Origin of the sequence: Streptomyces sp. NPDC101181, from assembly GCF_044767975.1 — a bacterium.
In the GTDB taxonomy this organism is placed as follows: Bacteria; Actinomycetota; Actinomycetes; order Streptomycetales; family Streptomycetaceae; genus Streptomyces.
On record NZ_JBIWOX010000011.1, the window covers coordinates 112,629 to 169,477 of the forward strand.

At 72.4% G+C, this 56,849-nt stretch carries 49 protein-coding genes and 1 pseudogene (1 of these 50 only partly in view); 29 read left to right on the forward strand and 21 right to left on the reverse strand.

Annotated features, from left to right (window positions below):
• The 4 genes in view from ACIRRU_RS18155 to ACIRRU_RS18170 are tightly spaced (at most 55 nt apart) and all read right to left on the reverse strand, a layout consistent with a single transcriptional unit that may run on beyond the window.
• Positions 1–654, reverse strand: the start of a protein-coding gene (locus tag ACIRRU_RS18155; protein ID WP_363204489.1) for a cytochrome bc complex cytochrome b subunit. Its footprint begins 993 nt before the window's first position; the window shows 654 of its 1,647 coding nt (coding positions 1–654); its start codon is at positions 652–654; the stop codon falls past the left edge of the window.
• On the reverse strand, positions 651–1,703 hold the full coding sequence (locus ACIRRU_RS18160) for a Rieske 2Fe-2S domain-containing protein (RefSeq protein ID WP_403681462.1): 1,053 nt from the start codon (positions 1,701–1,703) through the stop codon (positions 651–653). The genes ACIRRU_RS18155 and ACIRRU_RS18160 overlap by 4 nt, the downstream gene beginning before the upstream one ends.
• Positions 1,700–2,509, reverse strand: a complete 810-nt coding sequence (locus tag ACIRRU_RS18165) for a c-type cytochrome (RefSeq protein WP_363204491.1) — start codon at positions 2,507–2,509, stop codon at positions 1,700–1,702. The genes ACIRRU_RS18160 and ACIRRU_RS18165 overlap by 4 nt, the downstream gene beginning before the upstream one ends.
• A gap of 55 nt (positions 2,510–2,564) precedes the next feature.
• Positions 2,565–3,185: a heme-copper oxidase subunit III gene (locus ACIRRU_RS18170; protein WP_363204492.1), complete on the reverse strand. Its 621-nt coding sequence runs from the start codon at positions 3,183–3,185 to the stop codon at positions 2,565–2,567.
• Between the two features lie 187 nt (positions 3,186–3,372).
• Between ACIRRU_RS18170 and ACIRRU_RS18175 the strand changes: the two genes are divergently transcribed.
• Positions 3,373–3,774 (forward strand): hypothetical protein, encoded by a 402-nt coding sequence (locus ACIRRU_RS18175; protein WP_363204493.1) that lies wholly within the window; start codon positions 3,373–3,375, stop codon positions 3,772–3,774.
• A gap of 59 nt (positions 3,775–3,833) precedes the next feature.
• Here ACIRRU_RS18175 and ACIRRU_RS18180 read toward each other — a convergent pair whose 3' ends face one another.
• The 4 genes from ACIRRU_RS18180 to coxB all read right to left on the reverse strand — a co-directional run bounded on the left by ACIRRU_RS18180 (position 3,834) and on the right by coxB (position 8,309).
• Positions 3,834–5,087, reverse strand: coding sequence for an Ig-like domain-containing protein (locus ACIRRU_RS18180; protein ID WP_403681465.1), 1,254 nt, complete (start codon positions 5,085–5,087; stop codon positions 3,834–3,836).
• Between the two features lie 125 nt (positions 5,088–5,212).
• Positions 5,213–5,611, reverse strand: coding sequence for a cytochrome c oxidase subunit 4 (locus ACIRRU_RS18185; protein WP_363204495.1), 399 nt, complete (start codon positions 5,609–5,611; stop codon positions 5,213–5,215).
• Entirely contained in the window at positions 5,608–7,344 is a 1,737-nt protein-coding gene (ctaD, locus tag ACIRRU_RS18190; RefSeq protein WP_403681468.1) for a cytochrome c oxidase subunit I, read from the reverse strand. Before ctaD ends, ACIRRU_RS18185 begins: the two co-directional genes overlap by 4 nt.
• Positions 7,341–8,309: a cytochrome c oxidase subunit II gene (coxB, locus tag ACIRRU_RS18195; protein WP_403681470.1), complete on the reverse strand. Its 969-nt coding sequence runs from the start codon at positions 8,307–8,309 to the stop codon at positions 7,341–7,343. Before coxB ends, ctaD begins: the two co-directional genes overlap by 4 nt.
• Positions 8,310–8,580: 271 nt before the next feature.
• Between coxB and ACIRRU_RS18200 the strand changes: the two genes are divergently transcribed.
• On the forward strand, positions 8,581–9,972 hold the full coding sequence (locus ACIRRU_RS18200) for a cysteine desulfurase/sulfurtransferase TusA family protein (RefSeq protein WP_403681472.1): 1,392 nt from the start codon (positions 8,581–8,583) through the stop codon (positions 9,970–9,972).
• Here the strand turns inward: ACIRRU_RS18200 and ACIRRU_RS18205 are convergent, their stop codons facing one another.
• Positions 9,973–10,947, reverse strand: coding sequence for a carbohydrate kinase family protein (locus ACIRRU_RS18205; RefSeq protein WP_403681474.1), 975 nt, complete (start codon positions 10,945–10,947; stop codon positions 9,973–9,975).
• 157 nt (positions 10,948–11,104) lie between these two features.
• Here ACIRRU_RS18205 and ACIRRU_RS18210 point away from each other — a divergent pair, with 157 nt between their 5' ends.
• Complete coding sequence (locus tag ACIRRU_RS18210; protein WP_403681476.1) at positions 11,105–11,302, forward strand: hypothetical protein; 198 nt, start codon at positions 11,105–11,107, stop codon at positions 11,300–11,302.
• Between the two features lie 174 nt (positions 11,303–11,476).
• Positions 11,477–12,898, forward strand: coding sequence for a hypothetical protein (locus ACIRRU_RS18215; RefSeq protein WP_403681479.1), 1,422 nt, complete (start codon positions 11,477–11,479; stop codon positions 12,896–12,898).
• A gap of 81 nt (positions 12,899–12,979) precedes the next feature.
• On the opposite strand, the gene ACIRRU_RS18220 is transcribed toward ACIRRU_RS18215, so the two are convergent.
• Positions 12,980–13,336 carry an iron-sulfur cluster assembly accessory protein gene (locus ACIRRU_RS18220; protein WP_003969624.1) on the reverse strand — a complete coding sequence of 119 codons (357 nt, stop codon included), beginning with the start codon at positions 13,334–13,336 and terminating at the stop codon, positions 12,980–12,982.
• 257 nt (positions 13,337–13,593) lie between these two features.
• Between ACIRRU_RS18220 and nadA the strand changes: the two genes are divergently transcribed.
• The gene (gene nadA / locus ACIRRU_RS18225; RefSeq protein ID WP_363202560.1) at positions 13,594–14,772 is read left to right on the forward strand and encodes a quinolinate synthase NadA; all 1,179 of its coding nucleotides are present in this window, start codon (positions 13,594–13,596) and stop codon (positions 14,770–14,772) included.
• 207 nt (positions 14,773–14,979) lie between these two features.
• On the forward strand, positions 14,980–17,367 hold the full coding sequence (locus ACIRRU_RS18230; protein ID WP_403681482.1) for a tetratricopeptide repeat protein: 2,388 nt from the start codon (positions 14,980–14,982) through the stop codon (positions 17,365–17,367).
• A gap of 86 nt (positions 17,368–17,453) precedes the next feature.
• On the opposite strand, the gene ACIRRU_RS18235 is transcribed toward ACIRRU_RS18230, so the two are convergent.
• The 5 genes from ACIRRU_RS18235 to ACIRRU_RS18255 form a co-directional block, all read right to left on the reverse strand.
• Entirely contained in the window at positions 17,454–20,600 is a 3,147-nt protein-coding gene (locus ACIRRU_RS18235; RefSeq protein ID WP_403681485.1) for an efflux RND transporter permease subunit, read from the reverse strand.
• Between the two features lie 180 nt (positions 20,601–20,780).
• The gene (locus ACIRRU_RS18240; RefSeq protein ID WP_403681487.1) at positions 20,781–21,491 is read right to left on the reverse strand and encodes a response regulator; all 711 of its coding nucleotides are present in this window, start codon (positions 21,489–21,491) and stop codon (positions 20,781–20,783) included.
• Positions 21,488–22,795 carry a sensor histidine kinase gene (locus ACIRRU_RS18245; RefSeq protein WP_403681489.1) on the reverse strand — a complete coding sequence of 436 codons (1,308 nt, stop codon included), beginning with the start codon at positions 22,793–22,795 and terminating at the stop codon, positions 21,488–21,490. Before ACIRRU_RS18245 ends, ACIRRU_RS18240 begins: the two co-directional genes overlap by 4 nt.
• 145 nt (positions 22,796–22,940) lie before the next feature.
• Complete coding sequence (locus ACIRRU_RS18250; RefSeq protein ID WP_363202565.1) at positions 22,941–23,219, reverse strand: hypothetical protein; 279 nt, start codon at positions 23,217–23,219, stop codon at positions 22,941–22,943.
• Positions 23,220–23,229: 10 nt separating this feature from the next.
• Entirely contained in the window at positions 23,230–24,012 is a 783-nt protein-coding gene (locus tag ACIRRU_RS18255; protein ID WP_363202566.1) for a PspA/IM30 family protein, read from the reverse strand.
• A gap of 329 nt (positions 24,013–24,341) precedes the next feature.
• Between ACIRRU_RS18255 and ACIRRU_RS18260 the strand changes: the two genes are divergently transcribed.
• The 3 genes from ACIRRU_RS18260 to ACIRRU_RS18270 all read left to right on the forward strand — a co-directional run bounded on the left by ACIRRU_RS18260 (position 24,342) and on the right by ACIRRU_RS18270 (position 26,965).
• Complete coding sequence (locus tag ACIRRU_RS18260; protein WP_403681492.1) at positions 24,342–24,941, forward strand: DUF3043 domain-containing protein; 600 nt, start codon at positions 24,342–24,344, stop codon at positions 24,939–24,941.
• A 59-nt stretch (positions 24,942–25,000) separates the two neighbouring features.
• Positions 25,001–25,732: a class I SAM-dependent methyltransferase gene (locus ACIRRU_RS18265; protein ID WP_403681494.1), complete on the forward strand. Its 732-nt coding sequence runs from the start codon at positions 25,001–25,003 to the stop codon at positions 25,730–25,732.
• 108 nt (positions 25,733–25,840) lie between these two features.
• A complete protein-coding gene (locus tag ACIRRU_RS18270; protein ID WP_403681496.1) occupies positions 25,841–26,965 on the forward strand; it encodes a S1C family serine protease in 1,125 nt (374 codons plus the stop codon).
• A gap of 71 nt (positions 26,966–27,036) precedes the next feature.
• Here ACIRRU_RS18270 and ACIRRU_RS18275 read toward each other — a convergent pair whose 3' ends face one another.
• Positions 27,037–27,246: a hypothetical protein gene (locus tag ACIRRU_RS18275; protein WP_363202754.1), complete on the reverse strand. Its 210-nt coding sequence runs from the start codon at positions 27,244–27,246 to the stop codon at positions 27,037–27,039.
• Between the two features lie 78 nt (positions 27,247–27,324).
• Here ACIRRU_RS18275 and ACIRRU_RS18280 point away from each other — a divergent pair, with 78 nt between their 5' ends.
• From ACIRRU_RS18280 to ACIRRU_RS18295, 4 genes are all read left to right on the forward strand, one after another.
• The gene (locus ACIRRU_RS18280; protein WP_403681498.1) at positions 27,325–28,527 is read left to right on the forward strand and encodes a bifunctional adenosylcobinamide kinase/adenosylcobinamide-phosphate guanylyltransferase; all 1,203 of its coding nucleotides are present in this window, start codon (positions 27,325–27,327) and stop codon (positions 28,525–28,527) included.
• A gap of 117 nt (positions 28,528–28,644) precedes the next feature.
• The gene (gene cobT, locus ACIRRU_RS18285) at positions 28,645–29,775 is read left to right on the forward strand and encodes a nicotinate-nucleotide--dimethylbenzimidazole phosphoribosyltransferase (protein ID WP_403681500.1); all 1,131 of its coding nucleotides are present in this window, start codon (positions 28,645–28,647) and stop codon (positions 29,773–29,775) included.
• 239 nt (positions 29,776–30,014) lie between these two features.
• Positions 30,015–31,796 carry a phosphatidylglycerol lysyltransferase domain-containing protein gene (locus ACIRRU_RS18290; protein ID WP_403681502.1) on the forward strand — a complete coding sequence of 594 codons (1,782 nt, stop codon included), beginning with the start codon at positions 30,015–30,017 and terminating at the stop codon, positions 31,794–31,796.
• Positions 31,793–32,518 (forward strand): hypothetical protein, encoded by a 726-nt coding sequence (locus tag ACIRRU_RS18295; protein ID WP_403681504.1) that lies wholly within the window; start codon positions 31,793–31,795, stop codon positions 32,516–32,518. The genes ACIRRU_RS18290 and ACIRRU_RS18295 overlap by 4 nt, the downstream gene beginning before the upstream one ends.
• Here the strand turns inward: ACIRRU_RS18295 and ACIRRU_RS18300 are convergent.
• Positions 32,458–33,222, reverse strand: coding sequence for a hypothetical protein (locus ACIRRU_RS18300; protein ID WP_403681507.1), 765 nt, complete (start codon positions 33,220–33,222; stop codon positions 32,458–32,460). The genes ACIRRU_RS18295 and ACIRRU_RS18300 overlap by 61 nt on opposite strands.
• A 97-nt stretch (positions 33,223–33,319) precedes the next feature.
• On the opposite strand from ACIRRU_RS18300, the gene ACIRRU_RS18305 reads away from it, so the two are divergent.
• The 8 genes from ACIRRU_RS18305 (at position 33,320) to ACIRRU_RS18340 (ending at position 44,748) form a co-directional block, all read left to right on the forward strand.
• Complete coding sequence (locus ACIRRU_RS18305; protein ID WP_403681509.1) at positions 33,320–34,102, forward strand: adenosylcobinamide-GDP ribazoletransferase; 783 nt, start codon at positions 33,320–33,322, stop codon at positions 34,100–34,102.
• 171 nt (positions 34,103–34,273) lie between these two features.
• Positions 34,274–35,821 carry a leucyl aminopeptidase gene (locus ACIRRU_RS18310; protein ID WP_363202576.1) on the forward strand — a complete coding sequence of 516 codons (1,548 nt, stop codon included), beginning with the start codon at positions 34,274–34,276 and terminating at the stop codon, positions 35,819–35,821.
• A 383-nt stretch (positions 35,822–36,204) separates the two neighbouring features.
• A complete protein-coding gene (gene lpdA / locus ACIRRU_RS18315; RefSeq protein WP_363202577.1) occupies positions 36,205–37,593 on the forward strand; it encodes a dihydrolipoyl dehydrogenase in 1,389 nt (462 codons plus the stop codon).
• Positions 37,594–37,654: 61 nt separating this feature from the next.
• Positions 37,655–39,439 carry a 2-oxoglutarate dehydrogenase, E2 component, dihydrolipoamide succinyltransferase gene (gene sucB, locus ACIRRU_RS18320; protein WP_403681513.1) on the forward strand — a complete coding sequence of 595 codons (1,785 nt, stop codon included), beginning with the start codon at positions 37,655–37,657 and terminating at the stop codon, positions 39,437–39,439.
• 149 nt (positions 39,440–39,588) lie between these two features.
• Complete coding sequence (locus ACIRRU_RS18325; RefSeq protein ID WP_363202579.1) at positions 39,589–40,212, forward strand: GntR family transcriptional regulator; 624 nt, start codon at positions 39,589–39,591, stop codon at positions 40,210–40,212.
• Between the two features lie 266 nt (positions 40,213–40,478).
• Entirely contained in the window at positions 40,479–43,151 is a 2,673-nt protein-coding gene (gene aceE, locus ACIRRU_RS18330) for a pyruvate dehydrogenase (acetyl-transferring), homodimeric type (protein WP_403681516.1), read from the forward strand.
• 32 nt (positions 43,152–43,183) lie between these two features.
• Entirely contained in the window at positions 43,184–44,161 is a 978-nt protein-coding gene (locus tag ACIRRU_RS18335) for a helix-turn-helix transcriptional regulator (RefSeq protein ID WP_403681519.1), read from the forward strand.
• A 62-nt stretch (positions 44,162–44,223) separates the two neighbouring features.
• Entirely contained in the window at positions 44,224–44,748 is a 525-nt protein-coding gene (locus ACIRRU_RS18340; protein WP_363202755.1) for a DUF4240 domain-containing protein, read from the forward strand.
• Positions 44,749–44,757: 9 nt separating this feature from the next.
• Here ACIRRU_RS18340 and ACIRRU_RS18345 read toward each other — a convergent pair whose 3' ends face one another.
• Positions 44,758–45,282 carry a GNAT family N-acetyltransferase gene (locus tag ACIRRU_RS18345; protein WP_403681522.1) on the reverse strand — a complete coding sequence of 175 codons (525 nt, stop codon included), beginning with the start codon at positions 45,280–45,282 and terminating at the stop codon, positions 44,758–44,760.
• Between the two features lie 62 nt (positions 45,283–45,344).
• Here ACIRRU_RS18345 and ACIRRU_RS18350 point away from each other — a divergent pair, with 62 nt between their 5' ends.
• The 3 genes from ACIRRU_RS18350 (at position 45,345) to ACIRRU_RS18360 (ending at position 48,731) form a co-directional block, all read left to right on the forward strand.
• Positions 45,345–46,244 (forward strand): TIGR01777 family oxidoreductase, encoded by a 900-nt coding sequence (locus tag ACIRRU_RS18350; RefSeq protein ID WP_403681524.1) that lies wholly within the window; start codon positions 45,345–45,347, stop codon positions 46,242–46,244.
• Positions 46,245–46,366: 122 nt separating this feature from the next.
• Positions 46,367–47,131 (forward strand): alpha/beta fold hydrolase, encoded by a 765-nt coding sequence (locus ACIRRU_RS18355; RefSeq protein WP_403681527.1) that lies wholly within the window; start codon positions 46,367–46,369, stop codon positions 47,129–47,131.
• A 220-nt stretch (positions 47,132–47,351) separates the two neighbouring features.
• The gene (locus ACIRRU_RS18360; protein WP_403681530.1) at positions 47,352–48,731 is read left to right on the forward strand and encodes an FAD-dependent oxidoreductase; all 1,380 of its coding nucleotides are present in this window, start codon (positions 47,352–47,354) and stop codon (positions 48,729–48,731) included.
• Between the two features lie 100 nt (positions 48,732–48,831).
• Here ACIRRU_RS18360 and ACIRRU_RS18365 read toward each other — a convergent pair whose 3' ends face one another.
• A complete protein-coding gene (locus tag ACIRRU_RS18365) occupies positions 48,832–50,439 on the reverse strand; it encodes a regulator (RefSeq protein ID WP_403681532.1) in 1,608 nt (535 codons plus the stop codon).
• A gap of 301 nt (positions 50,440–50,740) precedes the next feature.
• Here ACIRRU_RS18365 and lipB point away from each other — a divergent pair, with 301 nt between their 5' ends.
• The 4 genes from lipB to ACIRRU_RS18385 all read left to right on the forward strand — a co-directional run bounded on the left by lipB (position 50,741) and on the right by ACIRRU_RS18385 (position 53,988).
• Complete coding sequence (gene lipB / locus ACIRRU_RS18370; protein WP_403681535.1) at positions 50,741–51,586, forward strand: lipoyl(octanoyl) transferase LipB; 846 nt, start codon at positions 50,741–50,743, stop codon at positions 51,584–51,586.
• 141 nt (positions 51,587–51,727) lie between these two features.
• Complete coding sequence (gene lipA / locus ACIRRU_RS18375; protein ID WP_403681538.1) at positions 51,728–52,696, forward strand: lipoyl synthase; 969 nt, start codon at positions 51,728–51,730, stop codon at positions 52,694–52,696.
• 315 nt (positions 52,697–53,011) lie between these two features.
• Positions 53,012–53,212 carry a hypothetical protein gene (locus ACIRRU_RS18380; protein ID WP_363202589.1) on the forward strand — a complete coding sequence of 67 codons (201 nt, stop codon included), beginning with the start codon at positions 53,012–53,014 and terminating at the stop codon, positions 53,210–53,212.
• 68 nt (positions 53,213–53,280) lie between these two features.
• On the forward strand, positions 53,281–53,988 hold the full coding sequence (locus ACIRRU_RS18385; RefSeq protein WP_363202590.1) for a DUF4191 domain-containing protein: 708 nt from the start codon (positions 53,281–53,283) through the stop codon (positions 53,986–53,988).
• 225 nt (positions 53,989–54,213) lie between these two features.
• On the opposite strand, the gene ACIRRU_RS18390 is transcribed toward ACIRRU_RS18385, so the two are convergent.
• Positions 54,214–54,621: an RDD family protein gene (locus ACIRRU_RS18390; protein WP_363202756.1), complete on the reverse strand. Its 408-nt coding sequence runs from the start codon at positions 54,619–54,621 to the stop codon at positions 54,214–54,216.
• Positions 54,622–54,915: 294 nt separating this feature from the next.
• Between ACIRRU_RS18390 and glnA the strand changes: the two genes are divergently transcribed.
• The gene (gene glnA / locus ACIRRU_RS18395; RefSeq protein ID WP_403681541.1) at positions 54,916–56,325 is read left to right on the forward strand and encodes a type I glutamate--ammonia ligase; all 1,410 of its coding nucleotides are present in this window, start codon (positions 54,916–54,918) and stop codon (positions 56,323–56,325) included.
• Between the two features lie 195 nt (positions 56,326–56,520).
• Here the strand turns inward: glnA and ACIRRU_RS18400 are convergent.
• A pseudogene (locus tag ACIRRU_RS18400) lies at positions 56,521–56,671 on the reverse strand (tetratricopeptide repeat protein); the annotation flags it as partial.
• Positions 56,672–56,849 lie beyond the last annotated feature (178 nt).

Genomic DNA, 56,849 nt, shown 5'->3' on the forward strand with positions numbered 1-56,849 from the left:
GAACCGGGCCACGAAGTCGTGGCCGGGGAACTCGCCGCCGAACAGGAACATCGAGATGTACGTACCGACGATCGGCACGGACAGGATCGCGCCCTGGGTGAAGCGGACACCCGTACCGGAGAGCAGGTCGTCCGGGAGGGAGTAGCCGGTGAAGCCGGTGAACATGCCGAGGACGAACAGCAGGAAGCCGAACACCCAGTTGATCTCGCGCGGCTTGCGGAAGGCGCCCGTGAAGAAGACGCGCATCATGTGCACGAACATGCCGGCCAGGAAGATCAGCGCGGCCCAGTGGTGGATCTGCCGCACGAGCAGACCGCCGCGGACCTCGAAGCTGATCTTCAGCGTGGAGGCGTAGGCCTCCGACATCCGGATGCCCTGCATGGGCTCGTACGGGCCGTGGTAGACGACCTCGTTCATGCTCGGCTGGAAGAACAGCGTCAGGTACACACCCGTGAGGATGATGATGATGAAGCTGTAGAGCGCGACCTCGCCCAGCATGAAGGACCAGTGGTCCGGGAAGATCTTGCGCATGTTGGCCTTGGCCAGGCCGTAGATGCCCAGCCGGCCGTCGGCCCAGTCGGCGACCCGCTCACCGGCCGGTGCCTTGCGCTGCCCCGCCTGACCGGCGGGCGGGTTCGTTGTCGCAGTACTCATCCGCGCTCCCAGAAGGACGGGCCGACGGGCTCGTCGAAGTCGCCGAGCGCCTCAAGGTTGCCGTCGCTGTTCACGCCGATCCGCAGCTGCGGAAGGGGGTGACCGGCCGGACCGAAGATGACACGGGCGCCGTCGGAGAGGTCGAAGGTGGACTGGTGGCACGGGCAGAGCACGTGGTGTGTCTGCTGCTCGTACAGGCTGATCGGGCAGCCGACGTGGGTGCAGATCTTGGAGAACGCCACGATGCCCTCGTGGGCCCACTCGCGCTGGCGCTTGTCCTTGATGTCGTCCGGCTCGATGCGGACGATCATCAGGGCGGCCTTGGCGATCTGCGTCAGGAAGTCGTGCGCGTCCTCCTCCAGCCCTTCGGGCTTGGCGAAGGTCAGCGACCCCACGGGGACGTGCTCGGGACGGAGCGGCTCGCCGGTGTTGACGTTGACGAGCAGCTTGCCCTTGGCCCACATCGTGGTGCGGAGCTTCTTCTCCGGCAGCGGACCGAGGTCGCGCAGCAGCACCACACCGGAGAGCGGCACCAGGGCCAGCGCGCCGAACATGGTGTTGCGGATCAGCTTGCGCCGGCCGAACCCGGACTCCTCGGCGCCGGCCTTGAAGTCGGCCAGCACCTGGGCCTTGACCTCGGGCGTCGCCTCGATGGGGTGGCGCTCGGCGGGCATCTCCACGTCGGACATCAGGGTGCGCGCCCAGTGGACGGCGCCCGCGCCGATGAAGAAGAGCGCGAAGCCCAGGGTGAGGCCCAGGGAGAAGTTGAGCGAGCTCACGTGACCGAAGGGCCAGATGTAGACGATCTGGTCCACCGGGAAGATGACGTAGGAGGCGATGAAGCCCACCGTCGCCAGCATCGAGAGGACGAACATGAACGCGACGGCCCGCTCGGAGCGGCGAGCGGCGCCTTCGTCGAGGTCCTGGACGCGCGGCTGGTGAGCCGGGAGCCCCGGGTCGGCGAACGGGTCGGCCGTACCCTCCACCGCGCCGTGCGCGGTCTCCTGCGCTGCGGGCAGGTTGGCTTCTGGAATCTGTTGGCTACTCATGACTTCTTGGCCTTAGCGGTGTGGGCCGCGACCCAGATGGCAACTGCGATGAGCGCACCGAGTCCGAAGATCCAGGCGAACAGGCCTTCGCTGACCGGACCCAGGCCGCCGAGGGCGAGGCCGCCGGGGCTCTCCGACTCCGAACCGTTCACGGTCTGGATGTAGGCGATGATGTCCTTCTTCTCCTGCTCCGGCAGCGTGGTGTCCGGGAAGGAGGGCATGGACTGCGGGCCGGTCTGCATGGCCTCGTAGATGTGCTTCGGGCTCACGCCTTCGAGGTCCGGGGCGTACTTGCCGTGTGTCAGCGCGCCGCCCTTGCCCGTGAAGTTGTGGCACTGGGCGCAGTTGTTGCGGAACAGCTCGCCGCCCTTGGCGACGTCCGCTCCGGCCGGGTCGACCTGCTTGTCGGTCGGCGTGATCGGACCGGCGCCGAGCGAAGCGACGTACGCCGCGAGCTGGTCGATCTCCGCCTGGGTGTAGATGACCTTCTTCTTCGGTACCTGGGCGCCCGGCTGCTGCGCGGGCATGCGTCCCGTACCGACCTGGAAGTCCACGGCGGCGGAGCCGACGCCCACGAGGGACGGTCCGTCGGTGGTGCCCTGACCGCCGGTTCCGTGGCAGCTGGCGCAGCCTACGGCGTAGAGCTTCTTGCCCTCTTCGATGGCGAGGGACTGGGCGGTTTCATCGGCCTGCGCCTTGCCCGCAGGCGCAAACGCGGCGTACAGCCCCCCGGTGGCCGCCAGCGCGAGGAGTAGTACGACGACCGCCGCCAGCGGATGGCGTCGTCGTGCGGAGAGCTTTTTCACGGATTACCCCGGTGTCAGGATCTTCTGCGTCGATGGTGGGCGGGTGCGAACCCGGTTACTTGATCATGTAGATCGTGGCGAACAGGCCGATCCACACAACATCGACGAAGTGCCAGTAATAGGACACGACGATGGCTGAGGTGGCCTGTTCGTGGGTGAACCTCTTGGCCGCGTACGTCCTGCCGAGGACGAGCAGGAAGGCGATGAGCCCGCCTGCCACGTGCAGTCCGTGGAAGCCGGTGGTCAGGTAGAACACCGACCCGTACGGGCCCGAGGAGAGGGAGAGCCCCGCGTGCTTGACCAGCTCCACGTACTCCAGGACCTGACCGCCGACGAAGATCGAACCCATCACGAAGGTGATGATGAACCAGGTGCGGAGCTTCTTCACATCGCCCCGCTCGGCGGCGAAGACGCCGAGCTGGCAGGTGAGGGAGGAGAGCACCAGGATCGTGGTGTTCGTCGCCGAGAACGGGAAGTTCAGATGGCCGGCCATCTCCTTCCAGTACTCGGGTCCCGTCACCGATCGCAGGGTGAAGTACATCGCGAAGAGGGCCGCGAAGAACATCAGCTCGGAACTCAACCAGATGATGGTTCCGACGCTGGTGAGGTTCGGCCGATTGACCGACGGGTGCGCGTGCCCGGTTTCTACTGTCGTTGCTGTCGCCACGACCGACATTATGTCGGTCGCTTATCCCGCCCTCACTCCGGGGGGTGCCGTTCGGTGTGTCAGCCCCGTGTGTCCTGCCCGAACGGCCCATCGAATCGTCGCCATTACCGGTGCTGACGAGGGCTCCGGCGGAGTACGATCCGCGCATCGGTTCATGCCCCGAGAGCCCCGACGACGCCGATGTCACGGAGGAACAATGCAGGCGACCGCCACGGTCCTGGTGTACAGCGACGACGCCAACATCCGCGAGCAGGTGAGGCTGGCCGCCGGTCGCAGGCCTGCCGCGGACGTGCCACCGGTGGAGTTCCTGGAGTGCGCGACCCTTCCGGCCGTCCTGGCGGCCCTGGACGGGGGCGGCGTCGACGTCTGCGTGCTGGACGGCGAGACGGCTCCCGTCGGCGGCATGGGCGTCTGCCGGCAGATCAAGGACGAGATCTACGACTGCCCCCCGGTGCTGCTGCTGATGGGCCGCCCGCAGGACGCCTGGCTGGCCACCTGGAGCCGCGCGGAGTCCGCGGTGACGCTGCCGGTGGACCCGGTGGAGTTCACCGACGCGCTGGCGGCGCTGCTGCGCCGCCGGCTCGCCGTGGAGGCCTGAGCGGCCTCTGGGGCCCTGAGGGCCCTCCGCTTCGCCGGGGGCGTCCCCGGGGGCCCGGCTCAGACGTGGGGACGCAGCCGGGCGGTCTGGAGCGTCTGCGGGCTGTCCGGCACTCCCTCGTGGAGGGCGCTGCCCTTCTGCCACTTCTCCCAGGAGAGGTTCCAGTCGCCGAACCCGTTGCCGAACGGGTCCATGTCCTCGCCCGCGCTGCCGACGACCTTGACGATGTCGCCCTCGCGGACGGTGTCGAAGAACCACTGGGCGTTGCCGGTGCTCATGCCCGTGCAGCCGTGGCTGACGTTGGCGCTGCCCTGCGAGCCGACGGACCAGGGGGCGGCGTGCACGTACTCCCCGCTCCAGGTCACCCGGGTGGCCCAGTAGACGGGCAGGTCGTAGGACTCCGACGAGCCCGCGGCGATGCCGATGCTCTCCCCGCGCATCCGTACGAACTGCTCCTTGCCCAGCACCACCTTGACGCCGTTGCGGGTGGAGAAGCCGGGCTTGCCGGTGGTGACCGGAATGGTGTTGATCACCTCTCCGTTGCGGAGCACCGTCATGGAGTGGTCCGAGGCGTCCGTGACGGCCTCGATCCGGTCGCCGGTGGTGAGCTTGAGGGGCTTGGCCTCGGCTCCGTACAGGGCGTTGGTGACCTTGATGCCCGTGAGGTTGGAGCGCACCTCGATGGTGGCGTTGGCGGGCCAGTAGTCCTTCGGGCGGTAGTGCAGCTTCTTGTCGTCGACCCAGTACCAGGCGCCGGTGGCCGCCGGGGTGGAGCGCACCTTGAGGGCCCGCTCGACCGTGGCGCGGGCGGCCTTGTCGGTGATGGGGGCGCTGAGTTCGGCGGTGATGGGCTGCCCGACGCCGTAGGTGCCCGCCTCCGGGCCGAAGGCGACCTTCAGCAGCTTCTTGGGCGCGGAGGTGTCGAAGGAGAGCGTACGCACGCCGGGATCGCCGTCGCCGTTCTCCGTGGAGACCCTGACGGTGTATCCGGTCCCGGCCGCGAGCGGGGCGGTGGAGCGCCACCGCCGCCCGTCCGCCGAGAGCTCGCCCGCCAGGTGGCGGCCCCCGGTGTCGACGGCGCTCACGTCGGTGATGCGGCCCTCGTCGCCCTTGACGGTGACTTCCAGCGGCTTGTCGGGGTCGGCCTTCCGGTTCTTGGCCGGTCCGTTGAAGGAGACCTGGTCGCTCGCGTCGTACGGCTTCGTCGAGAGCGGGTGCCCGTCGGGCGAGCCACAGGCGGTCGCACCCGCGGCGAGGGTCACGACCAGGAGGGTGCAGCTCACTACGGTGCGGATGCGCGGCGTGTGGTTCATGAAGCCACGCTATGAAGGTTCATCCGATCCAGCGCGTTCAGTGACTGCAAACGAGCGAAAGGCCCGCGTCGCCTTCGGCGGAGCGGGCCTTTCGTGGTGTACCGGGTGTCACCCCTGGCGGGGTGTCACTGGGTCTGGTTCTCACCCCGGTAGTACTCGTAGACCCAGCCGAACAGGCCGACCAGGAGCAGCGGGGCGGAGAAGTACATCAGCCACCATCCGACGGCGACGCCGAGGAAGGCGAAGGCGCCGCCGACCGCCAGGGCGAGCGGCTGCCAGCTGTGCGGGGAGAAGAACCCGAGCTCGCCCGCCTCGTCGGCGACATCCGCCTCCTTGTCGTCCTGCGCCATCGCGTCGACCCGCTTGGCCGTGAAGGCCAGGTAGAAGCCGATCATGACGGACAGGCCGAAGGCCAGGAAGAGGGCGGTGGTGCCGACCGGCTCCTTCGACCACACGCCGTAGACCACGGCCATGGCGAGGATGAAGACGCTCAGCCAGATGAACATCTGTCCCTGGATCTTCACTTGCCTGCCTCCTTGCCGCCGGCGAGGGCCTTGTCCGACGCGGAGTGGTGATCGAGCTGTTCCAGCGCCGCGATCTCCGGGTGGTGCAGGTCGAACGCCGGGGATTCGGAGCGGATCCGCGGCAGCGTGAGGAAGTTGTGCCGCGGCGGCGGGCAGGAAGTCGCCCACTCCAGCGAGCGGCCGTAGCCCCACGGGTCGTCGACCTCGACCTTCTTGCCGTACTTGGCGGTCTTCCAGACGTTGTAGAAGAACGGCAGCATCGACAGGCCGAGCACGAAGGAGGAGATCGTGGAGATCGTGTTCAGGGCGGTGAAGCCGTCGGCGGCGAGGTAGTCCGCGTAACGACGGGGCATGCCCTCGGCGCCGAGCCAGTGCTGCACCAGGAACGTGCCGTGGAAGCCCACGAACAGGGTCCAGAACGTGATCTTCCCGAGTCGCTCGTCCAGCATCTTGCCGGTGAACTTCGGCCACCAGAAGTGGAAGCCGGAGAACATCGCGAAGACCACGGTGCCGAAGATGACGTAGTGGAAGTGCGCGACGACGAAGTACGAGTCGGAGACGTGGAAGTCCATCGGGGGCGAGGCCAGGATGACGCCGGTCAGACCACCGAAGGTGAAGGTGATCAGGAAGCCGACGGCCCAGAGCATCGGTGTCTCGAAGGACAACGACCCCTTCCACATCGTGCCGATCCAGTTGAAGAACTTCACCCCGGTCGGTACGGCGATGAGGAAGGTCATGAAGGAGAAGAACGGCAGCAGCACGCCGCCCGTCACATACATGTGGTGCGCCCACACCGTCACCGAGAGACCGGCGATGGCGATCGTCGCGGCGATCAGACCGATGTAGCCGAACATCGGCTTGCGGCTGAATACCGGAATGACCTCGGAAATGATGCCGAAGAACGGCAACGCGATGATGTACACCTCTGGATGTCCGAAGAACCAGAAGAGATGTTGCCAGAGCAACGCGCCGCCGTTGGAGGCGTCGAAGACGTGGGCGCCGAATTTACGGTCCGCCTCCAAGGCGAACAGCGCGGCGGCCAGCACCGGGAAGGCCAGCAGGACCAGGACACCGGTCAGCAGGACGTTCCAGGTGAAGATCGGCATGCGGAACATCGTCATGCCGGGGGCGCGCATGCAGATGATCGTGGTGATGAAGTTGACCGAGCCGAGGATGGTGCCGAAGCCGGAGAAGGCCAGACCCATGATCCACATGTCGGCGCCGATCCCCGGGGAGCGGACCGCGTCGTTCAGCGGCGCGTAGGCGAACCAGCCGAAGTCGGCCGCGCCCTGCGGGGTCAGGAAGCCCGCCACCGCGATGAGCGAGCCGAAGAGGTACAGCCAGTACGCGAACATGTTCAGCCGCGGGAACGCCACGTCGGGCGCGCCGATCTGGAGCGGCATGATCCAGTTCGCGAATCCGGCGAACAGCGGCGTCGCGAACATCAGCAGCATGATCGTGCCGTGCATCGTGAACGCCTGGTTGAACTGCTCGTTCGACATGATCTGCGTGCCGGGGCGAGCGAGCTCGGCGCGCATGAAGAGCGCCATGAGTCCGCCGATGATGAAGAAGGCGAACGACGTGACCAGGTAGAGCGTGCCGATCGTCTTGTGGTCAGTGGTGGTCATCCACTTGATCACGACGTTTCCCGGCTGCTTGCGCCGTACGGGCAGCTCGTCCTCGTACGAGTCGTCTGCCGGTGCGGCACCCTGAGGTTCGTTGAGGATGCTCACAGTTGCTTCTTCTCCGAGTTCCTGGCTGGGTCCGTCTGCTCGATGCCCGCCGGGACGTAACCCGTCTGGCCCTTCTCAGCCAGCTCCTTGAGGTGCTGCTGGTACCGCTCCGGGGAGACGACCTTGACGTTGAAGAGCATCCGGGAGTGGTCGACGCCACACAGCTCGGCGCACTTGCCCATGAAGGTGCCCTCGCGGTTGGGGGTCACCTCGAACACGTTGGTGTGCCCCGGGATGACGTCCTGCTTCATCAGGAACGGCACCACCCAGAAGGAGTGGATGACGTCACGCGAGGTGAGGACGAAGCGGACCTTCTCCCCCTTCGGCAGCCACAGGGTCGGACCCGGGTTGCCGTTCTGCGGGTTGCGGGTTCCGGGGATGCCCACGTCGTAGACGCCGCCCGCGCCCTCGGGGAAGTCCTTCTGGAACTTGTCGGGAATGGCGTCGAGTTCCTTGGGGATCTCGGGGCCCGCCGCGGGCTGGCCCTCCACCTTCTCGATGTAGTTGAAGCCCCAGCTCCACTGGTAGCCGACCACGTTGACGGTGTGGGCGGGCTTGTCGGAGAGTTCGAGGAGCTTCGACTCATCCCGCGCGGTGAAGTAGAACAGCACCGAGACGATGATGAGCGGAACCACTGTGTACAACGCCTCGATGGGCATGTTGTACCTGGTCTGCGGAGGTACCTCCACCTTGGTCCGGCTGCGCCGGTGGAAGAAGACGCTCCAGAGGATCAGCCCCCAGACAAGGACACCCGTGACGAGCGCTGCCGCCCACGAGCCTTGCCAGAGGGAGAGGATCCGAGGGGCCTCTTCCGTTACCGGGGTGGGCATACCGAGGCGGGGAAAATCCTCCCAGTTGTATGAACAACCGGAGGCCGTCGCCAGGACCAGGCCCGCAGTCAGCACCTGCGGCAGCTTCCGCCGCATCGGGCGCCGCGACGAGCGGTCGGAGCCGTTGGGACTCACGTAGCGCCTTCCCGAGAGTCTCGCCCGCACGGCCGGCGCGCCCGTATGTCTCTGGTCGGTCGCCGCCCTGACGCGGGCAGGGGTTTGGATGTTTATGCGGACCAAACCCTACTGGACGCTATTTGGGGTCGCGCGGGGAGGGTGCCCAACGCGCCGCCCGACTCCCCGAAGGGGTGGAATCGGGTCCTCCGGCCCCCGTCTGACGGCCACTCGCCCGGCCCGGACGGGCGGCGCCGCCGAGGTCGGGGCGGGTGCGGGCTAGCGTGGTGGCGTGCCCTACTTCGACGCCGCATCGGCCGTTCCCCTGCATCCCGTCGCACGCCAGGCGCTGCTTGCCGCGCTGGACGAGGGGTGGGCCGACCCCGCCCGCCTGTACCGGGAGGGGCGGCGGGCCCGGCTGCTGCTGGACGCGGCGCGGGAGGCGGCGGCGGAGGCGGTCGGCTGCCGTCCGGACGAGCTGGTGTTCACCCCTTCGGGGACGTCCTCGGTGCACGCGGGAATGGCCGGGGCGCTTTCGGGGCGTCGGCGTGTCGGCCGTCATCTGGTGGTCTCGGCGGTGGAGCACTCCTCGGTGCTCCACTCGGCGGCGGCCCACGAGGCCGGGGGCGGCTCGTTCACCGAGGTGCCCGTGGACCGTACAGGGGCGGTGGACCCGGCGGCGTACGCCGGGGCGCTGCGGGCGGACACCGCGCTGGCCTGCCTCCAGTCGGCCAATCACGAGGTGGGCACCGAACAGCCGGTGGCCGAGGTCGCCGCGGGCTGCGCGGAGGCGGGGGTGCCGCTGCTGGTGGACGCGGCCCAGTCGCTCGGCTGGGGGCCGGTGGCGAGCGGCTGGTCGCTGCTGACGGCGAGCGCGCACAAGTGGGGCGGTCCGGCCGGGGTCGGGCTGCTCGCCGTCCGCAAGGGGACCCGCTTCGCGCTCCCGGGTCCGGCCGGGGAGCGGGAGTCGGGCCGGTCGCCCGGCTTCGAGAACCTGCCCGCGATCGTGGCGGCGGCGGCCTCGCTGCGCGCGGTCAGGGCCGAGGCGGCGGCGGAGGCGGAGCGGCTGCGGGCCCTGGTGGACCGGATCAGGTCCGAGGTGGCGCGGCGGGTGCCCGATGTGGAGGTGGTGGGCGATCCGGAGCGGCGGCTGCCGCATCTGGTCACCTTCTCCTGTCTCTATGTCGACGGGGAGACCCTGCTGCACGAGCTGGACCGGAGGGAGTTCTCCGTGTCGTCCGGTTCGTCCTGCACCAGCAGCACGCTGACGCCCAGCCATGTGCTGAAGGCGATGGGCGTGCTCTCGGAGGGCAATGTGCGGGTGTCGCTGCCGCCGGGCACGGCCGGGGCGGACGTGGACCGCTTCCTGGAGGTGCTTCCCGGGGTGGTCGCGGACGTACGGACCCGGCTCGGCGCCCCCGTCTCCGCTCCCCCGCCGCCCGCGGCTCCCGCTCCCGGCGCCTCCCTGGTGGTCGACGCGCTGGGCCGCCGCTGCCCCGTCCCGGTGATCGAACTCGCAAAGGTGATCGGAGAGGTGGCGGTGGGCGCCACGGTGACGGTGCTCGCCGACGACGAGGCGGCGCGGCTGGACATCCCGGCCTGGTGCGAGATGCGGGGCCAGGAGTACGTGGGCGAGGAGCCGGCGGACCGGGGCTCGGCCTATGTGGTCCGCCGGCTCGGCTGATCAGGCCAGGTGCTGCCGGACCTCCGCCGCGGCCTCGTGGCCGTACGCCTTGGTGAAGCGGTCCATGAAGGTGGAGCGGCGCAGGGTGTACTCCTGGGTGCCGACCGTCTCGATGACCAGGGTGGCGAGCATGCAGCCGACCTGGGCGGCGCGCTCCAGGCCGACGCCCCAGGCGAGGCCGGAGAGGAAGCCCGCGCGGAAGGCGTCGCCGACGCCGGTGGGGTCGGCCTTGGTCTCCTCCTCGGGGCAGCCGACCTCGATGACCGGCTCGCCGGCCCGCTCGATCCGGACGCCGCGCGGGCCGAGGGTGGTGACGCGGTGGCCGACCTTGCCGAGGATCTCCTCGTCGCTCCAGCCGGTCTTGGACTCGATGAGCCCCTTCTCGTACTCGTTGGAGAAGAGGTACGTGGCGCCGTCCAGCAGGATGCGGATCTCGTCGCCGTCCATCCGCGCGATCTGCTGCGAGAAGTCCGCGGCGAAGGGGATGTTCCGGGAGCGGCACTCCTCGGTGTGGCGGAGCATCGCCTCGGGGTCGTCGGCGCCGATGGAGACGAGGTCGAGGCCGCCCACCCGGTCGGCCACGCTCTTCAGCTCGATGAGGCGGGCCTCGCTCATCGCCCCCGTGTAGAAGGAGCCGATCTGGTTGTGGTCGGCGTCGGTGGTGCAGACGAAGCGCGCGGTGTGCAGCACCTCGGAGATCCGGACCGAGCCGGTCTCGACGCCGTGCCGGTCGAGCCAGGCGCGGTAGTCGTCGAAGTCGGCCCCGGCGGCGCCGACCAGGATCGGCCGGGTGCCGAGCAGGCCCATGCCGAAGCAGATGTTGGCGGCGACACCGCCCCGGCGCAAGTCGAGGTTGTCGACCAGGAAGGAGAGGGAGACCGTGTGCAGCTGATCGGCGACCAGTTGGTCGGCGAATCGGCCGGGGAACGTCATCAGGTGGTCGGTGGCGATGGAGCCGGTGACTGCGATACGCACGGGGTGGCTGCTCCTGCGGGAGGCGGAGGGCCGTGACTGCGCCCTCCGGGACGGCGTGACAGTTCACGCTACCGGGTGAGCCGTCCGGCCGGGAGCGGGGAAAACTACCCGATAGTAGGGCTTTCTGCCTGAGCGTGACGGTGGTTACGGTGCGGGCATGTACCAGCACATCGCATCGCGAGAGTCCGAAGTGAGCCTGGCCGAGCTGCGCGGGGACTGCGCGCGCATGGCTCCGCACTGGTCCGCGTCCCAGAGGACCGCCGTCCCGCCGGTGGAGCCGGCCCTGATCCACGGGGTCACGGTGCCGCCCGCCTCCGCGCGGCTCGTCGACGCGATGTCCGAGTACGGCGACTGAGGGCGCGCGCTCCCCCGGCGCGTTCCGGCCCGCTTGCCGACGTGAACGCCGCGTTTCCCACGCCAGGTCCGCCGGGCGCGGGAACCGCTCGTCCCCCGGCCCCGTCCCACCGGTGTCCCCGTCCGGGGGCACGCGGCTGGCCCGCGACGGCAGCGCAGGCGAAGGAGCGATCCGGTGAGCACCGAGCGACCCGACAACGACGTGACCGGCCCCCGTCGGCGGCGTACGCCGCTCGTGGTGGCCTCGGCGGCCGCGGCCGTGCTGCTGGCCGGGGGCGGGATGTACTGGGCGGCGGGCCCGGCCGGCGACGGGGCCCCGGATTCCGGCCAGGCTTCCCCGCTGGCCCTGGACACCGCGGCCGTCGGGGCGGACCCGGCCGCGCCCGGCGGTCCGAGCACCCCTCCCGCGGGCATCGCCCCCGGCGAGCCGGACCCGGGCGGCCCCCCGGTCGTCTACCGGGCCCCGGGTGCGCTGCCGGAGGGCCCCGGGGAGGCGGCCGTGTACCGGGCGGCGGGCACGGTGGCCCCGGCCGATGTCACCCGGCTGGCGAAGGCGCTGGGCATCCCGGGCACCCCGCGCACCGAGGGGGCGTCCTGGGTCGTCGGTGACGACGACGGACCCGGCGCCCTGCTGAAGGTGGGCAAGGAGGCCCCGGGCACCTGGACGTTCTCCCGCACCACCCCCGTCGAGCCGTGCGAGCCGGGGAAGATGTGTGCCAACGGATCCGGGGAGCCGGGCGGCGGCACCCCGGTCGGCGAGAGCGCGGCGAAGGCGGCCGCCGCCCCGGTCCTCAAGGCGGCCGGGCAGGACGACGCGGCGCTGGACGCGGGCCAGCTGATGGGCGAGGTCCGTGTGGTCAACGCCGACCCGAAGATCGACGGGCTCCCCACATACGGCTGGTCGACCGGTGTCCAGGTGGGCCCGGACGGCGAGGTGACCGGGGGCAGCGGTCACCTCAAGGCGCTGGAGAAGGGGGACACCTATCCGGCCGTCGGCGCGGACGACGCGCTGAAGCAGCTGAACGCGGAGAGCCGGGGCCGGGGCGACGGCGGCCGGGACATCGGCGGCTGCGCCACCCCCGTCCCGCTGGAGGGTGAGCCGAAGAGCTCGGCGCCCGACTGTGTGCCGTCGAACGGCAAGCGGGCGCCGGTGGAGCGGACGGTGGAGGACGCGGTGTTCGGTCTCGCCCTGCACCACGTGGACGGCCGGCCGGCGCTGGTGCCGTCCTGGCTCTTCACCGTGCGCCAGGCGCCGGGCGGCCCGGAGTCCACGGTCACGCAGGTGGCCGTGGACCCGGAGTTCGTCGAGCAGCCGGAGAGCCCGGCGCCCTCCGGGGACCGGAAGGTGACCTCGTACGGCGCGGACGGCCGGACCCTGGAGGTGACCTTCTGGGGCGGGGTGTGCAGTACGTACACGGCGAGCGCCAAGGAGAGCGCGGGCCAGGTGCGGATCTCGGTCGCGGAGAAGCCGCAGGAGGACAAGAAGCCCTGCATCATGATCGCCAAGGAGCTGACCCGCACGGTGACGCTGGAGCGGCCGCTGGGTGAGCGCACGGTGGTCGACGCGGCGTCCGGCGGCACGGTGCCGCGCGGCTGAGCCGCGCCCGGACGGCGTACACGAGGGCGGCCCCGGGATGATCTCCCGGGGCCGCCCTCGTGTACGCCGTGCTCGCGGCGTCTAGCTGAACGAGTCGCCGCAGGCGCAGGAACCGGTGGCGTTCGGGTTGTCGATCGTGAAGCCCTGCTTCTCGATGGTGTCGACGAAGTCGATGGAGGCGCCGCCCAGGTACGGGGCGCTCATCCGGTCGGTGACGACCTTGACGCCGTCGAAGTCCTTCACGACGTCGCCGTCGAGCGAGCGCTCGTCGAAGAAGAGCTGGTAGCGCAGGCCGGAGCAGCCGCCGGGCTGGACGGCGACGCGCAGCGCCAGGTCCTCACGGCCCTCCTGCTCCAGCAGGCCCTTGACCTTGGCCGCGGCGGCGTCGGACAGGAGGATGCCGTCGCTCACGGTGGTGGTCTCGTCCGATACGGACATCTGCTTCTCTCCCGGGTTGTACGGACTGCTTGCCGACGGTTCAACCGCCTGCGCCGCGGATTCATTCCGGGCCAAGCGCTTGTCTGTTCCTTTTCATGCTCGCACACCCGGTCGCCCGGGGGATGCGTCACATCGACGCTATCGGCATCGTCAACGTGACACGAAGCGGCTATCATAGATAGCGTCAAATAGACGAAAAGGGCGAGTTCGCAGAAGCAGAAGTCGCTGAGGTTCGCAGACTAGAAAGGGTGCGTGACGTGACCACGGCCCAGCCCCTGGACGTAACTCCGACGCCGCTCGCGCTGCTGCTGCTCGGCCGTGAGGCCGACCCGCGCAGCGAGCGCGGCGTCGAATGCCCCGGCGACCTCCCCTCGCCGTCCGACCCGGACCTGGTGGAGCGCGCCCGCGCGGCGAAGGAGAGGCTCGGGGACAAGGTGTTCGTCCTCGGCCACCACTACCAGCGCGACGAGGTCATCCAGTTCGCGGACGTCACCGGCGACTCGTTCAAGCTCGCCCGCGACGCGGCTGCCCGCCCGGAGGCGGAGTACATCGTCTTCTGCGGCGTGCACTTCATGGCCGAGTCCGCGGACATCCTGACCACCGACGCCCAGGCGGTCGTGCTGCCGGACCTGGCGGCGGGCTGCTCGATGGCCGACATGGCCACCGCCGAGCAGGTCGCCGAGTGCTGGGACGTGCTGACCGAGGCCGGGGTCGCCGACCAGGTGGTGCCCGTCTCGTACATGAACTCCTCCGCCGACATCAAGGCCTTCACCGGCCGGCACGGCGGCACGATCTGCACCTCCTCGAACGCGAAACGGGCCCTGGAGTGGGCCTTCGAGCAGGGCGAGAAGATCCTCTTCCTCCCGGACCAGCACCTGGGCCGCAACACGGCCGTGCGGGACATGGGCATGAGCCTGGACGACTGCGTCCTCTACAACCCGCACAAGCCGAACGGCGGCCTCACCGCCGAGCAGCTGCGGAACGCGAAGATGATCCTGTGGCGCGGGCACTGCTCGGTCCACGGCCGCTTCTCCGTCGAGTCGGTCGAGGACGTCCGGGCCCGGATGCCCGGGGTCAACGTGCTGGTCCACCCCGAGTGCAAGCACGAGGTCGTCGCCGCCGCGGACCAGGTCGGCTCGACGGAGTACATCATCAAGGCCTTGGAGGCGGCCCCGCGCGGCTCGAAGTGGGCGATCGGCACCGAGCTGAACCTGGTCCGCCGCCTGGCCAACCGCTTCGCCGCCGAGGACAAGGAGATCGTGTTCCTCGACAAGACGGTCTGCTTCTGCTCCACGATGAACCGCATCGACCTGCCGCACCTGGTCTGGACCCTGGAGTCGCTGGCCGACGGCAAGCTGGTCAACCGGATCGAGGTCGACCCCGAGACGGAGAAGTACGCCAAGCTCGCCCTGGAGCGGATGCTGGCGCTGCCGTAGCGGACACCCGCGCGGACTCCGGGGCCCGGCGCGCCGTCAGGGCCAGGCCCCGGAGTCCGCGCCCACCCACCGGATCGGGCCGACTTTCACCGTCCGGCACCCGGCCCACCCTTGCGTAACTACGCTGCTACTCACCGCAGTCGCCGCCGCCCGGCGCGACCGCGGGACGACGGGGACGACGGACGAGCAGCGAGACGGTGGGCGGGCATGGGCGACGAGGGCAGCACGGGCATCGCGGGGTCGGCGGACACCGGCGCCGCGCGGCGGCACGCGGGCGGGGACCGGGAGGCGGCGGGACGGGTCCCGGCCGCGCGGACCGGCCCGGAGGCGAGCGGAACCGACGCACTGCCACGGGCGGAGCAGGCCGTACGCGACGGCCGGAGCGCCGCCGGGGGCGATCCCGCGGCCCGGCCCGCATTCGCCGCGGCGCTGGACGGCCTCTCCGCGCTGCGGGCCGTCAGCGGGGACCGCGCGGGGGCCGTGGCCCCGGCCCGGGAGGCGGCCGAGGTCTACCAGGCGCTCGACGCGGAGCGGCCCGGCGCGTTCCTGCCGGCCGTGGCCGGGGCCCTGCACCGGCTGTCCGACCGGCTCTCCGGTACCGGGGACAGCACCGGCGCCCTGCCTCCGGCGAAGGAGGCGGCCCGGATCTACGCCGAGCTGGGCATGGAGCACCCGGGAGAGTTCCAGGCGGAACTGGCCCTGACCATGGGCGCCCTGGGCGACCGGATCGCCGACACCGGCGACCCGGCGACCGCCCTGCCGTTCGCGAAGCAGTCCGTACGGCTCCAGCGCGAACTGGTCGAGGAGGGCCTGCCGGGCGCGTCGGTCCCGGCGCTCGCGGAGTACCTGCTGCGGTACGCCGGGCAGCTGGCCGCCTCCGGGGAGCCGGTGGAGGCCGTGCCCGCGGCGGAGGAGGCGGTCGGTCTCCTCCGGGACCTGGCCGAGGACGACCCGGAGGCCTTCCTCCCCCGGCTCGCCGGGGCCCTGCACGCGCTCGGCGGCCACCGGGCGGCGGTGAGCGACGGCTCCGGGGCGGCCGAGGCGGCCCGGGAGGCCGTCGGCCACCTCCGGAACCTCACCGCACGACGGCCGGACGACTTCCGTGCGGAGCTGGCCACCGCCCTCGACGGCCTGGCCGCCCACCTCGTCAGGGCCGGGGATCCGGCGGCCGGTCACAGGACGGCGGAGGAAGCCGTCGGACTCCTCCGCGAGGAGGCCGGGCAGCGCCACGAGGACCTCCGCCCGGCCCTCGCCGCCGCCCTGACCACCCTCACCCGGAGCCTGGCCGGCACCGGCAGCCCCCAGGAGGCGCTGACCCCGGCGCGGGAGGCCGTCGAGCTGCTGCGGGACCTGGGCGACGTCGCGCTGCCGGACCTGGCCGACGCCCTCCAGGGGCTCGGCACCTACCTGGAGCTGAACGGGGACGCCGAGGGGGCGGCGGAGGCGCTCCGGGAGTCGGTGGCCCTGCGCGTGTCACTGGCCCTGGAGCACCCCGGGGCGTCCGAACCCGCCGTCGCCGCCCTCGTCTCCGCGCTCAGCGAGCTGACCCGGGCCCTCGCCCGGAGGGGCGAACACGCGGTGGCCGTCGAGGAGTTCGACGAGACCGCCGGGGAGTTCACCGACGCCGACCCGGCCGCCGCCCGCCGCCTGCGCGTCGAGCGGAACGCCTTCCTGCTGCGCTGCCCCGAGCCCTGGCCCGCGACCGGACTGACCGAGCTGGTGCGGTGGCTCGACGCGGACGGGGAGGCGGCCGGTGGCCCGGACGCCGTGACCGTACGGGCCCGGCAGGCGCTGCGGTCGTACGGCGACGCCGAAACGGTGCGCACGGTCTGGGAGGAGGAGACCTTCCTGCCCGCGCCGGACTGGCTCGCCCTGGCGCCGACGACCCTGGAGGTCGTCAGCGCCTGGATGTTCGCGCCGGACGGGCCCCGCTCCCGCGACTTCTGGTCCCGCAACGCCGGGGTCCTCAGCAGCGCGGAGGCGGCCACCGCCCTCGAAGAGCTGGCGGTGCTTGACCCGCGGGGAGCCCAGCGGCACGCCGAGCTCCGCGAGGCCGCCCTCGCCCACGGGGTGACCGCCGCCTACGACTCGCTGATCCTCTCCGAGCAGCTCGCGGAGTGGCTGGGGTGCGCGGACTGGGACCAGTCGCGGGCCCATCTGGAGGAGCACCCGCGCCTGCTGGACGTGCGGCCGCCCCCGGACACCCCGCTGGCCCACGTCGCGATGCTCGACATCGGCCGCACCCAGGGGCTGGACGCCGCGTACCGGCTGGTGGCGGACCGGGACGCCCTCCAGGAGTTCGTGGACCGGGCGTTGGAGCAGGGGGACGGCACGGCGCTGATGCACGCGGGAGGCATCGAGGGGCAGGTCTTCCGCGACCGGCTCTCCTCGCTCACCCATGCCCAGCTGGCCCTGGTGCTGTCCGGGGAGACCCGTGGCTTCGACCCGGGCGACCTGACCGCGCTGCTCCACAAGGCCCCGGAGGAGACCCGGCTGCGGCTGCTGCGCGAGACCGCCGCGCTCCGCGTGAGCCACCCCGGGCCGCACGGGGAGATGTGGGTCCGGATCGGCCGGGCGCTCGGCGGTACCGGCTGAGGGGCCGCCCGCCCGCCGGTGCGGTGACCGAAGGGGCCTGCCCCACGCGGCGCGTGGGGCAGGCCCCGGGACGTCGGCGGTGCGGGTCAGACGCCCGAGGGCTGCGTCTCCCGGGCCGTCTCCGGCCCGGACCGCTCCGGAGTCCCGTCCTTCCGGGCGCGCTTGGCGGCCTTCTTCGCAACGCGGCGCTCCTTGCGCAGCTCGACCATCGCGTACAGCGTCGGTACGAGCAGCAGGGTCAGGACCGTGGAGCTGACCAGACCGCCGATCACCACGACGCCCAGCGGCTGCGAGATGAACCCGCCGTCGCCGGTGACGCCGAGCGCCATCGGCAGCAGCGCGAAGATCGTCGCCAGGGCCGTCATGAGGATCGGACGGAAACGGTGGCGGCCGCCCTCGATGACGGCTTCCACGATGCCCAGTCCCTGGGCCCGGTACTGGTTGATCAGGTCGATCAGCACGATGGCGTTGGTGACCACGATGCCGATGAGCATCAGCAGGCCGATCATCGCGGGGACCCCCAGCGGGGTGCCCGTGACGAGCAGCAGGCCGATGGCTCCGGTCGCCGCGAACGGGACCGAGACCAGCAGGATCAGCGGCTGGATCAGCGACCGGAAGGTGGCGACCAGCAGCATGAAGACGATGGCGATGGCCGCCAGCATGGCGAGGCCGAGCTGGAGGAAGGCCTCGTTCTGGTCCTCGGTGACGCCGCCGATGGTGGCGGTGGCGCCGTCCGGGAGGTCCAGGGCGTCGATCTTCTGGGCGAGCGTGGTGCCGACCGCGCCGGTGTTGTCGCCGACCGGCTTGGCGGTGATCGTCGCCGCCCTCCGGCCGTCGATCCGGGTGGTCGAGACCGGGCCCGGGACCAGCTTCACCTCGGCGATGTCGCCGAGCTTCACCGGCCCGAGCGGCAGTGCCTTCAGCTCCGCCATGGTGGTGGCCGGGCGGGCGGACCTGACGACGATGTCGCGCTCGGTGTCGTCCAGCATCGCGGTGCCCGCCGGGGCGCCGCGTACGGCTCCGGCGACGACCCCGCCGAGCGCGGTGGCGTCGAATCCGGCGGCGGCCGCCCGGTCGCCCGCGGTCACGGAGACCCGCGGGACGCTCTGCGAGAGGTCGCTCTGGACGTCGGTGACGTCCTTGAGGGTGGCGACCTCGTCGCGGACGGCGTCGGCGGCCTTTTTGAGGACGTCCGCGTCGGAGGCCTTGACCACGACGCTCAGGTCCTGGGAGCCGAAGCCGTCGCCCGCGGCGATGGAGGTGTCGCCGATGCCGTCGAGCCTGCCGAGGGCCCGGTCGATGCGGTCCTGGGCCCTCTCGTAGTCCGCGGCGTCCTTCAGGGTGACCTGGTAGGACGCCTGGTTGGAGCCCGTACCGCCGCCGAAGGCCGCCATGAAGCCGGAGGAGCCGACGGTGACCTGGTAGTCCTTGACGCCCCGGTCGTCGGCCAGGACCTTCTCGACCTTGCGGGCGGCCTCGTCGGCGGCCTCCAGGCTGGTGCCCGGGGCCAGTTCCTGCTTGACGGTGAGGACTTCCTGCTCGCCCGCGTCGAAGAAGTTCGTCTTCAGCAGCGGCAGCATGCCCAGGGTGGCGACGAGGACCGCGACGGCGATGACCACACTGGTGATCCGGCGGCGGGTCGCGAAGCGCAGGATCGGGACGTACAGCCGCTGGAGCCTGCTGCGGGCCTCCTTCTCCTCCGCGATCCGGCGGGCCTCGGCCGCGTCCTCGGGGGTGCCCTTGGGCGGGCGCAGGAACCAGTACGACAGCACCGGCACCACGGTGAGCGAGACCACCAGCGAGGCCAGCAGGGCCGCGGTGACGGTCAGCGAGAACGAGCCGAAGAGCTGGCCGACCATGCCGCCGACCAGGCCGATGGGCAGGAACACCGCGACGGTGGTGAGCGTGGCGGAGGTGACCGCTCCGGCCACCTCCCTGACCGCGGTGATGATCGCGGACCGGCGCTCCTCGCCGTAGCCGAGGTGGCGCTTGATGTTCTCCAGCACCACGATCGAGTCGTCGACGACCCGGCCGATGGCGATGGTCAGCGCGCCGAGCGTGAGCATGTTCAGCGACAGGTCGCGGGTCCACAGCACGATCAGCGCGAGGACCACGGAGAGCGGGATGGAGACCGCGGTGACCAGCGTCGAGCGGACCGAGGCGAGGAAGACCAGGATCACGACGACCGCGAAGACCAGACCGAGCGCGCCTTCGGTGGTCAGCCCGGAGATCGCCTTGGAGACGGCCGGGCCCTGGTCGGAGACGACGGTCAGCTCGGCGCCCGCCCCCAGGTCCTCACGGAGTCCGGGCAGCTTGTCCTTGACGGCGTCGGAGATGACGACGGCGCTGCCGTCCTTGTCCATCGTGGCCATCACGGCGAGGCTCGGCTTGCCGTTGGTGCGGGTGACGGAGACCGCGGCGGACGGCTCCTGCTTGACCTCGGCCACGTCGCCGAGGCGTACCGGCTTCCCGGGCTTCTCCCCCTCGCCCTTGCCGACGACCCGGAGGTCCTCGATCTGCTTCAGGGAGGTGTAGCCGCCGCCGACCTGGATGGTGCGGCTCTTGCCCTCCTCGGAGAAGGCTCCGGCCGGCAGGGTCGCGCCGCCCGTCTGGAGGGCCTGGGCCAGCGAGCCCGCGTCGAGACCGGCCGCCGCGAGCTTCGCGTCGTCGGGCACGACGGAGACCTGGAGGTCCCGGACCCCGTCCACGGTGACCTGGCCGACCCCCTCGATGTCCTGGAGCGCCGGGACGACGGTGCCGTCGAGCTGGTCGGCCAGCGCCTGCTGGTCCTTGTCCGAGGTGACGGCGAGGACCACGGCCGGGATGTCGTCGGTGGAACCGGCGACCACCTGGGGGTCGACGGTGTCGGGCAGCTCGGCGCGGGCCCGGTTGACCGCCTGCTGGATGTCGGCGACGAGCTGCTTGGTGCCGTCGTCGCCGAAGTCGAACGTCGCCATGATCAGGGCGTTGCCCTCGCTGGCGGTCGAGGTGATGCCCTCGACTCCGTCGACGGCCTTGATGGAGTTCTCCAGCGGCTCGACGACCTGCTTCTCCACCACGTCGGGGGACGCACCCTGGTAGGGCGCCAGCACCGACACCATCGGCAGTTCGATGGTGGGCAGCAGCTGCTGCTTGAGCTGCGGGATCGCTATCGCGCCGAAGACGAGCGCGACGACCGAGATCAGTCCGATCAGGGCCCGTTGCGCGAGGCTGAATCTGGACAGCCAGGACATGGGTGCATCTCTCTTCTGTGGCGGACGCGGAAGAGGGCGGGAGGGAACACGGGGACACCTCTCAGCCCACCCCTACGATCTCCGCCGCGCGCGGCCCGGACGTCGGTCCCCGGGGCTGCTTTCTTATGCCGCGCATACCGCAGGTGGAGTACGCCCCCGTACACCGCGCCGCTCCCCCGGTCAGTCGACCCGGGCGCGCACCAGCCCCGACTCGTAGGCGATGACGACCAGTTGGGCCCGGTCCCGGGCGCCGAGCTTCGCCATCGCCCGGTTCACGTGGGTCTTCACGGTGAGCGGGCTGACCGCAAGGCGTTCGGCGATCCGGTCGTTGGAGTGGCCGCCCGCGACCAGGACCAGCACCTCGCGCTCCCGGCCGGTCAGCGCGCCCAGCCGCTCCGCGTACTCCGCGCCGTCGGGCCCCTGCCCCGACGTGCCCCCCTGGGCGAGGAACGTGGCGATGAGCCCCTTGGTGGCCGCCGGGGAGAGCAGCGCCTCGCCCGCCGCGGCGATCCGGATGGCGTTCAGCAGCTCGTCCGGCTCCGCGCCCTTGCCGAGGAAGCCGGAGGCCCCGGCGCGCAGCGACTGGACCACGTACTCGTCGACCTCGAAGGTGGTGAGCATGACCACCCGCACGTCGGACAGCGCCGGGTCGGCGCTGATCATGCGGGTGGCGGCGAGCCCGTCGGTGCCCGGCATCCGGATGTCCATCAGCACCACGTGGGCGCCCGTCGCGCGGGCCAGCTCGACCGCCTGCGCCCCGTCCGCCGCCTCGCCGACGACCTGCATGTCCGGCTCGGAGTCGACCAGCACCCGGAACGCGCTGCGCAGCAGGGCCTGGTCGTCGGCGAGCAGCACCCTGATCGGCGTCCGCACCGGAGTCGGCTGCGTCATCGGCGTGCCCCCGTTCCGCCCGCCGCGCCCGGCAGCTCCGGTTCACCCGCGCGGGCCTCGACCGGAAGGATCGCATGGACCCGGAAGCCGCCGCCGTAGCGAGGTCCCGCGGTGAGGGTCCCGCCGAGGGCGGTGACGCGTTCGCGCATCCCGATCAGGCCGTGCCCGCCGCTGTCCGGTCCGACGTCGGCGGGGCCGTGGCGGCCGTCCTGACCGGTGGCGGTGGCACGGCTGCGGCGGCCGCGGCCGTTGTCGAGGACGGTGATCTCCGCGGTGGCCCCGACCCGCACGACGCTGACCTCGGCCCTGGCTCCGGCGCCCGCGTGCTTGTGGACGTTGGTCAGGGCCTCCTGGATGACCCGGTAGGCGGCCAGGTCGACGGCGGAGGGCAGCCGGGTCCCCTCGTCGGCGCAGGCCACCTCGACGGGCAGGCCGGCGTTGCGGAAGGTGTCCACCAGCTCGGCGAGGACGGCGAGGCCGGGGGCCGGTTCGGTGGGGGCTTCCGGGTCGCCCTGCTGGCGCAGCAGTCCCACGGTGACCCGCAGTTCGTTGAGCGCGGAGCGGCTGGCCTCGCGGACGTGGGCGAGGGCCTCCTTGGCCTGGTCGGGGCGCTTGTCCATGACGTGGGCGGCGACCCCGGCCTGCACGTTGACCAGGGCGATGTGGTGGGCGACGACGTCGTGGAGGTCCCGGGCGATGCGCAGCCGCTCCTCGGCGACCCGGCGGCGGGCCTCCTCCTCGCGGGTGCGCTCGGCCCGCTCGGCGCGCTCGCGGATGGCGTCCACGAACGCGCGCCTGCTGCGTACGGCGTCCCCGGCGGCGGAGGCCATCCCGGTCCAGGCGAAGACCCCGAAGTTCTCCTGGCTGTACCAGGGGGTCGAGCCGAAGAGCATCGCGGCCGCGGTGAGCCCGCCCATCGTCAGCAGCCCGACCCGCCAGGTGGTGGGGCGGTCGGTGCGCGAGGCGACGGTGTAGAGGGCGATGACGGTGCTCATGACCACCGGGGCGGGCGGGTCCACCAGGATGTACTCGACGGCCGCGAGCGCCGCCGTGAAGGCGAGGACCTGCATCGGGCGGCGGCGGCGCAGGATGAGGCCGGCGGCGGTGAGCGTCATCAGGAGCACGCTGAGCGGTTCGGGGGTACGGGCCCCGAAGACGGGCGGCCCGTGACCGTCTCCCGGGGCGGTGAACGCGCTGCAGATCATCGCGGCGAGCAGACAGAACGCCAGCGCCGCGTCGAAGGCGAGGGGGTGGCCCCGCAGCCAGCGGCGGGCCCGCGCGAAGCCGGACGAGAGGGTGGTCACGTCCAGCAACGGTACGCGGCCGGGCCGGGCGTCCGGGACCCGTCCGGCCGGGCGTCCCCTCACGCGGGCGGGCCGCACGCACGGCGCCCCGCGGCCGGCGGACCGGGCGCGGGGCGCTGGGGAGTGCGGGCGGGACGGGGCGGGATCAGTTGGGGATGAGCCCGTCGTCGCTGAGCATGGCGCGAACCTCGTCGATGGTCGCGTCGGGCGCCGGGAGGATCAGCTCGGACGGCTCCAGCGAGTCGTCCGGCAGCGGCGCGCCCAGCTCGCGCACCTTGTCCAGGAGCGCGTGGAGGGTGGTGCGGAAGCCGGGTCCGTCACCGCTCTCCATCTCCTTGAGCAGGACGTCGTCGAGCTCGTTGAGTTCGACGAAGTGACTGTCGGCCAGCTTGACCTGGCCTTCCCCCATGATCCGTACGATCATGACGCTGCCCTCACTGCTTGTCGAACTTGTGCGGGGACTGCTGCGACTGCGGCGTACCGTCCTGAGCGCCGCCCTCGATGGCCTGCTGGGAGGACGAGGAGCCGCCCGCCAGCTCGGCCTTCATCCGCTGGAGCTCCAGCTCCACGTCGCTGCCGCCGGAGATCCGGTCCAGCTCGGCGGCGATGTCGTCCTTCGCCGTGCCGGAGGGGTCGTCCAGGGCGCCGGAGGCGAGCAGTTCGTCGATGGCACCGGCCCGCGCCTGGAGCTGCTGCGTCTTGTCCTCGGCCCGCTGGATCGCCAGGCCGACGTCGCCCATCTCCTCGGAGATGCCGGAGAAGGCCTCGCCGATCCGGGTCTGGGCCTGCGCGGCGGTGTAGGTGGCCTTGATGGTCTCCTTCTTGGTGCGGAAGGCGTCCACCTTGGCCTGGAGGCGCTGGGCGGCGAGGGTGAGCTTCTCCTCCTCGCCCTGGAGCGTGGTGTGCTGCGTCTCCAGATCCGTGACCTGCTGCTGGAGCGCGGCGCGGCGCGACAGCGCCTCGCGGGCCAGGTCCTCCCGGCCCAGCGCCAGCGCCTTGCGGCCCTGGTCCTCCAGCTTGGACGACTGGCCCTGCAACTGGTTCAGCTGCAACTCCAGGCGTTTGCGGGACGTCGCCACGTCGGCGACGCCGCGACGCACCTTCTGCAGCAGCTCCAGCTGCTTCTGGTAGGAGTAGTCGAGGGTTTCGCGCGGGTCTTCGGCCCGGTCAAGGGCCTTGTTTGCCTTCGCGCGGAAAAGCATCCCCATACGCTTCATGACACCGCTCATGGGCTTCGCGCGCCCCCTTCTGACGGACTGGACTCCAGCACTCCCGATAGAACCCACAGTACGGGCCCTGCCTCTATTACCGCACTGTTCGGCGGCGGATGTGCTCCTCCCCAAGGACGAGTACCCCCCGTGAACACTCCCGCCCAGGGAGTAGGTGATCCCCGGGACGCCCGGTGACGCCCGGCCGTCCGGGCCGCGAACCGGCGGCGAACGCCCCCGGGAGCGCCCGTCGGACGCGTCCGGGGACGCGGTCCGTTGCCGGATCGTTCCCGCCCGCGGTCCCGGGTCCGCCCACCGACCCCGTACCCTTGGGTTTTGTGTTCCGTAGCCGTGCCAAGACAGAGAAGGCCCCCACCGATCAGGTGACGGCGGACCTCTCCCAGCAGCCCCGCGACCCGCAGGCTCCCAAGGGTCGCCCCACCCCCAAGCGCAGCGAGGCCCAGACGCAGCGCCGACGGGCCAACTCGGCCGCGCCGGCCGACCGCAAGGCGGCCATGAAGCGCCAGCGGGAGGCGCGCCGGTCCGATCTGGCCCGGCAGCGCGAGGCGCTCGCCTCGGGCGACGAGCGCTATCTCCCGGTCCGTGACAAGGGCCCGGTGCGGCGCTTCGTCCGCGACTACGTGGACTCGCGCTTCCACATCGCCGAATGGTTCCTGCCGCTCGCCGTGATCATCCTGGTCCTCAGCGTGATCCAGGTGCAGAACATCCAGACGATCTCGCTGCTGCTCTGGCTCGGTGTGATCATCCTGATCGTGATCGACTCGGTCGGCCTGGTGCTGCGCCTGAAGAAGCAGCTGCGGGAGCGTTTCCCGGACACCGCCAAGCGCGGGGCCGTGGCGTACGGCCTGATGCGCACGCTCCAGATGCGCCGACTGCGGCTGCCGAAGCCGCAGGTCAAGCGCGGAGAGCGGCCCTGACCACGGAGGCCTCGGGCTCGGGCGGTGCCCTTCCGGTGGGACCGGACTCCGCCCGCGGGGTGCGTGAGACGGTTCGCCAGGAGCTCGTCGGGCGCCAGCTGGACGAGCAGATAGCCGGGCGGTTCCCGGTCGGGCGGCGGCTGCGCGTCCTGGACGTCGGCATGGGCCGGGGCGTCCAGGTGCTGCGGCTGGCGCGGGCCGGTCACTCGGTGACGGGCCTGGAGTCGGACGCGGAACCGCTGGGGGCGGCCCGAGCGGCGCTGGCGACGGAGCCCGAGGGCATCCGGGAGCGGGTGCGGCTGATCGAGGGCGACGGCCGGGACACCGGGGTGCACTTCCTGCCCGGCAGCTTCGACGTGGTGCTGTGCCACGGGGTCCTGATGTACGTCGAGGAGCCGGACCCGATGCTGGCCGGGCTGGCCCGGATGCTGGCCCCCGGCGGTCTGCTCTCCCTGCTCGTCCGGAACGCGGACGCGCTCGCGATGCGCCCGGCGCTGGCCGGTGACTTCGGTGCGGCCCTGGCCGCCTTCGACTCCGCCGCGTACACCGACGACCGCGGCCGCACGGTCCGGGCCGACCGGCTGGAGGCCCTGCGGGCCACGCTGGCCGGGATCGCCGCCCCACTGCACGCCTGGTACGGGGTGCGGGTCTTCACCGATGGGGTGCCCGACGACGCGGTACCGGCCCCCGGGGAGGTGGAGCGGGCCCTGGTCCTGGAGGACCGGGCCGGGCGCACCGACCCCTACCGGGGTGTGGCAGCGCTGCTGCACCTGTGCGGGGTACGCGGCTAGGACCCCTCGTCGAACTGCCGTCGTCGCCCTGAGGGCCCTACGCGGGCGGTTCCCGTTCGGCCCATCAGGGCGGGTGTCCGGGCGGCGGCGGAGACCAGACTTTCCGGCATGGACACTCCGGACCTGCCCTCTTCCTCCCCTCGCCGCCGCGCCCGGGGCCCCCGCCCCCTCACCCGGCGGCTGCTGCCGCCCCTGACGGCCGCCGTGTGCGCGGTCCTCCTCGTGGGCGGCTGCTCCGCGTCGAGCCCGCCGGCCTCCGCCCCGGAGGCCGATGCCTCCGGCACGGCCCGGGGTGCGGCCCTCCGGGCGCCGGGCGACCTGGAGGAGGGCTACCAGCAGGTCATCAAGGACGTACTGCCGTCGGTGGTGCAGATCGACGCTTCGGACAGCCTCGGTTCCGGCGTCGTCTACGACGACCGGGGCCACATCGTCACCAATGCCCATGTGGTCGGCGAGGAGAAGAAGTTCAAGGTGACCGTCGCGACCGGGGAGGAGGTGCTGGACGCCTCGCTGGTCTCCTCGTATCCGGAGCAGGACCTGGCCGTGATCAAGCTGGACAAGGTGCCGGACGGGCTGAAGCCCGCGACGTTCGGCGATTCGGCGAAGGTCGAGGTGGGGCAGATCGTGCTGGCGATGGGCTCGCCGCTCGGCCTGTCCAGCAGCGTCACCCAGGGCATCGTCTCGGCGCTCGGCCGGACGGTGAGCGAGAGCCGGGCGGGCGGCGGCACGGGGGCGACGATCGCCGACATGGTGCAGACCTCCGCCGCGATCAACCCGGGCAACAGCGGCGGGGCGCTGGTCAACCTGCGCGGCGAGGTCGTGGGCATCCCGACGCTCGCGGCGAGCGACCCGCAGATGGGCGACAGCGCGGCGCCGGGCATCGGCTTCGCGATCCCGGTCTCGATGGTGCGGACGGTCGCCGGCCAGATCGTCAAGGACGGCCGGGTCACCGACTCCGGCCGGGCCGCGCTGAACATCACCGGCCGCACCGTCGTCGACGACAGCTACCGGCCGGCCGGGGTGGCGCTGGTCAGCGTGGACCGGGGCGGCGCGGCGGCCGACGCGGGACTGCGGGCCGGGGACGTCGTCACGAAGATCGGGGACAGCGGCATCACCACGGTGACCTCGCTCTCCGAGGCGCTGGCGAACGACAAGCCGGGCCAGAAGGTCACGGTGACGTACACCCGCAGCGGCGACAGCCGGACGGCGGAGGTCACGCTCGGGGAGATCTGAGGCCCCCGGACGTCACGGAAGGGCGGTACGGGACATCCCGTACCGCCCTTCGCGTTCGCGTCGGACGGGCCTCAGGCGCCGTCGGCCCGGAGGCTCATCGGACCGTAGATCTTGGTGGAGTCCTCGAAGAGCGTCACCTGCTCGGCGCCGCCCTCCAGCAGTTCCTTCCAGAACTCACCGATCCAGGACTCCGCGTCGCCCTGGGTGGTGAACTCCTCCGGCTGCAACGCCGGCTCCGTCTCCGTACCGTCGGACTTCTCGAACCGCCACGTCCACGCCATGTCCGCCTCCTGGGTCACGTTGCTGAGGGAAGCCTAGCCGGGCGCGCACCTGGCGTGGGGACACGGGAGGATCAAGGGGTGGAACTGACTCTGCTCGGCACCGGAGCCCCCGAGGGGCTGCCGCGCCCCTCCTGCCCCTGCGCGGTCTGCGCGTCGGCCCGCGGTCCCTGGGCGCGGGCCGCGACGGCCCTGCTGGTCGACGACGCGCTGCTGCTGGACCTCACCCCGGGGGCGGTGTTCGCGGCCGCGCGGGCGGGGCATTCGCTGGGCGCGGTCCGCCAGGTCCTGCTGACCCACCCGCACGACGGGCCCGCCGTCGAACTGCCCGCCGTACTGCCGCCTGCCGGGCGGGTGCCGGACGGGCAGGTGCTGACGCTGATCAGCGGGCACCGGGTGCGGGCGGTGGCGATGGACGCGCCGGGGACCGGTTACGAGGTGAGCGCCCCGGAGGGCGAGCGGCTGCTGTACCTGCCGCCGGGGGCCGCGCCCGCCGGGCTGACGGAGCGGGCGGAGCGACCGTACGACATGGTCCTGTGCGACGTGGCCGGGCGCCCCGACGCGGTGGCCCGGCTGCGGTCGGTGGGCGCGGTCGGCCCCGTCACCGAGGTGATCGCGGTCCATCTGGACCACGACGCCCCGCCGGGCGCGGCGCTGGAGCGGCGGCTGGCCGCGGCCGGGGCGCGGGCGGTGCCGGACGGGACGACGCTGGTGGTGGGCGAGTACCACGCGGTGCCGGACGTGCCGCGCCGGGTGCTGGTGACGGGCGGTGCGCGGTCGGGGAAGTCGGTGGAGGCGGAGCGGCGGCTGGAGACGTTCCCGGACGTGGTGTACGTGGCGACCGGCGGCCGCCGCGAGGGGGACCCGGAGTGGGCGGCCCGGGTGGGGCTGCACCGGGAGCGCAGACCGGGCGGCTGGCGGACGGAGGAGACCTGCGAGCTGACCGAGCTGCTGCGGGCCCCGGGGCCGCCGCTGCTGATCGACTGCCTGTCGCTGTGGCTGACCGACGCGATGGACCGGGTGGGGGCCTGGGAGGACGAGCGGTGGCGGGACGGCGGCGAGGCGGCGCTGCGGGTGCGCGTCGCGGAGCTGGTCGCCTCGGTGCGCGGGACCCGGCGGGCGGTGGTGCTGGTGACCAACGAGGTGGGGTCCGGAGTGGTCCCGGCGACGCCCGCGGGGCGCCGCTTCCGGGACGAGCTGGGCCGGCTGAACGCGGCGGTGGCGGCCGAGTGCGAGGAGGTGCTGCTGGTGGTGGCGGGGCAGGTGCTGGTGGTGCGGGGGTGAGGGGGCGTCACCGGTGCCGGTGGGTCCGGGGAGGGCGGCGGGTACTGTTCCGGGCAGGGGCCCGCCGCCGGGTTCCCGGACCGGACCCCGACGTGACGACCCGCGAGGCAGACCTCCGTGAACCTGGACGACTTCTCCGACCTGATCGAACGCCCCGACGGGGGCGTTCGCCGCGACGCCGAGGAGCGGCGGGAGCGGCTGACCGTGCCGCCCGGGGCGCTCGGGCGCCTGGACGAGCTGGCCGAGTGGCTCAGCGCCGCGCAGCAGTCCGTCCCGGTCAGGACGGTGGAGCAGCCGCGGCTGGTGATCTTCGCCGGTGACCACGGGGTGGCGGAGCTGGGCGTCTCCGGGCGGGCGGCGGGCAGCGCGTACGAGCTGGTCCGGGCGACGCTGGACGGCGCCGGCCCGGCCGCGGTGCTGGCTCGGCGGTTCTCGGTGCCGCTGCGTGTGGTGGACGCCTCGCTGGACTGCGATCCGGAGCTGCTGCCCGAGTCCGTGGTGCGGCACCGGGTGCGGCGGGGTTCGGGGCGGATCGACGTCGAGGACGCGCTGAGCGCCGAGGAGGCCGAGCGGGCGGTCCGGCTGGGCATGGCGATCGCCGACGAGGAGGCGGACTCCGGCACCGATCTGGTGGTGCTCGGGGATCTGAGCGTCGGCGGGACCACCGCCGCGGCCACGCTGATCGCGGCGCTGTGCGGCACGGACGCCTCGGTGGTGACCGGGCGCGGCGGTGCGGGCATCGACGACCTGGCGTGGATGCGCAAGTGCGCGGCGGTGCGGGACGCGCTGCGCCGGGCCCGGCCGGTGCTCGGGGACCAGCTGGAGCTGCTGGCCGCGGTGGGCGGCGCGGACCTGGCGGCGATGACCGGGTTCCTGTTGCAGAGCGCGGTGCGCCGGATGCCGGTGATCCTGGACGGGGTCGTCTCGGCGGCCTGCGCGCTGGTGGCGCAGCGGGCGGCGTTCCGCGCGCCGGACTGGTGGCTGGCCGGGCAGGTCAGCGGGGAGCCCGCGCAGACGAAGGCGCTGGACCGGATGGCCCTGACCCCGCTGCTGGACCACGGGGTGACGGTGGGCGAGGGCAGCGGGGCGCTGCTGGCCCTGCCGCTGGTGCAGGCGGCGGCCGCGCTCGCCGCCGAGCTGCCGGAGCGTGCGGCGGAGCCGGTGCCCGATGAGGGGGCCGGGGAGGACGAGGGGCCCGGGGAGCCGGACCAGGACCAGGACCGGGAGCGGGCGCTCGACGCGACCTAGGGGCGTGCCCCCGGGGGGGGATGTCCTGCCGGAGCGCGAGTCGCCCTGCCGGGGCACAGGCTGCCGGGGCGCGGGGTGCGGGGGCACAGGCTGCCGGGGCCGGGGTGCGGGGGTGCGGGCTGCCGGGCCCGGGTCCCGGGGCACGGGTTGCCGGGGCGCGGGGCATGGGCTGCCCTGCGGGGGCGCGGGGAATATGCCCGCCGCCCCTATGTCCGTAATGCGCCATATGATCACCTCTCATGGGAGAGGTTCGAACCGTCGAAGAGTCAGCCCGGCGCAGCACCGTCCGGTCCCGGCGGAGCGCCGCGTTCGCCATCTGGTACCTGCGCGTCGTCTCGTTCATCAATTTCCTCAGCGCCGTCTGGGTCGCCTTCGGCCAGGACCTGAGGCGGCACAACACCGAGGACTACTTCACGCCCTACCTGCTCACCGCCGGATTCTCCTCCGGGGTGATCGCCTTGTTCCTGGCGATCACCATGCGGCGGCGCAAGCGGGCCGCCTGGATCGTCAACCTGGTCCTCGGCGGGCTGGTGCTGCTGGTCCTGGTCCTCGCGCTGTTCTTCGAGGAGTTCCGCGGGCACGCCCAGAACTGGATCTCGCTGGTACTAACCACCGCGTTCGTCGTGGCGCTGCTGCTGGGGCGGCGGGAGTTCTACGCCAAGGGGGACCGCTCCAACCCGAAGCTGGCGGCCCTGGTCGCCGTGGCGGGCCTGCTGGTCACCTCGCTCGTCGCCGCCGCCCTGGTGACCCTCACCAACACCGCCCACGACGAGCACCGCTCCACCTTCCTGGACCGCTGGCGCTACGGGGCGCTCCGGCTGGTCTCGGTGGCCGCCGACGACTCCCGCTTCCCCGGCATCACCACACCCGGCTGGGTCGACGTCGTCATCAACGTCCTGTCCACGCTGCTGCTGATCGCCGTCGTGTACGCGGCCTTCCGCGCCCGCCGCGCGGTCGACCCGCTCTCCGCCGACGACGAGGCGCGGCTGCGGGTGCTGCTGGACAAGCACGGCGAGCGTGACTCGCTCGGCTACTTCGCGCTGCGCCGCGAGAAGAGCGCCGTGTGGTCGCCGACCGGCAAGGCCGCCGTCGTCTACCGGGTGGTCGGCGGCGTCTCCCTGGCCTCCGGCGACCCGATCGGCGACCCGGAGGCCTGGCCGGGCGCGATCGATCCCTGGCTGGCCGAGGCCCGGGAGCACGGCTGGATCCCGGCCGTGACGGGGGCGAGCGAGGAGGCGGGCACGGTCTACGCCCGGCACGGTCTGGACGCCCTGGAGCTGGGCGACGAGGCCATCGTGGAGACGGCCGAGTTCACGCTCGACGGTCGGGCGATGCGCACGGTGCGCCAGGCCTACAACCGGGTCGCCCGCGCCGGGTACGAGGTGACGATCCGGCGGCACGCGGACATCCCCGGACCGGAGATGGCCGACCTGGTGCGGCGCGCCGACGACTGGCGCGACGGGGAGACCGAGCGCGGCTTCTCCATGGCCCTCGGACGGCTCGGCGACCCGGCCGACGGGCAGTGCGTGATGCTGGAGTGCCGGGACGCGGGCGAGGGCGGGGCGCCCGGCGCGCTGCGCGCGGTCCTGAGCTTCGTGCCGTGGGGGCCGGGCGGCCTCTCCCTCGACCTGATGCGCCGCGACCGGGACGCGGAGAACGGGCTGATGGAGTTCATGGTGATCCAGCTGCTCCAGCGCTCCGGCGAGATCGGGATCACGCAGGTGTCACTCAACTTCGCGATGTTCCGGTCCGTCTTCGAGCGGGGATCGCGGCTCGGCGCGGGACCGGTGCTGAGGCTGTGGCGTTCGCTGCTGAGCTTCTTCTCGCGCTGGTGGCAGATCGAGTCGCTCTACCGGGCCAACGCCAAGTACCGACCCGTCTGGGAGCCGCGTTTCATGCTGTTCGAGAAGAGCGCCGACCTCGCGCGCATCGCCCTCGCGGCGGGCCGCGCCGAGGGGTTCCTGGAGGCACCGGGGCTGCCGAAGTGGCTGCACCGCTCGCACCTGGGCGCCCGTGGATGAGCCGTTGGACGGCCCCGCTCCGGGCGGTGGCGCGCGAGTGGGGTCCGCTCGTGGCCGCCGTACGCGCGGGGCTCGCCGGACGCGGGGCGCGGGCGTTCGCCCTGACGCTGACGGCGGTGGCGCTGACCGCGGTGATCCAGCTGGTGCAGAACCAGCCGTGGGGCTTCCACCCGGTGCGGGGGCTGGGTGCGGTCCGGGCCGGGGATCCGCTCTGGCAGGCGCTGCTGCGCACCCCGCTCTCGCTGTTCGTACCCGCGCCGGATCTGCCGGTGTGGGGCGCGCTCGCGCAGATCCTGCTGGTGTTCGGCATCGCGGAGGTGTGCCTGGGCCGGTGGCGGACGCTCGCCGTCGCGTATCTGGCCACGCTGGCCGGGACCCTCTACGCCCGGATCGGTGTCGCGCTGGGGCCCGACGCCTTCCTCGGGCTGCCCGCGTCGGACGCGCGGGTGGTGGACACCGGCCCCTCGGCGGCGGTCGTGGGACTCGCGGTGTACGTCTGCCACCAGCACCGCGCCTGGTTCACCGGGGCGCTGGTCGTCGTCGCGATGGTGGTGGAGGTGCTGGTCAAGGACAACCTGGCGGGCCGTGAGCACCTGGCCGCCATCGCCGCCGTCCTGGTGGTGTGCGGTGTACGGGAGTGGCGCGGGCGGCGGCGGCCGGCTCAGGACCCGCGGGCGGGCGGGAGCGGCGCCCGGTCCGGGGTGCCGCCGATGAGGTCCTGAAACCTGCGGCGCGGCCCGGCCCACCTGACGTCGTGGTGGTAGGCCCGCAGCACCGCCCGGGAGCGGGCGCGGTGCCGGTGGCGGTAGAAGCGCCTGGCCCAGGGCGAGGTGGGGCGGGCGAGGCGGACCGCAGCGACCAGCGCGACGAACGGGACGAGGGTGCCGAGCACCGCCATCCGTGTCTTGCCCTTGAACAGGGCGGTCAGGACGAAGCAGAAGTTGACCGCGTAGGACGTGATGACGCCGAGGCGCCCCTGCTGTTCCCCGTCGCTCACGTCGTCCACGCCGAGCGGTGAGAAGCCCGCGAGGACCAGGAGGACCAGCGAGGCGGTCAGCACGACGGCCTCCACGCTCTGGCGGCCCTCCTCGCTCCAGTACACGTCGTCCAGATGCAGGATCAGCGCGAACTCGTCCAGCACCAGCCCCGCCCCCACACCGAAGATCACCGCGCAGACCGCGGCGGCCACCCCGTGCCGCCCGGCCGCCACCGCCCCGAAGCCGCCGATCACCGACAGCACGACCCCGGGCACCACGTGGTGGATGTGCACTCCGCCCGGGGTGATGTTGCGGAACGGGCCCTTCCCGGCCCGGATCAGCCGGGTGATGGTGCGGGTGACGGCGAAGGTCAGGACGAAGGCGGCCAGGGCCAGGAGCAGCGGGAGTTTGCCCGGTTCGGCGATGTTGGTGTGCCACCAGTTCCCCATGCCACCCACTCCCGCGCCTCGGCCTCTGCGGCGTTTTGTCCCTGTTCGGCCAATCTAGCGGTGGGAGCGGCGGGCCGGAGCGGCTAGCCTGCCCGCGGTGACCTCCCTGAACAGCCACGGCCTGCGTTTCGCCTTCGGCACCCTGACCGTGCTCCCCGTCCGTGTGAGCCGCTGGGACCGCGCGACCGCCAGGGCGGGCATGGTCTGCGCGCCGCTCGCCGGACTCGTCGTGGGGCTGCTCGCCGCCGCCCTCGGCTCCCTGGTGCTGCTGGCCGGAGCGGGGCCGCTGCTCGCGGCGGTGGCCTCCGTCGCGGCGCCTGCGGCCCTCACCCGGGGGCTGCACCTGGACGGCCTGGCGGACACCGCGGACGGGCTGGGCAGCGGGAAACCGGCCGGGGACGCGCTGCGGATCATGAAGCGGTCCGACATTGGGCCGTTCGGTGTCATCACCCTGCTCCTGGTCCTGCTGGCCCAGGTCGCCGCCCTCGCCGAGCTGTACGGGCGGGGCTGGGCGCACGGGGCGCTCGCGACGCTCGTGGCGGCCGTCGCCGCCCGGCTCGCACTGACCCTGGCGTCCCGCCGGGGCGTCCCGGCGGCCCGGCCGGAGGGGCTCGGGGCGACGGTGGCCGGCACGGTCCCGGTGGGGTGGGCGCTGCTCACGGCGGCGGTCGCCGTGGCGCTGTGCGGGGCGGCGGGCGCGGCGTTCGGCCCCTACGGGGTGCTGCGCCACGCGCTCGCGGTGCTCGGCGCGCTGGCCGTGGCCGAACCCCTGCTGCGGCACTGCGTGCGGCGGTTCGGCGGGGTCACCGGGGACGTGTTCGGCGGGGTCGCGGAGAGCGCGGCGACGGCGGCCCTGGTGGCGTTGACGTTCGGCCCCTGACGGGGCCGGTCCCGTCTCCCGGGCCCGGGTCGGGCCCGCCGCCGTCACACGGCAGGAACCGCGCGCGTAGGCTCATTCCCGGCACATCGCGGCGCCGTCTACGATGCGCCGGGCACGGTCGGCCCACCCCTCGGCCGGACTCGAACTCAACGGAAGCGAGATTTCACCACCGTGACTGCTCTCACTCTCAGCACTGCCGGTGCCGCGACGCTGCGCGCCGACGCACTGGTCGTCGGCGTCGCCAAGGGCGCCCAGGGGCCGGTCGTCGCGCCCGGCGCCGAGGCCGTGGACAAGGCGTTCGGCGGGAAGCTCGCCGACGTCCTCGCGACCCTGGGCGCCACCGGTGCCGAGGGCGAACTGACCAAGGTGCCCGCCGCGTCCGGCCTCAAGGCCCCCCTCGTCGTCGCGGTCGGTCTCGGTCCGGTCCCGGACAAGCAGGACGCCTACGAGGGCGAGGCGCTGCGCCGCGCGGCGGGCACCGCCTCCCGCGCGCTGTCCGGCTCGCAGAAGGCGGGCTTCGCGCTGCCCGCCGCCTCCGTCGAGGACGCCGCGGCCGTCGCCGAGGGCGCCCTGCTCGGCGCGTACGCCTTCACCGCCTACCAGCGCGGCGAGAACCGGCTCGCCCCGAAGGACGCGAAGTCCAAGGACAGCGGCCCCAAGCAGCCGCTCGCCGAGGTGACCCTGCTCGGCGGCAAGCCCCGCGACAAGGCCTTCAAGGCCGCGGTGGAGCGCGCCCTCGCCCTGGTCGAGGAGATCAACCGGGCCCGCGACCTCATCAACACCCCGCCGAACGACCTGTACCCCGAGTCCTTCGCCGCCGTGGCCACCGCCGCCGGCAAGGAGCACGGCGTCAAGGTCCAGGTCCTCGACGAGAAGGCGCTGCTCAAGGGCGGCTACGGCGGCCTCATCGGCGTCGGCCAGGGCGCCGCGAACGGCCCGCGCCTGGTCAGGCTCGCCTACACCCACCCGAAGGCGGAGAAGACCCTGGCCCTCGTCGGCAAGGGCATCACCTACGACTCGGGCGGCATCTCCCTCAAGCCGGCCGGCCACAACGAGACGATGAAGTGCGACATGAGCGGCGCGGCCGCCGTGTTCGCCGCCGTCGTCGCGGCAGCCCGCCTCGGCCTGAAGGTCAACGTCACCGGCTGGCTGGCGCTCGCCGAGAACATGCCCTCCGGCACCGCCACCCGCCCCGGCGACGTGCTGCACATGTACAGCGGCAAGACCGTCGAGGTCCTCAACACCGACGCCGAGGGCCGCCTCGTCCTCGCCGACGCGCTGACCCGCGCCTCGGAGGAGAAGCCGGACGCGATCGTCGACGTGGCGACCCTGACCGGCGCGATGGTGCTGGCGCTCGGCAACCGCACCTTCGCGATCATGGGCAACGACGACGCCTTCCGGACCTCCGTCCACGAGATCGCCGAGGAGGTCGGCGAGGCCTCCTGGCCGATGCCGCTCCCGGCCGACCTGCGCAAGGGCATGGACTCCCCCACCGCCGACATCGCCAACATGGGCGAGCGGATGGGCGGCGGCCTGGTCGCCGGTCTGTTCCTGAAGGAGTTCGTGGGCGAGGGCATCTCCTGGGCCCACCTGGACATCGCCGGTCCGGCGTTCCACGAGGGCGCCCCGTACGGCTACACGCCCAAGGGCGGCACCGGTTCCGCGGTCCGCACCCTGGTGCGCCTCGCCGAGCGCACCGCCGACGGCGACCTGGGCTGAGCGATCAGCCGCGTACGGCCCCGGGCAGGGTTCCGGGGCCGTACGTGTTGTCCGGGCGGGGCCGGTAAGAAGAGACAGGGCTCCGCTCGCGCGGGAGGAACCGGGTTTCGCCCGCCGGGGAGCGACCGGGGTTTCGCTCTGGACGAACACCCGGCGAATCCGTAGGTGTCTACGCAGTAGTAACCCTCCGGGACGGATGATCGTCCGTCCCGGACCAGGGCCCCGCGTCCCGCCCACCGTCGACAAGTGCGAAGATGGGTTCTCGGCAGGACAGGGCCCCCACCACAGGGCCGAAGACAAAAGCGGCCGCACACCAGCCGACCGGCCGGTCACACCCCAGCGACGGGGCCCGGCGTACGGCGCACATGCATGGAGGACGTGACGTGGCGAACGACGCCAGCACCGTTTTCGACCTAGTGATCCTCGGCGGTGGCAGTGGCGGTTACGCCGCGGCCCTGCGCGGAGCGCAGCTGGGCCTGGACGTCGCCCTGATCGAGAAGGGCAAGGTCGGCGGCACCTGCCTGCACAACGGCTGCATCCCCACGAAGGCGCTGCTGCACGCGGGCGAGATCGCGGACCAGGCCCGCGAGTCGGCCCAGTTCGGCGTGAAGGCCACCTTCGAGGGCATCGACATGGAGGCCGTCAACAAGTACAAGGACGACGTGATCGCGGGCCTGTACAAGGGTCTCCAGGGTCTCGTCGCCTCGCGCAAGGTCCACTACATCGAGGGCGAGGGCAAGCTCTCCTCCCCCACCTCGGTCGACGTGAACGGCCAGCGCGTCCAGGGCCGCCACGTGCTGCTGGCGACCGGCTCCGTGCCGAAGTCGCTGCCCGGCCTGGAGATCGACGGCAACCGGATCATCTCCTCGGACCACGCGCTGAAGCTCGACCGCGTCCCGAAGTCCGCGATCGTGCTGGGCGGCGGTGTCATCGGCGTCGAGTTCGCCTCCGCGTGGAAGTCGTTCGGCACCGAGGTCACGATCGTCGAGGGCCTCAAGCACCTCGTCCCGGTCGAGGACGAGAACAGCTCCAAGCTTCTTGAGCGCGCGTTCCGCAAGCGCGGCATCAAGTTCAACCTCGGCACCTTCTTCGACAAGGCCGAGTACACCCAGGACGGCGTCCGGGTGACCCTCGCCGACGGCAAGACCTTCGAGGCGGAGATCCTCCTCGTCGCGATCGGCCGCGGCCCGGTCTCGCAGGGCCTCGGCTACGAGGAGCAGGGCGTCGCGATGGACCGCGGCTACGTCCTGGTCGACGAGTACATGCAGACCAACGTCCCGACGATCTCGGCCGTGGGCGACCTCGTCCCCACCCTCCAGCTCGCTCACGTCGGCTTCGCCGAGGGCATCCTGGTGGCCGAGCGCCTCGCCGGTCTGAAGACCGTCCCGGTCGACTACGACGGCGTGCCGAAGGTGACGTACTGCCACCCCGAGGTCGCCTCCGTCGGCATCACCGAGGCGAAGGCCAAGGAGATCTACGGCGCGGACAAGGTCGTCGCCCTCAAGTACAACCTCGCGGGCAACGGCAAGAGCAGGATCCTGAAGACCGCGGGCGAGATCAAGCTCGTCCAGGTCAAGGACGGTGCCGTGGTCGGCGTCCACATGGTGGGCGACCGCATGGGCGAGCAGGTCGGCGAAGCCCAGCTGATCTACAACTGGGAAGCGCTGCCCGCCGAGGTCGCCCAGCTCATCCACGCCCACCCGACGCAGAACGAGGCGATGGGCGAGGCTCACCTGGCGCTGGCCGGGAAGCCCCTCCACTCCCACGACTGATCCCCCGTTCCGGGCGCGACGACCGACCACTTCCGCATTTTCGTAAGGAGCAACTGAAACCATGTCGGTTTCCGTAACCCTTCCGGCGCTCGGCGAGAGCGTCACCGAGGGCACTGTCACCCGTTGGCTCAAGGCCGAGGGCGAGCGCGTCGAGGCCGACGAGCCGCTGCTCGAAGTCTCGACCGACAAGGTCGACACCGAGATCCCGGCCCCCGCGTCCGGCGTTCTGTCTTCCATCAAGGTCGCCGAGGACGAGACCGTCGAGGTCGGCGCCGAGCTGGCCGTCATCGACGACGGCTCCGGCGGCGGTGCGGCCGAGGCGGCGGCTCCGGCCGCCGAGGAGGCCCCGGCCGCCGAGGCTCCGGCGCCCGCCGCCGAGGAGGCCGCCGCCGCCCCGGCCCCCGAGGCCGAGGCCCCGGCCGCCTCCGGCGGTTCCGCCGAGGGCACCGACGTCACCCTCCCCGCGCTCGGCGAGAGCGTGACCGAGGGCACCGTGACCCGCTGGCTCAAGGAGGTCGGCGAGGAGGTCGCGGAGGACGAGCCGCTGCTGGAGGTCTCCACGGACAAGGTCGACACCGAGATCCCCGCCCCGGTCGCCGGTGTGCTGCTGGAGATCGTGGTCGGCGAGGACGAGACCGCCGAGGTCGGTGCCAAGCTCGCCGTCATCGGCGCCCCGGGCGCCGCCCCCAAGCAGGAAGCCCCCAAGCAGGAGGCTCCCAAGCAGGAGGCCCCGGCCCAGGAAGCGCCCAAGCAGGAGGCTCCGGCTCAGGAGGCCCCCAAGCAGGAAGCCCCCAAGCAGCAGGAAGCCCCGAAGCAGGAGGCTCCCGCTCCGGCCCCGTCGGCTCCGGCCCCCGCGCAGCCCGCCCCCGCCGCGCCCGCGCAGCCTGCCGCTGCCGCGCCCTCCGGTGACGACGGCGCGTACGTCACGCCGCTGGTCCGCAAGCTCGCGTCCGAGAACAACGTGGACCTGAGCGCGGTCAAGGGCACCGGCGTCGGCGGCCGTATCCGCAAGCAGGACGTCGTCGCCGCCGCGGAGGCCGCCAAGGCCGCCGCCGCTGCACCGGCCCCCGCCGCCGCCGGAGGCCGTGCCGCCTCCCAGGCGCCGAAGCTGGAGGCGTCCCCGCTGCGCGGTCAGACGGTCAAGATGACCCGCATGCGCAAGGTCATCGGCGACAACATGATGAAGGCGTTGCACTCGCAGGCCCAGCTGACCTCGGTCGTCGAGGTCGACATCACCAGGCTGATGAAGCTGCGCAACCAGGCCAAGGCCGCGTTCGCCGCCCGTGAGGGCGTCAAGCTGTCCCCGATGCCGTTCTTCGTGAAGGCGGCGGCCCAGGCGCTGAAGGCCCACCCGGTCATCAACGCCCGGATCAACGAGGACGAGGGCACCATCACGTACTTCGACTCGGAGAACATCGGCATCGCCGTGGACGCCGAGAAGGGTCTGATGACCCCGGTCATCAAGGGTGCGGGCGACCTGAACATCGCCGGTATCTCCAAGAAGACCGCGGAGCTGGCGGGCAAGGCGCGTGGTGGCGGTCTGACCCCGGACGACATGTCCGGCGCCACCTTCACCATCAGCAACACCGGTTCGCGCGGCGCCCTGTTCGACACCGTCATCGTGCCGCCGAACCAGGCCGCCATCCTGGGTATCGGCGCCACGGTCCGCCGCCCGGTGGTCATCGACCACCCGGACCTCGGCGAGACCATCGCGGTGCGCGACATGACCTTCCTCTCGCTCTCCTACGACCACCGTCTGGTGGACGGCGCGGACGCCGCCCGCTACCTGACGTCGGTCAAGGCGATCCTGGAGGCGGGTGAGTTCGAGGTCGAGCTCGGCCTCTGAACACCCCGGCTGTAACCAGCCTCACCAGCGGCGCCCCCGTCCGGAACCTCATCCGGGCGGGGGCGCCGCCGTATTGTCTAAACACCACGAGCGGCCCACCGCCGCCGTGATGATGTAGGCAGCACCGGTCTGCCCTGAAGGAGCCCTCCATGACCCCGCCCGTCGTCCACTCGCTGCGCGAGCAGATCCGCGAGCACATCGTGGAGGGGATCGTCAGCGGGCGCTGGAAGCCGGGTGAGCGGATCGTGGAGCGCCGCATCGCCACCGAGCTGGAGGTCAGCCAGACGCCGGTCCGCGAGGCGCTGCGCGAGCTGGAGACCCTGCGGCTGATCGAGTCGGCGCCCAACAAGGGCGTCCGGGTCCGCAATCTCACCGCCGCCGACCTGGAGGAGAGCTACCCGGTCCGGGCTGGCCTGGAGCAGATCGCGGCCGAGCTGGCGGCCCCGGTGCTCGGCCGGGACTGCTCGGCGCTGGAGCCGCACGTGGCGGCGCTGTACGAGGCGGACCGGCGGGCGGACGGGGAGGCCCAGGTCCGGCACACGGTGGGCTTCCACCGGGAGCTGGTCCGGGCCGCGGGGAACGCGGTGCTGCTGCACACCTGGGAGGGGCTGGGCATCGAGGTGTTCACGGCCCTGTCGATCCGCTGGCTGGGCACGGTGCAGAAGTCGTACGCGGAGGAGCACCAGGCCCTCATCGACGCGTTCCTCGCCGAGGACCCGCGGATCGGGTCGCTGGTGAAGGCGCACGTCCTGGGCTGCGCTCCGCGCGCGTGAGCCGGACCGGGCGCCCGATCATCTGGTCGGCAGGCCGCTCCTCCGTGCAGGTCAGCGCCCTTTTTGCACGCTATTTCGCGTCACTCCGTGCCCGGTTCCGAGGCACCCCATGCCACTTTTCGCTGGATCATGAAGTTTTTCCTTCCACCCTTTGATCGATCATCGATCAGCGATTTACAGTTCACTCCGCGGGCCCACCGGCCCCATCGCTCTGTCCTGCCAGATAGGGCCTTCTCCACCCCCCTCCTCTCCGGAAGGCGGCGATCATGACCGACCCCGTAGGAAAGCTTCCGAGCGAGCTCGACCAGCTCCCGGACCGTGACCCCGAGGAGACCGCCGAATGGGCGGCCTCCCTGGACGCCGTCACCAAGGCCGCCGGCCCGCACCGCGCCGCGTACCTGATGCGCCGCTCGCTGGAGCACGCCGAGGGCGCCGGTCTCGCCCTGCCCAAGCTGCTGGAGACCGACTACGTCAACACCATTCCGACCGCCGCCGAGCCCGCGTTCGACGGCGACCTGGAGATGGAGTCGAAGATCACCGCGTGGAACCGCTGGAACGCGGCCGCGATGGTGACCCGCGGAGCCCGGTTCGGGGTCGGTGGCCACATCGCCACCTTCGCCTCGGCGGCCTGGCTCTACGAGACCGGCTTCAACCACTTCTTCCGCGGCAAGGAGGGGGACGGGAGCGGCGACCAGCTCTACATCCAGGGCCACGCCTCCCCCGGCATCTACGCCCGCGCCTTCCTCGACGGGCGGCTCACCGAGCGGCACCTCGACAACTTCCGCCAGGAGTCCGGCGGCGAGGGCCTGCCCTCCTACCCGCACCCGCGGCGGCTGCCGTGGCTGTGGGAGTTCCCCACCGTGTCGATGGGCCTCGGCCCGCTCTCGGCCATCTACCAGGCGCGCTTCAACCGCTATCTGGCCAACCGGAAGATCAAGGACACCGCGGGCTCCCACGTCTGGGCCTTCCTCGGCGACGGCGAGATGGACGAGCCCGAGTCGACCGCCGCCCTGGCGCTCGCCTCCCGTGAGCGGCTCGACAACCTGACCTTCGTCATCAACTGCAACCTCCAGCGCCTCGACGGCCCGGTCCGCGCCAATTTCCGCGTGGTCCAGGAGCTGGAGGCGCAGTTCCGGGGGGCGGGCTGGAACGTCGTCAAGACGCTGTGGGGCAACGCCTGGGACGAGCTGCTCCAGCTGGACACCACGGGCGCGCTGCTGCGCCGCCTGCGGGAGGTCCCGGACGCGCAGTTCCAGACGTACGCCACCCGCGACGTCGCCTACATCCGCGAGCACTTCTTCGGCGCCGAGCCCGCGCTCGCCGAGCTGGCGAAGCTGCTGAGCGACGCGAAGATCGCCGAGTGTTTCTACACCTCCCGCGGCGGCCACGAGGCGCGCAAGGTCTACGCGGCGTACCGGGCGGCCGTCGAGCACAAGGGCGCGCCGACGGTGATCCTGGCGCAGACGGTCAAGGGATACACCCTCGGCAAGGGCTTCGAGTCCAAGAACGCCAACCACCAGATGAAGAAGCTGTCGACCGACGAGTTCAAGAGCATGCGCGAGCTGCTCGGCCTCCCGATCCCCGACAGCGCCTTCCAGGACGGTCTGGTCCCCTACGGCCACCCGGGCGCCGACTCCCCCGAGGTCCGCTACCTCCAGGAGCGCCGCGCGGCCCTCGGCGGCCCCGCCCCCGCCCGCCGCCTGCACGCCGTGGAGCCGCTGCCGCAGCCCGCCGAGCGCGCCTACCAGGCCCTGTACAAGGGGTCCGGCAAGCAGGAGATGGCCACCACCATGGCGTTCGTCCGCCTGGTGAAGGACCTGATGCGCGACAAGGAGACCGGCAAGCGCTGGGTGCCGATCGTCCCGGACGAGGCCCGTACCTTCGGTATGGAGTCGCTGTTCCCCTCGGCGGGCATCTACTCGCCGCTGGGCCAGACGTACGAGCCGGTCGACCGCGACCAGCTGATGTACTACAAGGAGGCCGCGGACGGCCAGATCCTCAACGAGGGGATCACCGAGGCCGGGGCCATGGCCGACTTCATCGCCGCCGCCACGTCGTACGCGACGCACGGCGAGACGATGATCCCGTTCTACATCTTCTACTCGATGTTCGGCTGGCAGCGGACCGGCGACCAGATGTGGCAGCTCGCCGACCAGCTCGGCAAGGGCTTCATCGTCGGCGCGACCGCCGGCCGGACCACCCTGACCGGTGAGGGCCTCCAGCACGCGGACGGCCACTCGCACCTGATCGCGGCCACCAACCCGGCCTCGCTCAACTACGACCCGGCGTTCGCGTACGAGGTGGCGGTGATCGTCAAGGACGGTCTGCGGCGGATGTACGGCCCCGATGCCGAGGACGTCTTCTACTACCTGACGGTCTACAACGAGCCGAAGCCGCAGCCCGCGATGCCCGAGGGCGTCGAGGAGGGCATCGTCAGGGGTCTGTACCGCTTCAAGGAGGGCACCCCCGCCAGGGCGGACGCGCCGCGCCTCCAGCTGCTGGCCTCCGGCACGGCGATCCACTGGGCCCTGGAGGCCCAGGAGCTGCTGGCCGCCGACTGGGGCGTCACCGCCGACGTCTGGTCCGCCACCTCGTGGGGCGAGCTGCGCCGCGACGCGCTGGCGGCCGACGAGGCGCTGCTCCACGGGGAGCAGCGGGTGCCGTACGTGACCCAGGCGCTCTCCGGTGCGCCGGGGCCGGTCCTCGCGGTGAGCGACTGGATGCGCCAGGTCCCGGACCAGATCAGCCAGTGGGTGGAGCAGGACTGGTCCTCGCTCGGCACGGACGGCTTCGGTCTCTCCGACACCCGGGAGGCGGCGCGCCGCCACTTCGGGGTCGACGCCCGGTCGGTCGTCGTCGCCTCGCTGGCCCAGCTGGCCAAGCGCGGCGAGGTCCCGGCATCGGCGGTCAAGGAGGCCCGGGAGCGCTACGGCCTCTGAGCCCCCTTCCCCGGGAGCGCGACAATGGGCCCATGCGCGCTGCCCGGCTGATCAAGATGGTGCTGCTCCTGCAGAACCGCCCCGCCATGACCGCCGCCGAACTGGCGGAGGAGCTGGAGGTGTCGGAGCGCACGGTCACCCGGGACGCCCAGGCCCTCTCCGAGGCGGGCGTCCCGGTGTACGCGGAGCGCGGCCGGGCGGGCGGCTACCGGCTGGTCGGCGGCTACCGCACCCGGCTGACCGGGCTGGCCCGGGACGAGGCGGAGGCGCTGTTCCTGTCCGGGCTGCCGTCGGCGCTGCGGGAGATGGGCCTGGAGGACGCGGCGTCGGCGGCCCGGCTCAAGGTGTCGGCGGCGCTGCTGCCCTCGCTGCGGGACGCGTCCACCTCCGTCGCCCGGCGCTTCCACCTGGACGCCCCGTCCTGGTACGCCGAGCCGGAGACCCCCGAGCTGCTGCCCGCCGTCGCCGACGCGGTCTGGGACGACCGCCTGCTGCGGGCCCGCTACCGCAGGGGCCGGGGTGAGCGGGGAGCGGAGGTGGCGCGGGAACTCGCTCCGTACGGCCTCGTCCTGAAGGCGGGGGTCTGGTATCTCTGCGCGCGGGCGGGCGAGGACTTCCGGGTCTACCGGATCGACCGCTTCACCGCCGCGGAGCCGGCCGAGGAGCGTTTCGAGCGGGACGAGACCTTCGACCTGGCCGGATTCTGGACGGAGCGGGCCGCCGAGTTCGCCCGTTCCCTGCTGCGTACGGAGGTGACCGTACGGGTGTCCGAGCGCGGGGCGCGGCAGCTCGCGTACAGCGGTGACCGGGCGGCGGCAGCGGCGGCGCTGGCCGGGGCCTCGGAACCCGGTCCGGACGGCCGCCGCACCCTCACCCTGCCCGTGGAATCACTGGACGTGGCCTACGCCCAGCTGCTGGCGCTGGGCCCCGAGTTGGAGGTCGTGGCGCCCGAGGAGCTGCGGGCGCGGTTCGCGGCGGCGGCCGAACGCCTGCACGAGCTGTATCGCTGAAAGGCTTCAATTCGGCGGCTGCGCGTGCGGGAGCCCCCGGCAGGCTGGATGCTGTACCCGTGATGGACGAAACGGAATTCTGGGAGCTCATCGACAGCACCCGCGAGGCCGCCGAGGGCGACCCCGAGGACCACGCCGATCTGCTCGTGGAACGGCTGACGCGGCTCGATCCCGATTCCGTGCTGGACTTCGCCCGGCACTTCGAGGCCCGCTACAACCGGGCCTACCGCTGGGACCTGTGGGGGGCGGCCGCCGTCCTGCTGGGCGGGGCGAGCGACGACGCCTTCGACTACTTCCGCTGCTGGCTGATCGGCCAGGGCCGGGAGGTCTTCGAGGGTGCGCTGCACGAGCCGGACGGCCTGGCGGAGCTGCTGGAGGACTTCGACGAGGAGGCCGACGGGGACGGCGAGGAGCTGGGGTACGCGGCGGACGAGGCGTACGAACAGCTCACCGGCGTGGTCGCCCCGGACCTGGGGCTGCCGGCCCAGCCGGTCGATCCGCTGGGCACCCCGGTCGACTTCGAGGACGACGCGGCCCTCGCGGCCCGCTACCCGGAGCTGTGGGACCGGTTCGGGCCCACCCCGTAGGCACGCCGGTCAGGCGGGGCCCAGCGAGCGGCCCATGCAGACGTCGTCGACGTAGTCCCCGTTCAGGAAGAACTCCCCCGGCAGCACCCCCTCGACGGTGAAGCCCTCGGAGGCGTAGAGCGCGCGGGCGGGGGTGTTGTGCCCGAGCACCCGGAGCGTGATCCGGTTGGCGCCCTGGCGGCGGGCCTCGGCGCACGCGGCCCGCAGCAGCGTCCGCCCCGCACCGGCCCCGCGCGCCCACCCGGCGACCGCCAGCCCCCGTATCTGCCGCACATGCGCGTTGGCGGCGAGCGGGGTGGGCGGAACGAGCCGGACGTACCCGGCGATCCGCGCCGGCTCGCCGGGCTCCGGCGCGGCCTCCGCCACCAGGACGTCCTCGGGCCGGTGCCGCTCGTCGAAGAACGGCTCGTACGGAGGCCGGGGCCGCGGCAGCACCGCGTGCAGCGTCGACCAGGTGGACCGGTCGATCTCCGCGAGCGCGTCGTCGTCGGCGGGCACGGCGGGGCGGACGGGGCGGAGCGTGATCGCGGGCATGGCGCCACTGTGCCACGCGGCGTTCCCCGTGTTCGAGGGCTTTCCTGGGGCAGGATGGGGCCATGCCCAGCTCCCGTATCGCCGTCAGCGGATCGTCCGGACTCATCGGAGCGGCGCTGGTGCGCTCGCTGCGCGCCGACGGGCACGAGGTGGCCCGCCTGGTACGGCGCCCCGCCAGAACCGGTGACGAGGTGGAGTGGGACCCCGGGCGGGGGTACGTGGACGTGGCCGGGCTCGTGGGCTGCGACGCCGTCGTCCACCTGGCCGGGGCCGGGGTGGGCGACCACCGCTGGACGGACGCGTACAAGAAGGAGATCCGGGACAGCCGGGTGCTGGGCACCGGCGCGATCGCCGAGGCGGTCGCCTCGCTCGACACCCCGCCCCGGGTGCTGCTCTCCGGCTCCGCCATCGGCTTCTACGGCGACACCGGGGACCGGGCGGTGGACGAGAGCGCGCCGCCCGGCGAGGGGTTCCTGCCCTCGGTGTGCGAGGAGTGGGAGGCGGCCACCGCACCCGCCGAGGAGGCGGGCGTCCGCACGGCGCACGCCCGCACCGGGCTGGTCGTCGGCCGCGAGGGCGGGGCCTGGGGGCGCCTCTTCCCGTTGTTCAAGGCCGGGCTCGGCGGAAAGCTGGGCGACGGCCGCCAGTACTGGAGCTTCATCGCGCTGCACGACCACGTCGCGGCCCTGCGCCACATCCTGGACACCGCGTCGCTCAGCGGCCCGGTGAACCTGACGGCGCCCGACCCGGTCACCAACGCGGAGGTGACCGCCGCGATGGGCCGGGTCCTGCGCCGCCCCACGCTGTTCCCGGCGCCCGCGCCCGCGCTGCGGCTGGTGCTCGGGGAGTTCGCGGAGGACGTGCTGGGCAGCCAGCGGGTGCTCCCCCGCAAGCTGCTGGACTCCGGCTTCTCCTTCGCCTTCCCCACCGTCGACGAGGCGATCCGCGCCGCACTGCGCTGAGCCCGGCGCGCGGCCGTGTCGTGCCCCTCCCCCAGCGGTCCGTGCCGTCCGTCGGGCCCGTGTCGTGCCCGTCGCCCGGCGGCGCGGGTCGGCAGGATGGGCCGGGAGGGAGGCGAGATGACATGGGTGACTACGTCCTGGTCCACGGGGCCATGCACGGCGGATGGTGCTGGCGCTTCGTGCGCGACCTGCTCTCCGGGGCCGGTCACCGGGTGTTCACGCCGAGCCTGACCGGGCAGGGCGAGCACCGTCATCTCCTCGGCCCGGACGTCGGCGTCGCCACGCACGTGCGGGATGTCACCGGCCTGCTGGACTACGAGGACCTGCGCGACGCCCATCTGGTCCTGCACAGCTACGCCGGAATCCTGGCGGGCCCGGTGGCCGAGCGGGCCGCCGCCCGGCTCGCCTCGGTCACCTTCCTCGGGGCGTTCGTCGTCCGGCCCGGCGAATGCCTGCTGGACGTCGAACCACCCGCGACGGCGGAGCGGTACCGCGCTCTGGCCGCCTCGGACGGCGACGGCTGGTATCTGCCCGCCGACGCCTCTTTCCTCACCCGGTGGGGCGTCACGGACGAGGCGCTGAGGGCCTGGGCGGCCCCCCGGCTCACCGATTTCCCGCTGCGCTGCCAGACCGACACCGTCGACTTCGACCCCGGACCGCTCGCCGCGCTTCCCACGTCGTACGTGCGGCACACCCGACCGCCGCTCCCCAGCCTCGACCTGTCCCTGAGCAGGGCGGACGCCGACGGCTGGGACATCCACTCCCTCCCGGCGGGCCACGACATGATGCTCGAAGCCCCCGAGGCCACCGCGCGGCTGCTGACCCGCATCGCCGAGCGCGGTGAACCCGGCGGACCTCGGCGGCCGTCACCCTCGCCGCCCCCGTGACGGCAGCGGGCTCCGGATCCCGGGCGGGGAACGGGCGGCCCGGCCCGGCGGCCGACGGGCGGGGCGGGGGCCGCATGTGCGACCCCGTGCCCCGGTGCTCCCCGGCGCGCGTCTGACCCAGTATCAGCCATCCTCCTAGCCTCGATGCGAACTCCGGCTTTCCGGGGACCTGTTGGGGGCAAGAACCCCCCACCAGTCGCACCGACTCGGGGAGGGGCACGTGCGCAGCACGGCACACCACGCAGACGTGATCATCATCGGGGCCGGGGTCGCCGGTCTGTCGGCGGCCCACCTGCTGACCGGGGCGGGGCTCACCGTCAGCGTCCTGGAGGCCGCGCCCCGGGTGGGCGGCAGACTCGCCACCGACGAGGTGGACGGCTTCCGGCTCGACCGGCTCGGCCCGCTGCTCTGCGCCACCTGGCCCGAGCTGGCCCCTCCCCCGGGGCTCGGCGCCCCGGAGCTGCGGGAGTTCGCCCCGGGGGTGCTGGTCCACAGCGAGGGCCGCCACCACCGCACCGGCGACATACGAAGCGCGAGGGGCGCACTCAAGGCCGTACGCCCCCGATCGAGCGCCCCCCGCACGTCGCGCGCCCCCTGGGCGGCGCACAGTCCGTCCGCGCACGAGCCCGGGGCCCTGCCGCGCGGCGGCGGCCGGAGCGGGGCGGTGACCGGCGCGTTCGACCGGGCCCGGCTGGGCGCGGCGCTCTCCCGGCTGGCGGCCACGCCCGAGGCCCGGCTGCTGGCCCGCCCGGAACGCACGGTCCGCGAGGCGCTGGCGGAGACCGGTCTGCCCGCTCGCACGGTGGACGGTGTGCTGCGGCCCCTGCTCACGGCGCTGCTCAGCGACCCGGAGCTCGGCACGTCGAGCCGGTGCGCCGATCTGGCCCTGCGGGACTACGCGCGCGGCGGCCTGTGTGTGCCGGCAGGCGGATCGGTCGCGCTGCCGGAGCTGCTGGCGGCCGCGCTGCCGCCGGGCACGGTGCGGACCGGGGTGCACGTCACGGCCGTCGGCACCACCTCCGTACGCACCAAGGAACACGGTGAGCTGGGATGCCGCTCGCTGCTCCTCGCCACCGGGGCGGGGGCCGCGGCCGAGCTGCTGCCGGGTCTGCGCGTCCCCCCCTTCCACCCGGTGACGGTCCTGCACCACACCGCGCCGGTCCCGCCGCCGACCGGCCGCTCGCTGGTCCTGGACGGCGACCGGTCGGGCCCGGTGGCGCACACCGCGGTGATGAGCGAGGTCGACCCCTCGCGTGCGCCGCGGGGCCGGACGCTGATCACCTCCACGGTGCTGGGGACCCCACCGCCGGAGCTGGACCGCGCGGTCCGCGGACATCTCGCGGCGCTGTACGGCGTGGCGACGGACGACTGGGAGCTGCTGGCCGCCCACCACGACCCGGAGGCGGTACCCGCGATGGCGGCCCCGCACGACCCGCGCCGCCCGGTGCGGGTATTGGCCGGGCTGTACGTGTGCGGCGACCACCGCGACACGAGCACGGTCCAGGGAGCGCTGCATTCGGGCCGCCGGGCGGCGCGGGCGGTCCTCACGGACCTGGCCGTCACCGGCCCGCACGAGGGGAGCCTGCCCCGCGCCGCGTGAGGCCGGGGCTGCCGGTCGGCGCGTGGCACCGGCGCCGGAACGGCGTGGAACCCACGCCACGTGAGAGCAGGTCCGGGCCGCCGCACGGGTGCCGCCGCGCTCAGCCGAAGGCGGCGACCCGGTCGCGGTAGCCGCGTACCGCGACCGCGTCCCGGTACGGCTCCAGCCCGCGCTCGAACGCGCGCACGTACTCCGTGGCCCGGACCGAGCGCATCTCGGCGGCCTGCTGGGCCGCCTCCGCACCCAGCTGGCAGGCCTGCTCCAGCTCGCCGAGGCCCAGCCGGGCCGAGGCCAGGACCACCCGGCAGAACAACCGGCTGCGGACGTACGCGGGGGCGCTCAGCTGGAGCGAGCGCTCCGCGTGCTGGGCGGCGGCCCGGTACTGCTGGAGGTCGCGGTGGCAGTGGCCCAGCTCGTCGGCGAGCTGCGCCTCGTCGAAGCCGCGCGCCCAGTGCGGCACGTCGTCGCCGGGGCGCGCGGTCTCCAGGGCGTGTTCGGCCCGGGTCAGCGCGGCGGTGCAGGACCGGGCCTCACCGAGCACCCCGTGGCCGCGCGCCTCGACCGCGTGCAGCAGCGCCTGGACGAGGGGCGGGGCGGCGGAGCCGATGCCCTGCTGGGCGACCCGGGCCAGCTGCACGGCCTCCCTGCCGTGCCCGAGGTAGACCGCCTGACGGCTCATGGTGATCAGGACGTACGCCCCGTAGCCGCGGTCCCCGGCGGCCTGGGCGAGCCGCAGCGCCTGGACGAAGTACCGCTGGGCCAGACCGTGGGCGGCGATGTCGTACGAGGTCCAGCCGGCCAGCCGGGTCAGGTCGGCGACCGCGGAGAACAGCCGCCGCCCGGTGGCCTCGCCGTAGGTGCCGCGCAGCATCGGCTCGGCCTCGTGCTCCAGATACCGCACGAGGGCCTGGCGGGCGTGGCCTCCGCCGTAGGCGTGGTCGAGGGTGCGGAACAGCTCGCCGACCGAGCGCAGGGCGGCGACGTCCCCGCTGCCGACCCGCTGCCCCGGCCCCCGTTCGTTCTGCCGCTGCCGCGGCACCACGGCCGCCACCGCCCCTCCCGGCCCGGCACCGGACGGACCCCCGGGCCCCACCGCCGTACCGGCCGGGGCCCCCGGCGCGGGCGGCTGGGCGGCGGCCGGTCCCGAGGACGTGGGCCGCGGCGGCCCGCCGGGGCGGGGCACGCCCCGGCTCTCCGCGCGCGGCACCCCGCGGCCGGACGGGACCGCCGCGGCCTGGCGGGCGGCGCCACCGTCCCGGGCGACCCACTCGTCGGCGCGGCCGATCAGCCAGTCGCGGCTGGGGACGACGAGACCGGCGGGCGTGAAGGCGATCCTGCGCAGCTCGGTGTGCGTACCGGAGTCCTTGCGCCACAGGCCGCTGACGATGTCGACGGCCTCGACGGGGGTGGCCGCGAACTCCAGGCCCGCGTAGACGGGTGCGCAGGCGTCGAGGCCGAGGTCCTGGGCGGAGAGCCGCCGCCCGAGGCGCCGGGTGAAGACCTCGGCGATCAGGGCGGGGGTGGTGCCGCGCGGCTGCTGCCCCCGCAGCCAGCGGGTCACCGAGGTCTTGTCGTACCGCAGGTCGAGGCCGTGTTCGAGGCCGAGCTGGTCGACCCGGCGGGCCAGGCCCGCGTGGGAGAACCCGGCTTCCGCGATGAGCGAGGCGAGGCGGCGGTTGGGCGTGCGCTGCGGGGGTCGTTCCGACATCAGCTGTACGGTCTCCTGCCTTCGGGGCCGGACGGGGCAGCCCTCATGGGAACGGCGCGAATGTAACGGCCCCGGGAGCGGCCTCCCTCACCCTTCGCTCCACGTTCATCCGATCGTGTGAGAATTACGGACAGAGCTGACAGAAGGGACCCGGCCCCTCTCAGGCCGGTCAGCCGCTCCCCACCTGCCGATGGGCCTGCCGGGCGACGGTCGTACAGTGGAGAGGGGCGCGATCAGTGCAGGGTGCCGTCATCCGGAGGACACCCCTCCGGGCACGCGGCGCCCACGTAGGGAGGCATCGGTGAGCGAGCTGCGGTTCGTCCGTCTCGGCTTCGGCGAGCAGGCCGTCGAGTACACGGAGGCCTGGCAGAAGCAGCGCGAGGTGCACGCGGCCCGGTTCGAGGACCGGGTGCCGGACACCTGTCTGCTCCTGGAACACCCGCCCGTCTACACCGCGGGCCGCCGCACCGCGGACAGCGAACGCCCGCTGGACGGCACCCCGGTCATCGACGTGGACCGCGGCGGGAAGATCACCTGGCACGGTCCGGGGCAGCTCGTCGGCTACCCGATCCAGAAGCTGCCGCGCCCGGTCGACGTCGTGGCGCACGTCCGCCGCCTGGAGGACGCGCTGATCCGTACGGCCGCCGACTTCGGCGTGGCGACCTCCCGGGTGGAGGGGCGCAGCGGGGTCTGGGTACTCGGCGACCCGGTCGAGCAGCGGCAGGCGCTCGGCGGGCTCTCGCTGGACTTCGACCCGAGGCTCCAGGACGAGGAGTTCGACCCCCGGCTGAACGGCCCGGAGTACGCCCCGTCCAACGCGGGCCAGCGCCGCGAGGACCGCAAGCTGGCCGCGATCGGGATCCGGGTCGCCAAGGGCGTCACCATGCACGGCTTCGCGCTGAACGTGAACCCGGACAACACCTGGTTCGACCGGATCGTGCCCTGCGGAATCCGTGACGCCGGGGTCACGTCCCTCTCCGGCGAGCTGGGCCGCGAGATCACCATCGAGGAGGTGCTGCCGGTCGTCGAGAAGCACCTGCGGGACATCCTGGAGGGCGCGGAGCTCGCGCCGAGGACGGTCGGACCGCGGGCCGGGGCGCAAGCCCCACCGCTGACCGAAGCGGCCGGGGCCGCGGCGCCGGTGTAGTCCGGCCCCCGCAGGCCGGGAATAGGCCCCGTCCACCACAGGTTGGCCGGACGTAAGACCGTTTGATTTACGGGCGTACCCTGGTGTTCGCCGAAGAATCCCATGCGAATCCCACGCAGCAGAAAGCAAAGGGGAGCCGGAGTGTCCGCTGTCGCACCCGACGGGCGCAAGATGCTGCGCCTGGAGGTCCGGAACAGCCAGACCCCCATCGAGCGCAAGCCCGAGTGGATCAAAACGCGGGCGAAGATGGGCCCCGAGTACAAGCAGCTCCAGCAGCTGGTGAAGGGCGAGGGGCTGCACACGGTCTGCCAGGAGGCGGGCTGTCCCAACATCTTCGAGTGCTGGGAGGACCGCGAGGCCACCTTCCTCATCGGCGGCGACCAGTGCACCCGGCGCTGCGACTTCTGCCAGATCGACACGGGCAAGCCGCAGGCGCTGGACCGTGACGAGCCCCGCCGGGTCGGCGAGTCGGTCGTCACGATGGACCTGAACTACGCGACCATCACCGGCGTCGCCCGCGACGACCTGGAGGACGGCGGCGCCTGGCTGTACGCGGAGACCGTCCGCCAGATCCACACGCTCACCGCGGAGCGGGAGGCGGGCGCCACCAAGGTCGAGCTGCTGATCCCCGACTTCAACGCGGAGCCCGAGCAGCTCGCCGAGGTCTTCTCCTCGCGCCCCGAGGTGCTCGCGCACAACGTGGAGACGGTGCCGCGGATCTTCAAGCGCATCCGCCCCGGCTTCCGCTACGAACGGTCCCTGGAGGTCATCACGCGGGCCCGCGAGGCCGGTCTGGTGACCAAGTCGAACCTGATCCTCGGCATGGGCGAGACCCGCGAGGAGGTCAGCGAGGCCCTTCAGGACCTGTACGACGCGGGGTGCGAGCTGATCACCATCACGCAGTACCTCCGCCCCTCCGTCCGGCACCACCCGGTCGAGCGCTGGGTGAAGCCGATGGAGTTCGTCGAGCTGAAGGACGAGGCCGACGCGATCGGCTACTCCGGTGTGATGTCGGGGCCGCTGGTGCGCTCCTCGTACCGCGCGGGCCGTCTCTTCCAGCAGGCGATGGACGCCCGCGGCGCGGCCGCCGGGAGAGCCCCGGCCGCCTGACCGGTGTGAGCCCCCTCACCCGGCCCGCCCGCCCGCCCCGTGTGAGTCCGCTCACCGGCCCGGAAGCCCGCCGAGGCACCCGGCCGGAGCGGTCCGCCGACTCCCCGCAGGTGGGGAACGCGTACGGACCGCTCCGGGGTGCGCGACGCCGGAATGAAGGTTTCATTGGTGTTTGACCACCCGGTCACGCACTGGTAACACCGAGCAGTGACCCTAGGTATCCGTACGGCAGCGCGCCCCGCGGCCGCCGTCACCGCTTCCCGTACTCAGTCCGCGCCCCGGGTTGGCGCATCCGCTCCAAGGGGGATCTCCACGATGCAGGCCGCACCGGTTCGCGCCCACGCTCTTCCGTCCGTCACCACCGCTCTGCGCGCCGTCGAGTCGCTGCTGCTGAGCAGCGGCCAGCGCACCGCCCGCCGCAACGCCTGGACGGCCGTCCTGGAGGACCGCCGCCGCGCCCAGGACCGGGTGGAGGCCCAGCACGTCCTGGAGGCCGTGGCCGGCCGCCGTTCGTAGGTCGCTCCCACGTTCCCGACTCGCTCCCACGTTCCTGAGTCGCTTCCCCGCCACGTAAACTCCTGTTTATGGCGAGGAAGGCAAAAACTGAAGGCGCGGACAGCGCCGAGAACGCAGGGCGGCTCAAGCAGATCGCTCTGACCTACAAGATGACCAGGCGGACCGACAGCAAGATCGGTCTTGTCATCGCGGGTGTCGGAATCGCCACCTTCGGTGTCCTCCTCGGCATCGGCTTCGCGATCGGCCACCCCATCTACCTGGGCATCCTGGGCTTCGTCCTGGCCGTCCTCGCGATGGCGATCGTCTTCGGCCGCCGCGCGGAGCGGGCGGCCTTCGGTCAGATGGAGGGGCAGCCCGGCGCGGCCGCCGCCGTCCTGGACCGGATCGGCCGCGGCTGGACCACCACCCCCGCGGTCGCGATGAACCGCAGCCAGGACGTCGTCCACCGGTCGGTCGGCAAGGCGGGCATCGTGCTGGTGGCCGAGGGCAACCCGAACCGGGTGAAGGGCCTGCTGGCGTCCGAGAAGAAGAAGATGGCGCGCATCGTGGTGGACGTGCCGGTGCACGACATCATCGTCGGCAACGGCGAGGGCCAGGTGCCCCTGAAGAAGGTCCGCACCAGGATGCTGAAGCTCCCCCGCGTCCTCACCGGCCCCCAGGTGACCTCCACCAACGACCGGCTGCGGGCGATGGGCGACCTGATGAGCAACATGCCGCTGCCGAAGGGCCCGATGCCCAAGGGCATGCGGATGCCGCGCGGCGGAAAGATGCGCTGACGACGGACGCGTAGGTACGCGGAACGAGCAGCGGCCCCGGACCGGGGAACGGTCCGGGGCCGCTGACGTATGGAAACGGACGTTGCCTCATCCAGGGCCGCTGTTGCACCGACCGACGGGCGAACCGGGCGACCCGATGAACACCATGCCGCTGCCGAGGGGCCCGGTGCCCCAGGGCATGCGGTCGCCGCCGCGGCCACGCGGGCCGCCGGCGCGCACCGGCTCTCACATACGCACCTGCACGGCGCGGCCGAGGCGGTCGTGCAGCCCGCGCCCGTCGCGGTCCCAGACCAGCGCGGGGATGACGAGCAGGAGGAGCACGGTCCGCAGGACCACGCGCCCGAACCCGAGCCGTCCGCCGTCCTCCGAGATGACCCGCAGCCCCACCAGACGCTTGCCCGGGGTGCAGCCGACGGTCCCGACGGTGGCCAGGCTCAGCACGAGGAAGATCCCGAGCGCCCAGTTGCCCGCCGCCTGCTGGTCACCGCGAGCGAACAGCCCGTATGCGATCAGCATGCAGAGGAACCAGTCGATGAACAGGGCCCCGACGCGCCGGCCGATCCGTGCGACCGAGCCGGGCCCCTCCTCGGGCAGCCCCAGCCCCTTGCCCCGGTGGCCGAAGTCGGCGCCCATCTCCTCGGCGGCCGCGCGGGGCCCGGAGAGCCACGATCCGATTGCTTGCCTGTTGTCCACCCGTCCACGGTACTGCGACCGGGTTTGGGCCCGGCCGGGCGGGGCACGAAAACAGCCGCGCACAGGCACCCGCTGAGATGCCGGTCACCCCCGCCCCGGTTAACTTGGGCGAAACAAATGGGTCATGCTTGAGAAATCACGCCTGCCTATGGTCGGGACCAGCGTGTGCCACCGCACTGGCCGCACCACGAGCTACAACCCCGTCCCTCCCGGGCCGGGAGTAGGAGGAGTTGGATGTTCCAGAACGCCGACGAAGTGCAGAAGTACGTAGCGGACAACGACGTCAAGTTCATCGATGTCCGGTTCTGCGACCTGCCCGGGGTGATGCAGCACTTCACGATCCCGGCAGCGACCTTCGACCCGGCCGAGGAACTGGCCTTCGACGGTTCGTCGATCCGCGGCTTCCAGGCCATCCACGAGTCCGACATGGCGCTGCGCGCCGACCTGTCGACGGCTCGGGTGGACCCCTTCCGCCGCGACAAGACGATCAACATCAACTTCTTCATCCACGACCCGATCACGGGCGAGCAGTACAGCCGTGACCCGCGCAACATCGCCAAGAAGGCCGAGGCCTACCTCGCCTCGACCGGCATCGCGGACACCGCGTACTTCGGCCCGGAGGCCGAGTTCTACGTCTTCGACAACGTCCGTTTCCAGACGTCGGCGAACGAGAGCTTCTACCACATCGACTCCGAGGCCGGCGCCTGGAACACCGGTGCGGTCGAGAACAACCGCGGCTACAAGGTCCGCTACAAGGGCGGCTACTTCCCCGCCCCGCCGGTGGACCACTTCGCCGACCTGCGGGCCGAGATCTCCCTGGAGCTGGACAAGAACGGCCTCCAGGTCGAGCGCCAGCACCACGAGGTCGGCACGGCCGGCCAGGCCGAGATCAACTACAAGTTCAACACGCTGCTCGCAGCGGCCGACGACCTGATGCTCTTCAAGTACATCGTGAAGAACGTCGCCTGGCGCAACGGCAAGACCGCGACCTTCATGCCGAAGCCGATCTTCGGCGACAACGGCTCGGGCATGCACGTGCACCAGTCGCTGTGGCAGGGCGGCTCGCCGCTCTTCTACGACGAGGCGGGTTACGCGGGCCTGTCGGACACCGCCCGCTACTACATCGGCGGCATCCTCAAGCACGCCCCGTCGCTGCTGGCCTTCACCAACCCGACGGTGAACTCCTACCACCGCCTGGTCCCCGGCTTCGAGGCCCCGGTCAACCTGGTGTACTCCCAGCGCAACCGCTCCGCCGCGATGCGCATCCCGATCACCGGCTCGAACCCGAAGGCCAAGCGCGTCGAGTTCCGCGCCCCGGACCCGTCCTCCAACCCGTACCTCGCGTTCTCCGCGCTGCTGATGGCGGGCCTGGACGGCGTGAAGAACAAGATCGAGCCGGCCGAGCCGATCGACAAGGACCTCTACGAACTGGCCCCCGAGGAGCACGCCAACGTCGCCCAGGTCCCGACCTCCCTCCCGGCCGTGCTCGACGCCCTGGAGGCGGACAACGAGTACCTCCAGGCGGGCGGCGTCTTCACGTCGGACCTGATCGAGACGTGGATCGACTACAAGCGCACGAACGAGATCGCCCCGATCCAGCTGCGGCCGCACCCGCACGAGTTCGAGCTGTACTTCGACATCTAAAGGTCAGGTCCGGGCGGTCTGGGAGAGTTCCTGGGAACGTGCGTTGACCTGCGAAGACACTGCTCGGCAGTGCTCGCTGTTACCGCTCGTCTTCCGCCTCCTCGTGCATTGCGCGTGCACCGCTCAGTCGACTCCCTGACCCGACGTCAGCAGCAGTGAGGGCCGCCACCCCTATTTCGGGGTGGCGGCCCTCACTCGCTGGGCGAGGGTGCGCTTCATCCAGACGACGTGGCCGTGCGGGTCGGCCTCGCAGGCACGTCGGTAGCCGACTTGGCGGTAGCTGGGCGGCGCCTTCCTGACCGAGATCGTGGTGCTTCCAGCCTGCCAGGCAGGCGAGTTCGGCACACGACGACGATGAGGACCGCTAAGCCCGGAGTGCGAAAGAGGGGGACCACATGCGCGTCGAGATTCGTGTGGAGCCAGCGGATGACGAGCTCCGCTCCCTGCTGACCTGGCTCCGCCGTGACCCCGGCATCCGCATCCGGCGTACTGCCAGCCTGGAGCTGTGCGAGCAAAACGCCGCT

What these genes read in the sequence shown, in the direction of transcription:
- ACIRRU_RS18160 (WP_403681462.1), bottom strand. Translation starts at nt 1,703, where the DNA reads ATGAGTAGCCAACAGATTCCAGAAGCCAACCTGCCCGCAGCGCAGGAG.
- ACIRRU_RS18170 (WP_363204492.1), bottom strand. Translation starts at nt 3,185, where the DNA reads ATGTCGGTCGTGGCGACAGCAACGACAGTAGAAACCGGGCACGCGCAC.
- ACIRRU_RS18175 (WP_363204493.1), top strand. Translation starts at nt 3,373, where the DNA reads ATGCAGGCGACCGCCACGGTCCTGGTGTACAGCGACGACGCCAACATC.
- ACIRRU_RS18180 (WP_403681465.1), bottom strand. Translation starts at nt 5,087, where the DNA reads ATGAACCACACGCCGCGCATCCGCACCGTAGTGAGCTGCACCCTCCTG.
- ACIRRU_RS18210 (WP_403681476.1), top strand. Translation starts at nt 11,105, where the DNA reads ATGTACCAGCACATCGCATCGCGAGAGTCCGAAGTGAGCCTGGCCGAG.
- ACIRRU_RS18220 (WP_003969624.1), bottom strand. Translation starts at nt 13,336, where the DNA reads ATGTCCGTATCGGACGAGACCACCACCGTGAGCGACGGCATCCTCCTG.
- ACIRRU_RS18230 (WP_403681482.1), top strand. Translation starts at nt 14,980, where the DNA reads ATGGGCGACGAGGGCAGCACGGGCATCGCGGGGTCGGCGGACACCGGC.
- ACIRRU_RS18235 (WP_403681485.1), bottom strand. Translation starts at nt 20,600, where the DNA reads ATGTCCTGGCTGTCCAGATTCAGCCTCGCGCAACGGGCCCTGATCGGA.
- ACIRRU_RS18240 (WP_403681487.1), bottom strand. Translation starts at nt 21,491, where the DNA reads ATGACGCAGCCGACTCCGGTGCGGACGCCGATCAGGGTGCTGCTCGCC.
- ACIRRU_RS18250 (WP_363202565.1), bottom strand. Translation starts at nt 23,219, where the DNA reads ATGATCGTACGGATCATGGGGGAAGGCCAGGTCAAGCTGGCCGACAGT.
- ACIRRU_RS18255 (WP_363202566.1), bottom strand. Translation starts at nt 24,012, where the DNA reads ATGAAGCGTATGGGGATGCTTTTCCGCGCGAAGGCAAACAAGGCCCTT.
- ACIRRU_RS18270 (WP_403681496.1), top strand. Translation starts at nt 25,841, where the DNA reads ATGGACACTCCGGACCTGCCCTCTTCCTCCCCTCGCCGCCGCGCCCGG.
- ACIRRU_RS18275 (WP_363202754.1), bottom strand. Translation starts at nt 27,246, where the DNA reads ATGGCGTGGACGTGGCGGTTCGAGAAGTCCGACGGTACGGAGACGGAG.
- ACIRRU_RS18290 (WP_403681502.1), top strand. Translation starts at nt 30,015, where the DNA reads ATGGGAGAGGTTCGAACCGTCGAAGAGTCAGCCCGGCGCAGCACCGTC.
- ACIRRU_RS18295 (WP_403681504.1), top strand. Translation starts at nt 31,793, where the DNA reads ATGAGCCGTTGGACGGCCCCGCTCCGGGCGGTGGCGCGCGAGTGGGGT.
- ACIRRU_RS18300 (WP_403681507.1), bottom strand. Translation starts at nt 33,222, where the DNA reads ATGGGGAACTGGTGGCACACCAACATCGCCGAACCGGGCAAACTCCCG.
- sucB (WP_403681513.1), top strand. Translation starts at nt 37,655, where the DNA reads ATGTCGGTTTCCGTAACCCTTCCGGCGCTCGGCGAGAGCGTCACCGAG.
- ACIRRU_RS18325 (WP_363202579.1), top strand. Translation starts at nt 39,589, where the DNA reads ATGACCCCGCCCGTCGTCCACTCGCTGCGCGAGCAGATCCGCGAGCAC.
- aceE (WP_403681516.1), top strand. Translation starts at nt 40,479, where the DNA reads ATGACCGACCCCGTAGGAAAGCTTCCGAGCGAGCTCGACCAGCTCCCG.
- ACIRRU_RS18335 (WP_403681519.1), top strand. Translation starts at nt 43,184, where the DNA reads ATGCGCGCTGCCCGGCTGATCAAGATGGTGCTGCTCCTGCAGAACCGC.
- ACIRRU_RS18340 (WP_363202755.1), top strand. Translation starts at nt 44,224, where the DNA reads ATGGACGAAACGGAATTCTGGGAGCTCATCGACAGCACCCGCGAGGCC.
- ACIRRU_RS18345 (WP_403681522.1), bottom strand. Translation starts at nt 45,282, where the DNA reads ATGCCCGCGATCACGCTCCGCCCCGTCCGCCCCGCCGTGCCCGCCGAC.
- ACIRRU_RS18350 (WP_403681524.1), top strand. Translation starts at nt 45,345, where the DNA reads ATGCCCAGCTCCCGTATCGCCGTCAGCGGATCGTCCGGACTCATCGGA.
- ACIRRU_RS18355 (WP_403681527.1), top strand. Translation starts at nt 46,367, where the DNA reads ATGGGTGACTACGTCCTGGTCCACGGGGCCATGCACGGCGGATGGTGC.
- ACIRRU_RS18365 (WP_403681532.1), bottom strand. Translation starts at nt 50,439, where the DNA reads ATGTCGGAACGACCCCCGCAGCGCACGCCCAACCGCCGCCTCGCCTCG.
- ACIRRU_RS18380 (WP_363202589.1), top strand. Translation starts at nt 53,012, where the DNA reads ATGCAGGCCGCACCGGTTCGCGCCCACGCTCTTCCGTCCGTCACCACC.
- ACIRRU_RS18385 (WP_363202590.1), top strand. Translation starts at nt 53,281, where the DNA reads ATGGCGAGGAAGGCAAAAACTGAAGGCGCGGACAGCGCCGAGAACGCA.
- ACIRRU_RS18390 (WP_363202756.1), bottom strand. Translation starts at nt 54,621, where the DNA reads ATGGGCGCCGACTTCGGCCACCGGGGCAAGGGGCTGGGGCTGCCCGAG.
- glnA (WP_403681541.1), top strand. Translation starts at nt 54,916, where the DNA reads ATGTTCCAGAACGCCGACGAAGTGCAGAAGTACGTAGCGGACAACGAC.